We start from the raw sequence: 57,671 nt of genomic DNA on the forward strand, positions 1-57,671 counted from the left end.
CGCATATCGAGGAGTCCTGACCCACCGCTCGCCTTCTGTGGCAGACTCCGCGAAACGCTACAGAACGGGTGAGTTCGCTGGACGACGCACGGCTCCAGACGCAGAACAGGCTGCTGATCCGTCAGCGGTTGCGCCTGATGGTGAACCAGTACGAGGTGCATGCCGAGACCCCCGGCGGGGGCGAGGGCGAACTGCTCGCGTTCGCGCAGCAGAAGCGCCTCGCGTTCAAGGAGCAGGTGACCCTGTACGCGGACGACACCAAGACCCTTCCGATCCTCGGGTTCAAGGCGCGCAAGCGCATCGACCTCGCGTCCGCGTACGACGTCACCGACGGGGACGGGAAGCCCATCGGCGTCTTCCGCAAGGACTTCAAGAAGTCCCTGCTCGCCTCCACCTGGCACCTGGAGCAGCCCGGCCTGGGCGTGACGACCGGCAGCGAGCGCAACAAGTTCGTCGCGATGCTGCGCCGCGTCTGGCAGTTCATCCCGTACGTGGACTCGCTCCCCTTCGCCTGGCCGTACCACTTCGACTTCTACGCGGGCGACCAGGTCGCCTTCTCCGTCGACAAGAAGTTCGGCTTCCGCGACCGCTACGTCGTCGAGATCAACGACCCGCGCGTGGACCGGCGCCTCGTCATCGCGCAGGCCGTCGCCCTGGACGCCCTCCAGTCCCGCTGACCCGTCCCCGGCCCGTTCGCGGCCTGTTCGCGGGCCGGGGCGTTCCGCCGTGCTTGCGGCTATGGGCCTGGCCTCACGCGGGTTTACATGTTACGAAGGTATGTAAAGCCGTTGGGCGGTGCACGTCCGCGTCGCGTTCGTGCGGCGGCACGCCCGGAGGAGGGTCATCCGTGAGTTCCTTCGACCTCTACTCCACGCCTGTCCCGACGGACACGTGGAACGTCCCCATGGCGGGGGACACCCGCTTCACCTGGGAGTACGACGACGGACGCGACCGGCTGCTGAACCTGTACCAGAAGGGCAAGGACAAGCAGTGGGACGCGCAGAAGCGCATCGACTGGAGTCTCGAGGTCGACCCGGTCAACATCGCGGGCCTGCCGGAGAACTTCAACCCCCTCTTCGGCTCCGACATCTGGGAGAAGATGTCGCAGAAGGAGCGCGACGAGTTCGGACGACACCAGGGCTCGTGGCTGTTCAGCCAGTTCCTGCACGGTGAGCAGGGCGCGCTGAACGTGTCGGCGCGCATCGTCCAGACCGTCCCGGACCTCGACTCCAAGTTCTACGCCGCCACCCAGACGATGGACGAGGCGCGGCATGTCGAGCTCTACACGAAGTTCGTGCACGAGAAGATCGGCATGTACTACCCCATCAACCAGGACCTCGCGAAGCTGCTCGCCGAGTCGCTCGAGGACAGCCGCTGGGACCTGCCCTACCTCGGCATGCAGGTGCTGATCGAGGGCCTCGCCCTCGCCGCGTTCGGCCTGTACCGCGACATGTCGACGAACCCGCTGGTCAAGCAGTTGCTCGCGTATGTCATGCAGGACGAGGCGCGGCACGTCGCGTTCGGACGGCTGGCGCTCAAGGACTACTACGCCGAGCTCACCGAAAAGGAGCGCGGCGAGCGCGAGGAGTTCGTCGTCGAGGGCTGCTATCTGATGCGCGACCGTTTCAAGGGGCGCGAGGTCTTCGAACAGCTCGACCTGCCCGTCGAGAAGTGCATGGAATTCGTCGACAACTCGGAAATGTATTCGCTGTACCAGTCGCTGCTGTTCAGCCGGATCGTCCCGTGCGTCCGGGACGTGGGACTCTGGGGCGACAAGGTGCAGGCCGCGTACGCGGACATGGGCGTCCTCGGCAACGCCAAGGCCGATCTCGAAGTGCTCATGAAGCAGGACGAGGAGATCGCCGAAAAGGTCGACGAGGAGCGCTACGCGGCCGAGCTCGCCGCGCGCAAGGACGAGGTCGGCGAGGCCATCACCCTCGGGACGGGCGAATAGCCGGTCCCGACCGACCCGTCCCGCCCGACCCGTCCCGCCCGGCCCGTTCGGAGCGGTCGACGTCCGAAACCGGGGCGCCCTTCCGGGGTGCCCCGCTTCGCGTCTCGGGGTAATTGCCGCCTGTCTTGAAGTAGATCTATCCCGCGTTTGCCAATCGCTTCTTCAATCGACGGTGCGGGCCTTCGGTCTGTACTAGCGTCCCCCGTCGACGGTGCGCCGGAAATGAGAGCCGCGCAGGCGCGCACCGCACGTGCCGCACCAATCCGAACCCCGGGGGAAAAAGAATGAAGCGACCCGCCAGAAGCCTGCTCAGCGTCTCCGTCCTCGCACCCGTCCTCGCACCCGCCGTCGCGGTCGCCGCGATCGCCGCCGCCCCGGTCGCCGCCGTCGCGGAGGCCGCGCCGCCCGCGCCGGCCGGACCGTCCACCACGCTGCTCCAGGCCGCCGCGCCCGCCGCCGCGCCCGCCACCGCTCCGCTCCCCGCCCAGGTGACCGGCCCCGCCGGACGCACCGCCCAGCAGGTCACCGGCGCAGTCGACCGCGCCCTCCGCGCCGCGTCCAGGACGCCGAGCCCGGGTTCCGGGTCCGCCACGCCAGGTCGCCGGTCCGCGTCCAACGCGCCGGGCCTGCGTTCGACGTCGAGTGCGCCGGGGCTGGGCTCGGTGTCCGGTCGGCCGTGCATGCTGAGCCCGCGCAAGGTCGTCAAGAAGCGCACGGGAGCGCAGCTCCCGCGTACCTCGCTGCCGTCCGCCGCGAAGGGGTCGTTGAAGGGGGTTCCGCAGGGCCACTGCATCGCCGCGGGCCGCCGCGCGGCGACGCCCCGCAAGCCCGCCCCGGCCGACCCGGTCACCCGCGTCTCGAACGCGTTGCTCAAGGACGCGGGCAAGGTCGGCGGCAAGCTGAACGCCAGCCGCCTCGGCGGGCTCCCGGGCGTGAAGTCGCTGCCGGGCCGGCGCGGCGCCGGGACGTCCCGAAGCGAGCGCCGCGCCGGGTCGCCGCTGAGCCTGCCCGTGCCGGTGCCGAACGCCGTGTCCGCGCTCGGCGGCGTGAACCCCGGCGGGCTGCGGCTCGGCTCGGCGCTGTCCCCGTCCACGAACCGGATCGCGCGGCCGCACCCGCGGCCCCGGCCCCGCCGCAAGCCGCGGCACGGCGACGTCCTCGGCCAGGCGAACGGCGTGGTCAACGGGGTCGGCAACGCCGTCACCCAGTCCGCCGGCGGCGCCGGCGTGGGCGGGGTGCTGCGGCCGCACGGCCGCGCCGGGAAGTCGGACGGCGGCCCGCTGTCCCTGACGGACGCCGCCACCGGGATCACGGTGCGCGGCCTTCCCGGGGTCCGCTGACCGGACTCCACCCGATCACCCGAAACGGGGCGTTCCCGGCCTTCACGGTCGCCGGGAACGCCCCTTTCGCTTGCCGCAAGGTGCTTGTTATATGCCCGTGATCGCGCCTATACGGCCAGTAAAGTTGATCTACTAAAATGGTCACTGTCCGAAGTGGATCAGCTTCGCAGGGCAAAAGGTGAGGTGACAAACCCCACAAACCAGGGCCCTGCGGCTTGATTCACGCGGGACGCAACGTACGGTCATGGACTTGTGCGGCGTCGTCAGTGACCGAAGTGAAGATGCCTAACAGAAGATGCCTTCCGCCGCACCTGCCGGACGCCTGAACCGCGATGAAGCGGAGCGCCTTGATGATCGGCGCGGAGGCGGGTCGACGAACCCGCGGGCGGTGGGGGATTCGGGGACGCGAAAGGTCGCCTGAACACGCCGCGAACATGCCGGGCGTCCGGGGTCCTGTCCCCTAACAAAGGACTCCTCTGTGGGTAGCCCTGTTCGACGTCTTCTTCGCGCGCGCCTGCGCGCCGTACTGATCGTCTCGGGCGCAGCCGCCGCCGTTCTCGCGGTGGGGGCGTTCGTCCTGGTCAAGACCGACCGTCCGGCGAACTCCGCCGCCGCCGCGCAGGCGGTGCCGCCGACATCGCTGGGAGACGAGCCGCGGGCCGAGCCTTCCCGGGCGAGCCGGGGCGGGCCGCGGTCTCCGGAACCGGAACCGTCATCGTCGTCTCCGGCTCCGAAGAAGACGAAGCCAGCCAAGTCCGAGCCCGACAGCACGGCCGCCGAATTGGCCGCACCCAAGAAGAAGCAGCAATACAAGGTCGTCCGGTCCGGCACGTGCCAGGCGTCCTATTACTGGGAGGGGCAGATGACCGCCAGCGGCGAGTCATTCGACCCCAGCGAGCTGACCGCCGCGCACAAGACGCTGCCGATGGGCACCAAAGTGCGCGTGACCAACAAGAACAACGGGCGGTCGGTCATCGTCCGGATCAACGATCGCGGCCCGTACGCGGGCGGACGCTGCCTGGACCTGTCCAAGGCCGCGATGCAGAAGGTCGGCGGCACCGGATCGGGCGTGATCCCCGTCCGGTACCAGGTTCTGTCGCGCGACTGACCGAATATTGTCACCTCCCCGCCCGGCGGGTGTCCGAGCATGCCCACCGGGTGGGGAGGGGATCAGTGCGGGTGACCGGCGCCGCTGATCGCCGCCGTGGAATCCGATCCGACCGCCGGGACCTCGCCGGTCGGCGGGTCGGCCGAAGTGGCGCTTGACCAGGCGCCGTGCCCGTCCTGCGCCGGACGCGCCTCCGCGCCCGGCTCGGCGCCCGCCTCGGGCAGCGCGAGGCGGTCGCGGAACCAGTCGGTGAGGACGCCGTCCACCCGGACCGCCTCGGTGATCGGCGGGCGGGCCTCCGTGCCCGGCTCGGCCGCCAGCGCGTGCCCCATGCGGAACGTGGCGGACTCGACCGGCCCCGTCTCGTGGCGGCGCAGCACGTCGCGCAGGGACGTGATCTCCCGCGCGGGGACGACCCTGTCCTTGGCGCCGCCGATGAGGAGGGTCGCGATCTCGCGTCCGGCGAGGGCGGCGGCCGCGGCGCCGAGGTCGAGGCGGTCGGCGAGGGCGGCGGCCTGCTCCGTCCAGGACCGGTCGCGGCCGGACCGCTTCTCCACCGCCCGCGCGGCCCGCGCCGGCGCGACGACGGGCGCGACGAGCGCGAGCGAGGTCACCGGGACGGCGCCGCGGGCCGCGGCCAGCAGCGCGGCGGCGCCGCCCGCGCTGAACCCCGCCAGCGCGACGGGGCCGTCCGGGATCCCGAGCCGCTGGCGGACGTCCGCGAGAATGTCCGGAAGGCGCTCGGCGGCGCCCTCGACCGCCGCGCAGTACGCCTCGATCGTCGCCGTCTCCAGGATCGCGCCGGAGCCGAGCCCGGCGGACGGCTGCCCGGAAGCCCGTCCGGGCAGGTCGAGGTAGACGCGCCACACCGGCACGCCGGTCATCGGCATCGCCGCGGCCAGCGCGCTCGCCGTGCGGGGCGGGTCGAATCCGGGCCAGGCCACGAGCAGCCGGACCGGGCCGGACGGCGCCGCGTCGACGGCGGTCGGCGGCAGCGCGACGTAGGCGTCGCCCGCGGCGGTTCCGTGGACGGGATGGTTGTGATCGTCGCCGCTCATTCGGTACTTCAGCTCCTGCGATGCTCGACGGGCGATGCCGGTCGTGCCGGGAGAGGCGGCGCTCCCCCGCGGCCCCGCGTTGCCCCATGCTGGCAGTGGACGCCAGGCAACACGCCGTGAATCGCCGTCAGTCCCCCGGAAGAGTGATGAAGAACTCACCTCAGGTGACGCAGATCGCATGCTCGTGTGCATGCCGTTCGGGCGTGTTGGCGATCTTTCCGGTGCCGGGTCGTGCGGGTGACCTGTGACATCAACCGCATGCCGGATGCGACGGAACAAATCCGGCACTTGCCGCGTCGTAAGAAGTCGTGGGCGCCGCGGGGGCGCGCCCTCATGAACGTTCCGTTGAGGAGTGCTCGTGAACAGGAAGCGAAGCGCGGCGGCTGCCGGACAGGCCTGGCAGATCTACGCCGAGACCCTGCAACCGGACGCTCCCGGTCTCTGGGAGCGCGTGCGGGCGGTGCCCCGCATGGTGAAGTCGGTCCTACGCGGGCGGTACAAGGGCATGTCCCACGGGACGCTCGGACTGCTCGCCCTGGGCCTCGTCTACATCATCTCCCCGATCGACGCCATCCCCGACGTGATCCCCATCGCGGGCATCGCCGACGACACGGGTCTCGCGCTCTGGATGCTCGCCGTGTTGGTGAAGTCCGCCGGTGACTTCGTCACCTGGGAGCGCGGTGGACGTCCCAGGGTCGTCGTAGGCGAACCGATCGACTGACCCCATCCTCGTTGAAGCGAAGGCGAGACCAGTAGGCGTACTGGTCTCGCCTTTCGCTTTGGCCCGCGGTGTCTAGGTGGGCGGGCTCAGTTCCTTGGCGAAGCGGGCGGCGGCGTCCCGCATGATGGGCACGACGTTGGGGACGGCCTCCCGCGTCATCCGCCCGGACGGTCCCGACACGGATATCGCGGTAAGCGCCGGTGCACCGTGCAGAGGTACGGCCACGCAGCGGACACCGATTTCTTGTTCCTCGTCGTCCAGCGCGTAGCCCTGCTCCCGGATGAGTTCCAGTTCCTTGAGCAGCGCGTCCGGGTCGGTGAGGGTTTTCGGGGTGTGCGCGTCCATGCCCGTACGGTCGAGGATCTCGCGGACCTTCTGGTCTGGCAGTTGCGACAGCAGCGCCTTGCCGACACCCGTGCAGTGCGGCTGGACGCGCCGTCCCACTTCGGTGAACATCCGCATGGAGTGCTTGGACGGCGCCTGCGCCACGTACACGGCACGGTCGCCCTCCAGGACGGCCATGTTCGCCGTCTCGCCGACCTCGTCCACGAGCCGGGCCAGCACCGGACGCGCCCACGTGCCGAGCAGCCGCCCCGCGCCCTCGCCGAGCCGGACGAGCCGCGGCCCGAGCGCGTACCGCTTGGACGGCTCCTGGCGCACGTAGCCCTGGTTCACCAGCGTCCGCATCAGCCGGTAGATCGTCGGCATCGGCAGGCCGGAGACCTCCGTCAGCTCCGACAGCGCCATCTCGCCGCCCGCGTCCGCCAGATGCTCCAGCAGCTCGAACGCCCGCTCCAGCGACCGCACGGCCTCCGCCACCGGCGTCTCCTCTCCTCAAGATCCCCCCGATCCACCCGATTCTACGGAGGATCGATTTCGCTGTGCGAAAGAAATCGCCTCCACGGGGTGATGGACGTTACTCGCGGCCGTGACGGGGCTATAACTGTCGGTAGACGGCGCACTTCCGCCGCCCCCCGGCAGGAACAACGACAGAGCAGAGACGCTAGGGGGACGGGGTGCGAACGTCGCGCCGAAGAACACGCTGGTGTGCGATCGCGGCCGGTGGCGCCATCACGGTGCCGTCGCTCGCGCTCGCCGGTCCCGCCGCCGGGGCCGCGGCGAACCGTCCGCAGGACGTGCGGCTGGTCATGGACATCACGACCGCCGGTGGCAGCGGGTCCGGGGCGTCCTACCCGTTGACGTACACCGTCCGGCTGCGTGCCGACGGTGGGACGGCGCGCGGCGTGGTGCTGCAGTTGATGGCCGACCGTCCGATGGAGTGGGCCGCGTACTCGTCTGGATGCGCCCAGTACGGACAGCAAGTGCGATGCGAACTGGGGGCTCTCGGCAGGACGCAGGTCACGCGGGCGGGGACCGTCCGGGTTCCGAGCTCCGCCATCACCGGACCGTCGGCGCGGCCGCTCAACGTCTACGCGATCGGGAGCGCCGCCAACACACCGCGCCGGACGATCCGCGCGGTGGTCGGTTTCCCTGGCACGGGGTCCGGTGCGGTGAACGCCCGTCCGGGCCCGAAGAGCCCGAAGAGCACGAGCCCGAAGAGCACGAGCCCGAAGAGCACGGGCCCGATGGGCCACAAGAGCCCGAAGCGCGGGCCCTGCCGGAACAGTCCGGTCGACGACTCTCCTTGCCAGACGAGTAAGTCCGGCAGCGTCAGGCCGAGCCCGAGGAACGGCACGTCTTCGCCTGCATGCGCAAGAGACAAAGCCTGTTCAACAGCGAGTGCACCCGGTCCGAGCCCGACCGCTTCTTGTGAGAGGTCCTGCGCCACTGAAACACCGAGCGGCGGCAAGCCGAGGCCGCGCGGTTCCTTCCCGCATGCCAAGCCGTGCAAGACGCCGTGTTCGGCCGGGACGTCGAATGGCGCTACGCCAAGCCCACGCGGCTCGTTGAACACTCCAGACCAGCCCTCACTCTCGCTGAAGCCCTCGTTGGATCAGCCGTCGTCCTCCGGCAAGTCGTGCAAGAGCGGCGTGACAAAGAGACCCTGCCACGAGGGCACACCCAGTGCAGGTGTGCCGAAACCGCGCGGTCAGGCCGGTTCTGATGGGCAGCCCACCCACGACCCAGGTTGGGGCGACGAAACGCAGCCCGAGCCCCCCGTGGTCGAAGGCGCGAAGCCGTCGCCTCGGAAGACCCGCGCGCCCCACGGCGAGAAGAACTCCGGGACGCCCACGGTGAAGGTGTGCAAGAAGCACACTGGGTGCGTCGACAACCCGTGGCCCTACGGAGCGGCTGGGACGGACGGGAACGAGACCGCCCATGGGGCGCCCGCGCCGTCGATGCCGGAGGCGCCTCCCTTCCCGACCGCGCCCGCGATGCCCGCCGCGCCGTCGCTGCCGCCGCCGCCGAACGGCATCGTCCTGCCGTCGCTGGCGGGGACCGATCCGCGTCAGGCGGAGGGGGCCGGGGAGAGCCGGATGACGCTGATGTCCCCGGTGGGCGCGAACGAGGACGACGAGACCGACTGGGCCGTCGTCATCGGCATAGCGCTCGTGGCCGAGGTCGCGTTGCTCTGGGGTGCGGCCTGTGTGGCGCTCTGGCGACGCAGGATCGCGCTCGAACGCATGGGCGCTGCGCCCCGCACGGGCGGCGGGGACGGCCCGGCGGCGGGCTGACGGCCGCGCTCCGCACCTGATCGGACGACGATCGGAACGGCGGCGCGCGGGTTCGGGGCAGCCCGAAATCCGATGACGATTGTCCCCGAATCGGCCCTCCTGTCAGTAAGCTGACCCGCTGACGGTAAACGCTGCCGTGACGGACAGGGGATCCGGTATGTCAAACACGACGCTGCAGTGTCCGAAGTGCGAATCAAAGTTCGACACCCATGAACGGCACGGGGTCGTGATCGAGGAATGCCCGGGATGCAAGGGCGTCTTTCTCGACCGTGGCGAGCTGGAGCAGTTGATCGACGCGGAAAGCCGCTACCTCGCCGAGCTTCCGGTCGAGGTCAACCCGGAGACGTCGTACCAGGGGCGGCACCGCAGGGGGATCATGCAGCAGATCTTCTCCCTCTGACGACGGTTCCGGGCACGGTCGGTGACGGCCGGTGCGCCCCGGCGTTAAACCGGTGTCGAACGGCAATTCTCTTGTCACGGGGGTGACAAACCGGGCATTGCCGAATGTGACCGGCGGCCGATACCGCGTCCTGACTACCATCCGGTAGCTTGACGGGCGTCGCCGGTCGCCGGGGGCGCCGGTCCGGGGCGCCCGGCGGACGCGCCGCGCTCGCCGTCCGGCGCCCGCCCGCTCCCCGGCCGGCCCGTCCCCTCGGGAGAATGATCAATGGCACTGGGCTCGCTGCTTCCCGACCTCCTCCCCGGAGCCTCCGGCCGCACCCCGCTGATCGAACGGGTCGCGCGGTGGTCACGGGAGAGGCCTGACGACCCGGCCTACACCTTCGTCGACTATTCGGTGAACCCGTCCGGCGTCCATGTCACGTTGTCGTGGGCCGAGACGGACCGGCGTGCGCGGGCGACGGCCGTCGCCCTGCGGCAGGTCACCGGGCCGGGCGAACGGGCCGCGCTGCTCCTGCCGCAGACCCTCGAATACATGATGGCGATGCTCGGCGCCATGCACGCCCACGTCGTCGCCGTCCCGCTGTTCTCTCCCGACCTGCCCGGACATGCCGACCGGCTCATCGGCGCATACACCGACGCGGAGCCCGCCGTCATCGTCACGACACGGAACGCACTGCCCCACGTCGAGAAGTTCCTGGCCGACCACGACGTCCCGCAGCCGAAGGAAATCCTGTTCGCGGAGGAGGTCGACCTCACCCTGGCCGGACGCTGGGAGAGCGAACCCGTCGCTTTCGACGACCTGGCGTACTTGCAGTACACGTCGGGCTCTACGCGCCGTCCCGCCGGGGTGGAGATCACCCATGGGAACGTGACGGCGAACGCCATGCAGCTCTGGTCGGGGTGGGCTCCGGAGAAGCCGAACCCCGAGTTGGTGAGCTGGCTGCCCCTCTTCCATGACATGGGGCTCATTGCGACCATGGCGTTGCCGCTGGTGCACGGTGACCACGCCATCTTCACCGACCCCGTTTCGTTCATCATGAACCCGATGCGGTGGCTGGAGCTCATCGCCGGGCGTCCGGGCAAGAACGTCTACACGGCGGGGCCGAACTTCGCGTACGAGTACGTCGCGTCGCAGGCCAAGCCGGAGCGGATCGCGGAACTCGACCTGTCCGGGTTGACGACGTGCCTGAACGGTGCCGAACCGATCCGCACGTCCACGCTTTCGATGTTCGCGGACGCGTTCGCGTCGGTCGGGCTGCGTCCGGGCGCACAGGCGCCTGGGTACGGGCTGGCGGAGGCGACCGTTTTCGTCACCGCCGCTGCGGAGGACGTCCCGCCGAGGGCCATTTCGGTAGATCGGGACGCCCTCACCCAAGGCGAACTGCACTTGTGCGACGAGAACGCGGAGCGGGCCACCACGCTGGTGTCGTGCGGACGGCCGTCCGGGCAGATCGTCGCGATAGTCGATCCGGAGACCCGCACCGAGCAACCGGACGGCGGCGTAGGCGAGATCTGGGTACACGGCCCGAACACCGCGCACGGCTACTGGCGCAACTCAGAACGCAGCCAGGACACCTTCGGCGGCGAACTGTCCGAGCCTGGGGAACTGCCGTCCGGGCCTTGGATGAAAACCGGCGACTACGGGGTCGTCTTCGAGGGCGACCTGTACGTGACCGGCCGCATCAAGGACCTCATCATCGTGGACGGTCGCAACCACTATCCGCAGGACATCGAAGTCACCGTGCAGGAGGCCCACCCGGCGATCCGGTCCGATCACGTCGCCGCGTTCGCGCTCCCTGGGGCCGAGACAGAGCAACTGGTGGTCGTCGCAGAGCGGAACCGTCGCGTCCCCCTCGGACGTGTGGACGTGCACGAGGTGGAGACGTCGGTGCGGGGCGCCATCAACGTCGAGCACGAGATGAGCGTGCACGAGTTCGTGCTGATCGAACCGGGCGGCGTGTCCCGGACGTCCAGCGGAAAGATCGCACGCGCGGCCACCAGGCGGCGCTACCTTGACGGCCGCCTGGCCACGACCGAGGCTCGTCTCGCATCCCGCCGGTAACGACGCAGGACGGGCCGACACAGGAGGAACATGCTTTCGGGGCTGGGGCGTCTCATCCACCGGCGACGCTGGGCCGTCCTCGTCCTGATCCTGGTCACGACGGCGCTCGCCGGGGCGTGGGGCCTCGGCGTGTTCGCCAAGTTCAAGGAGGGCGGCTTCGAGGACCCGGACGCCTCGTCCACCCTCGTCGCCAAGCTCGGCGCCACCTACTTCGGCAGTACGAACCCCGACGTCCTGGTGCTCTACAGAAGCGACACCACGACGGTGGACGACAAGCGCTACAAGGCCAGCGTCACCAGCGCCATCGGGCGCCTGCCGAAGACCGATGTCGAGGAAGTCATCTCGTACTGGTCGTTCGACGGCAAGGAAGCACATTCGTTCGCGTCCCACGACCGGCGTTCGACGTTCGTCGCGGTGAAGCTGCGGGGCGAGGACGGCGCGACCAAGATCAAGAACTACCACGCCATCAAGGAGCGGCTGGCCGCGCCGGGGCTCCACGTCCAGTACGGCGGCAACGTCCCGCTGGGTGAGGAGTTCGGGCAGCAGGTCGTCACCGACATCGTGCGCGCCGAAGCCATCACCGCCCTGCCGCTGCTCATCCTGCTCGTCGTCCTGTTCGGTGCGCTGACCGCCTCGCTGTTGCCCATGGTGGTGGCGTTGTTCTCGATGGTCGGCGGGCTCGCGGTCCTGCACGTCGTCACCTACGCCGCGGACGTGACGTCCTTCGCCTTGGAAGTCGTCACGATGATGGGTGTCGGCCTCGCCATCGACTACTCGTTGTTCATCATCAGCCGTTTCCGTGAAGAACTGGGTCGCGGTGCCACCGCGGAGGACGCTCTCTCCGCCACCATGGCCACTGCGGGACGCACCATCCTCGTCAGTGGAATCACCGTGTCGGCCGCCCTCGGCGGGCTGCTGCTCTTCCCGCAGATGTTCCTCAGGACGATCGGCCTCGCGGGCATCGCCACCGTCATGGTCGCCGTGTTCGGAGCGACCGTTCTTCTACCCACGCTGCTGGCGCTCCTAGGCCCGCGCGTGGAATTCGGCCGCATGCCCTGGCGGCGGCCTTCGGCCAAGCGCGCGCGGCGCGACCCCGACAGCGGCTTCTGGTACCGCCTCGGGCACAGCGTGATGAAGCATCCGCTGCCCTACTTCGCTGTTGTGCTCGTCATCCTCGCCGTGATGTTCGGGCCGTTCCTCAACGTCCAGTTCGGGAGTGTGGACGCGCGCGTCCTCCCCAAGGACAGTCCGACCCGGGCCGTGGTGGAGACGGTCAAGCGTGACTTCCCCAACGGATCCGCGGAACCCATCGACGTCGTCGTGTCGGGGGACCTCATCCCGCGCAACTGGATGCCGACCGGTAAGGGCGACCCCATCCCGCCCTACCTGGAGCAGTTCAGGAAGCAGTTGGCCGCCCTGCCCGGTGTGACCGAGGCCCAGTTCACGGGCTATTCCGGTACGTACGGCGGGGTGCGCATCTCCGTCACGCACAAATACGAGCCGATGGACCAGCGCGCCCAGGACCTCGTCACCCGGATCAGAGGGATGAGCCTGTCCAAGGACGGCTACCCCATGCACGTCGACGTCGGCGGCAGTACCGCCGCGCAGATGGACCTGATGTCCAGCCTGATGCGCACCCTGCCGAAGATGGCGCTCGTCGTGGGCGTGGCCACCTTCGTCTTGCTCTTCATGTTCTTCGGGTCGCTTTTCCTACCGCTGAAGGCGATTGCCATGAACATCCTGTCGATCGGCGCCTCGTTCGGCGCGATCGTCTGGGGGTTCCAGTACGGGCACCTGGCGGGAATCCTCGACTTCACCCCCACGGGTGGGGTCGAGGCGACCAGCATGATTCTGATCCTCGCCGTGGTGTTCGGCCTGTCCATGGACTACGAGGTCTTCCTGCTAAGCCGCATCCGTGAGGAATGGGACCGCACGCATGACAACCGTGCCGCGGTCGCGTCCGGCATGCAGCACACCGGCAGCATCATCACCAGTGCCGCCCTGCTCTTCCTCGTCGTCATCGCGGCGTTCAGCATGGCGGGCATCACCGTCGTGAAGCTCATCGGCGTCGGCATGTTCGTCGCCGTCGTGGTGGACGCCGCGCTCGTCCGCTCGCTGCTCGTCCCGGCCACCATGCGGTTCATGGGCGCCGCGAACTGGTGGCTGCCGGGGTTCCTCGCCGGTCTGCACGCCCGGATGGACCTGCGCGAACGCAGCGCGCCACCCACCCCGGCCGTCCCTCCGCCGTCGCCGGACGAACCGCCCTTCTCATACGCCCTGAACTGGGAAAAAGCTCCGACCACACCTGAGCAGTCCAACGGCGGCGACGTCCCATGGACTCCTTGGGCGGACGGCCCGCCGGAGCCCCCGCCGGCACAGGACGCGGTCAGGCGGGCGATCGTCCCGAACCCGGACGGCTCGGGCTGGCGCTGGGGCGAGGAAACGGACGAACCGTAGGTCAGCGGAGGAGCGAATCGATGATCTCCAACGCCCGGCCGACGCCGTCCTCGTCCCGGATGCGGCGTCCGAGGTCGTCCGCACGCTCGGCCGTCTCCTCGTCCCGGACGGCCCGCCGGATCCCGGCCGCGAGCCGAGGCACCGTCATCGACCGGAACGGCAGCGGCGCCGGACCGACCCCAAGCGACGCGACCCGCTCGCCCCAGTACGGCTGGTCGCCGAAGAACGGGCACACCACCGTCGGTGTCCCGGCCCGCAGCCCGGCCGCCGTCGTCCCGGCGCCGCCGTGGTGCACGACGGCCGCCGTCCTCGGGAACAGCCACGAATGCGGAAGGTCGCGGACGGCCAGCACGTGCTCGTCCGACGTGGCCGGATCGCCGTGCACGATGCCGCGCACCCCGGCCAGCCGCAGCGCCGTCCGGACGACCAGCCGGGTCATCTCGGCGTCCTCGGGCACCATGCTCCCGAACCCGACGTACACCGGCGCGGGCCCGGCCTCCAGGAACTCCGTCAGCTCGACCGGGGGTTCCCACTCGGGCTCATCGAGGAACCAGTACCCGGTCAGGCTCACCTCGGGTGGCCAGTCCTTCGGCCTCGGAACCACGGACGGGCTGTAGCACGCCAGCACCGGCGCGCCGCCCGTCCGGCCGCCCCAGAGGGGCAGCCGCCGCAGCCCCAGCGACTCGTCCCGCCACGGATTGATGAACGGCCGCGACAGCTGCCACGCGATTTGATCGACCAACAGGAAACTGCCCCGATTGGCCCAAGGCCCAAACATCCGGGCCTGTGGCACGAACGGGTGCGGAAACGCCGCCGTGGGCCGACTCGGCTGAAAGTGAATCAGCGCCCATGGAATCCCGAGATGTTCCCCGATATGCCGAGGAAGGAAACCGAGCGTGGGCCCGAGAATCAGATCCGCGCCCTTACAGGCGTCCGAACACTCGGCCAGCAGTCGTTCGGCCATAGGCCCTAGAATCCGCCGGAATCCCCCCAGGAACTTCACCGGGTTGCGGCCGCCCGCGAGCAACTCCTGACCGGCGTCCGATTCGAGGATCTCCATCGGATCGGCAGTCAAGGCGGCCAATTCCAATCCCGCCGCGAGCACCATGGGCGCGTACCGCGCGCTCGCCACGAGCCGCACCTCGTCCCCGCGCCGCCGCAGGGCGCGGCCGAGCGCGACGCAGGGCTGGAGGTCCCCCCGCGACCCCGCCGCGAAGATCACGACTCTGCTCACACGACCTCCTACCAGGCATCACTACGCGGCTCGACCCGCGGCACGTCCACCGGCACATCGTCCGGGACATACGGCTCGTACCACCCCTCCGGCGGCGCCGGACGCCCGTGCCGCGCCGGGCGCCCGTGCCGTGCCGGACGCTCGGCGGCGATCGGGGCGTTCCTGCCGTGCCTGGGTCCGGCCCAGCCGCGGCGGCTCGGCAGGGTCAGGCCGCTGACCAGCCCGCCGATCAGGACCAGCGCGGCGCCGAGGACGAGCCCGGCCGCCGTCCCGTCCCGGAACGTCTCCAGTTCGGCGGGCGACGCGCCCCGCTCGGGGACGTGGTGGATGAGCAGCCCGACGATCGCGATGCCGAACGCGCCCGACGCCTCGCGGACCACGTTGATGATGCCGCTCGCCACCCCGGCCTGGTGCTCCGGGACGGCCTTGAGCACGTACATCACGAGTGGCATGCCCATCGCCGCGCCCACCCCGACGATCATGACGCCGGGCATGAGGTCGGCGTACCCGTCGCCGCGCTGGATCGTGGAGAACAGGAACATGCCGAACGCCATCAGCGCGAGGCCGCCGCCGATGGCCGGACGCGGCCCGAGCTTCGCCGCCAGCCAGAACGCGACGGGCGTCATCACCATGATCGCGATGGACGGCGGCAGCATGACCAGCCCCGCCCTGGGCGGCGAGAAACCGAGGAAACGCTGCAGGAACGTCGCCGAATAGAAGATCATCCCGTTGAAGCCGATGCCGTACAGCATCTGCGAGACCAGCCCGCCGGTGAACACCCGGTTCCGGAAGAACCGCAGGTCGATCATCGGATCGACCGCCCAGCCCTCCACCAAGGCGAAGCACGCCAGCGCGATGCCGGCGAGGGCGAACACGCTCAGCACGGACGGGTCGCCCCAGCCGTACCGGTTCGCCGACTCCAGCCCGTAGGTGAACGCGAACAGCATCGTCGCGGAGATCAGCACGCCGGGCAGGTCGACGCGGGCGTCCCGGTTCTCGCCCTTCCCGGTGAGGACGGCGAGGCCGAGCAGCACGACCAGCGCGCCCGGCACGATGTTGATCAGGAAGATCCAGCCCCAGCTCCACTGCTGGACGATGAGCCCGCCGATCGCGGGGCCGAGCGCGATGGCGCTGGACGCCGCGCCGACCCAGACGATCGTGCCGAGCGAGCGCTGCCCGTCGGTGCGTCCGACGGTGACCATGACCTGCGTGGCGGGCAGGGCGAGCGCCGCGCCCGCGCCCTGGACGACCCGCGCGAGGATCAGCGTCGTGGCGTCGGGGGCCAGGCCGCAGACGGCGGACGCGGCCGTGAAGACGACCATTCCGGAGACGAAGGCGGCGCGGCAGCCGTACACGTCGGTGAGCCGTCCGCCCGCGATCATCAGGCAGGAGAAGGTGAGGATGTAGCCGGTGGCGACCCAGTCCTTGGCGGAGTTGGACATGTCCAGGTCGCTCATGATCGTGGGCATGGCGTTCGCGACCACCGTGTTGTCCATGGTGATCATGAATGCGCTGACGGCCACCACCGTCAGCGCCCATCGGTATCGGCCCCGGGTCACCTCTGCGTGCGGCGTGCGTCCCGCCGGCGCCGGGAAATCCGCCGCTTCTCCCTATACCCTGTCGTCGCTATTGTTACTATTGGTTGGTATCTCGTTACTCGGCCCTGACTCCCGGGCCGCAGCGGCTCAACTGTCCCATCAGGCCACAATGGACACGCCGGAGTCTTGTCATCACCGTGACAAGGAACCGGGGAGAAAAGTGGGCTGGATGCGCATCGTGGGCGCGGCGCCGTAGGACAAAGTGGTCCCTCCGCTTCGCTGAACGATCCCGGTTCATTTGGGGGAGCCCACCGCATGCAGAGCAATGATCGTTCCGGAGCGGCGCGGGAGAACGTCCGCGACGACCCCCGGATCGGTGCGGAAGCGGTTCGGCGGCACCTGATCGAGCAGATCGCGCGCCGCTCCGGGACGCCCGCCGCCGAGGTCGACGCCGACCGTCCGCTGGAGGAGTTCGGGCTGGCCTCCCGGGACGCGGTCGCGATCGCGGGCGAGTTGGAGCAGTTGCTCGGCCGTGCCCTCCCGGCCACCCTCGTCTGGGAGCACCCCACGATCAACAAGCTGTCGGCGGCGCTGGCCGGCGGCCCCGCCGCGGCCCCTGAGCCGCGCCGGGAGACGGCGGGCGACGAGCCGATCGCCGTCGTCGGGGTCGGGCTCCGTTTCCCCGGCGGCGACCGCGACCTGACCGGCCCCGGCGAGTTCTGGCGCTTCCTCACCGGTCGCGGCGACGCGGTCCGCGAGGTGCCGGACGGCCGCTGGGACCCGTTCGACGACGGCTCGCCCGAGGTCGGCGACCTGCTCGCGGACACGACGCGGCTCGGCGGGTTCCTCGACGACGTCGCCGGGTTCGACGCCCGGTTCTTCGGCGTCACGCCGCGCGAGGCGGCGGTCATGGACCCGCAGCAGCGGCTCGTCCTGGAGGTCGCGTGGGAGGCGTTCGAGCACGCCGGGATCGCGCCCGCGTCGCTGCGCGGCACCCGCACCGGCGTGTTCGTCGGCGTGTCCGCGCCGGAGTACGCCGCGCTCACCGCGTCCGACCTCGCGTCCCTCGAACCGTTCACGGCGACCGGCGCGGCGCTTGGCATCGTCGCGAACCGGCTGTCGTACCTGCTCGACCTGCGCGGCCCCAGCATGATCGTCGACACGGCGTGCTCGTCGTCGCTGGTCTCCACGCACCTCGCCGTCCAGGCGCTGCGCGGCGGCGAGGCCGACGTGGCGCTCGCGGGCGGCGTGAACGTCCTGCTCTCGCCGACCGTCACGATGACGTTCGACCTCGCGGGCGGGACGGCGTCCGACGGCCGCTGCAAGGCGTTCGACGCGGCCGCCGACGGGATGGTCCGCGCGGAGGGCTGCGGCGCGGTCGTGTTGAAGCGGCTGCCGGACGCGCTGCGCGACGGCGACCGCGTCCTCGCCGTCATCCGCGGTTCCGGCGTCAACTCCGACGGGCGCTCCAACGGGCTCGTCGCGCCGAACTCCGACGCGCAGCGCGCTCTGCTCCGGGACGTGTACGCGGGCGCGGGCGTCGACCCGCGCGAGGTCGACTACGTCGAGGCGCACGGGACGGGCACGCTGCTCGGCGACCCGATCGAGGCGAAGGCGGTCGGCGACGTCCTCGGCATGGGACGCGATCCCGGCGAGCCGCTGCTGCTCGGCTCCGTCAAGTCGAACCTGGGGCACCTGGAGTCGGCGGCGGGGATGGCGGGGCTCATCAAGACCGTCCTCGCGCTGCACCACGGGGTGATCCCGCCTAGCGCGCATTACAAGGAGCCCAACCCGCACATTCCGTTCGAGGAACTTGGGCTCGCGGTCGTCGCGGACGAGACGCCGTGGCCTGAGCGGGGTCGTCCCGCGCGCGCTGGGGTGTCCGGGTTCGGGTTCGGCGGGACGAACGCGCACGTCCTTCTGGAGAAGGCGCCCGCGCTGGATCGGGCCGTTCAACCTGCGGTCGTGCGGACGTTCCCTCTGGCCGATGCGAGCGACGACCGTGTTCGCGACCACGCGGCCCTGCTCGCCGGCTGGCTACCGGGTAAAGAAGTCGAGCTTGCTGACCTCGCCCTCACCCTGCACCGGCGCGGTGGCCGTGGACGGGCCCGCGCCGCCATCGCGGCCAGGGACGAGGCAGGGCTTATCGACGGACTGACCGCATTGGCGGAGGGGCGACCCCATCCCGGTGTGGTGAGCGGTACGGCGCTGGGTGCTCCGGGTCGTCCGGTGTGGGTGTTCTCCGGGTACGGGGCGCAGCGCGCGGGCATGGCGCGGCGGCTGCTGGAGGAGGAGCCCGCGTTCGCCGAGGCCATCGACGACCTGGACCCGCTGTTCGCCGCGGAGGGCGGCCCCGACCTGTGGGCGCTGATCGAAGAGGGCCGCAAGCCGGACGGACCGGCCGGCACGATGCCGGTGCTGTTCGCGATCCAGATCGGCCTCGCCCGCATGTGGACGTCCTACGGCGTGACGCCGGGCGCGGTCATCGGGCATTCGATGGGCGAGGTCGCGGCGGCCGTCGTGGCGGGAGCGATCACCCTGGAGGACGGCGTCCGCGTCATCTGCCGGCGGTCGGAGCTGCTGACGCGGCTGGTCGGCGGCGGCGCGATGGCCGTCCTCGGCGGGTCGGCGGACGAGGTCGCGCGCCTCGCGGCCGGGCTGCCCGAGGTGCATGCGGCCGTCCACTCGTCACCGAGGCAGACCGTCGTCACCGGGGATGCGGGCCAGATCGCGGAGATCGTGGAACGCGCCGAAAGCGAGGGGCGGCTCGCCCGCCTGGTCCAGGCCGAGGGTGCCGGGCATTCGCCCCAGGTCGACCCGCTCCTCCCTGAGCTGCGCGACCTTCTCTCCGGTGTCGGCGTTGAGCCTGGCGACCCGCTCGCCGACGACATCACGTTGTACACGACCGCGCTGGACGATCCCCGCGCCTCTTCCGGGAGGCTGGACGCCGAGTACTGGGTGGCGAACCTGCGGAATCCCGTCCGGTTGGCGGACGCGGTGGCGGCTGCCGCTGACGACGGGTTCCGGACGTTCATCGAGGTCAACGCGCATCCCATCCTGGCCCCCGCGATCGCGGAGACCCTGGAGGGGACGGGGGCGCTCGTCACCTACACGCTCAAACGCGCCCCCAAGGGCCAGGAGACCGACGACACGCTGGCCTTCCACGCGCAGCTCGCCACCCTGGCCGCGCACGGCCACGCGGTCGCCGGGCCTTTCGACGGACGGATCGTCGACGTCCCGCCGTCGCCGTGGCGGCACGAGCGGCACTGGGTCGACCTGCCCGCGCGCGGGGGCCGTGCCAAGGACGAGCATCCGCTGCTCGGCGCGCACGTCGAACTCCCCGGCGAGGACCGGCACGCCTGGCGCGCGGACGCCGGGCTCGCCGTCCAGCCGTGGCTGAACGACGTGACCGTCCACGGGTTGCATGTGTTGCCCGTCGCCGCGTTCGCGGAGCTGGCGCTCACCGCCGCAGCCGTCGCGCTCGGCACCGAGGACGTCCGCGTCAACGGCCTGTGGATGGAGCGTCCGCTCGCGCTCGCCGAACACACCACCGTGACGACGACGTTCGCCGAAGCGGAGCAGCGGCTGGAGGTCCACGCGCTGACCCCGGCGGGTAGTTGGACGCGCCTCGCGAGCGCCGACGTCGGCGAAGACCACCGCGACGCTTCGTCCCTTTCTGGGAGCGGCGCGGCCACCGAGGTCGCGGGTGCCGGCCGGGGGAGCCGCCATTACCGGCTGCATCCCGAGGTGTTCGACCGGTGCCTGTCCGTCCTGGCGGACGAGGCGGCGGCCGTCGCGGGTGGGGTGTGGCTGGCCGAGAGCATCGGCACTCTGCGCGTCTACGGGCCGACGCATCGCGGCGGGCACGTCCACGCGACCGTGGTCGAGGGCGATGACGGGATGACGGGCTCGGTGCTGCTGGTGGCGGCGGACGGCCAGGCCCTCGCCGAAGCGTCCGGGATCGTGTTGCGTCGTGTTGAGCGCCACGACATCCCCGTGCCGTTCGCCGACAAACTGGTCGAACTCGTCTGGGACGAAACCCCTCTCCCGCCGGATGGCGCGGTCGATGAGGGCGGGCTCTGGCTGGTGCTGTCCGACGACGATGACGCGCTGGCCGCTGCGGTCGCGGCCGGGCTGGAGGGGCGCGGGAAGAGCGTCGTCCGGCACCGGCTCACCCCTGACGCGCACCCGAGCGTGGACGGCGAACACCCGGTCGAGGGTGTGCTCGTCGTTCCGGCGGCTGATCTGGTCGATGAGGACCTGGTGCTGACCGTCGCGGAGGTGAGCCGTTCACTCCCGGACGGTCCGCGCCTCTACGTCGCGACCCGCGCCGCCGTCGCCGTGCGCGACGGCGAGCCGGGGGAGCCGGGCCAGGGCTTCATCAGCGCGCTGACCCGCGTGCTCGCGTTTGAACGGAGCGTCCAGCGGGCGACCCATGTGGACGTCGACCGCCCCGGCGATCTGGTGGCCGAACTCGTCCGGGACGACGCCGCCCGCGAGGTCGCCTGGCGCGGCGGCACCCGCCACGTGGCCCGTCTCGCACGAAGCGTCCCAGCCGAACAGCCCGCGAAGCGCGGGAAGAGGCGGATCGTCCGGCGGGGCGGCGCGTATGTGATCACCGGCGGGTACGGCGGGATCGGGCTGGTCACGGCGCGGCTGCTCGCGGAGCGCGGCGCGGGGCGCATCGTCCTGTCCGGGCGGAGCGGGCCCGGCGCCGACGCCGAGAAGGTGATCGCCGGGCTGCGCGGCGACGGCGTGGACGTCGCCGTCGTCCTCGGGGACATCGCGCGTCCCGGCACGGCGGAGCGGCTGGTCGAGGCCGCGCGGGAGGGCGGCGCGCGGCTGTGCGGGGTCCTGCACGGCGCCGGAGCGATCGACGACCGGTTGATCGCCGACCTCGGCCGCGACGATCTCCACAGGGTGTGGACGGCGAAGGTCGAGGGCGCGCGGCGGCTCAGCGAGGCCGTCTGGGACGCCGATCTCGACTGGTTCGTCACGCATTCGTCCGCCGCGGCGCTGCTCGGCTCGCCCGGCCAGGCCGCCTACGCGGCCGCGAACGCCGCGCTCGACGCGCTGACGGCGTTCCGCCGCGCCTCGGGACGTCCCGGGACCACGATCAACTGGGGGACCTGGTCGCGGGTCGGCGGGGCGGCGGAGACGCCGGTCGCGGTCATCGACCCGATCAGCCCGGACGAGGGCGCCGAGGCGCTGGAGGCGCTGCTCGCGCACGGCGGGCCCGCGACCGGCGTGCTGCGCTTCGACCCGCGGACGGCGGTCGAACTGTTCCCCGAGATCCGCGCCATGCCGTACTTCGCCGCACTGACCGAGGCGGCCGACGGGCTCGCCGCCGACGACTGGCCCGGCGTCGACGCGCTCGGGGACGCCGACCCCGCCACCGCCCGCGCGATGATCGCCGCGCAGGTCAGGCGGCGGATCGCGGCCGTCCTCGGGTTCGATCCGGAGCGGCTCGACCCCGCCGTCCCGCTCACCGACCTCGGGCTCGACTCGCTGGTCGCCGTCCGGATCAAGAGCGGCGTCGAGCACGACCTCGGGCTGACGGTTCCCGCGTCCGTGCTGCTCCAGGGCGCGAGCGTCAACGCCTTCGAGGAATGGGCGGCCGGTGAACTGGGCCTCGCCGAAGCGTCCACGCCGGTGGCCGCGGCGAACGCCGAGAGCGGATACGTCATGCCGCGCGACGCGGCCGAACGGCTCGCGGTCCGCGTGTTCGAGGACGTGCTCGGGCTCGACCGCGTCAGCGTCACCGCCGACTTCTTCGCCGATCTCGGCGGCGGCGACCACCAGGCCGACCGGGTCGTCGCGCTGGTCACGGCCGAGATCGGCGGCGAGGTCACCCGGGGCGAGCTGTTCGGGGCGCCGACCGCGGAGAACGTCGCCGAATACATCAGGGCCGCGGACGAGGAGGCGGCGCGGCAGACGGTCCGTCCGCTGAGACCGTCCGGGACGCGCCGTCCGATCTTCGTCGCGCACCCGGCGGGCGGCACCACGGCCTGCTACCGGCAGCTCGTCGACCTGCTCGGCGCCGACCAGCCCGTCTACGGCCTGGAACGGTTCGAGGACGCGCCGCCCGTCGAGGAGCGCGCCGCCCGGTACGTCCGGCATCTCCTGGAAGCGCAGCCGGCGGGCGCGTTCCGGCTCGGCGGCTGGTCGTTCGGCGGCGTCCTCGCCTACGAGGCGGCCCGGCAGCTGCGGGCGCGGGGGCGCGAGGTCGAGTTCGTCGCGCTGTTCGACGCGGGCCTGCCGCTGCCGGTCGCGGACGAGTCCGACACCCTCGCCCGCCGGTTCGCCGCGTTCGCCGACTACGTCAACGAGACGTACGGCCTCGCCGTCTCGCTGACGTACGAGGAGCTGTCCGGGCTGTCGGAGGAGGCGCAGTTCGCGCTGGTCATGGAGCGCGCCGCCCCCCTGGTCGACCACATCCCGCCGGCCGCCCTCACCCACCAGCTCACGTCCCACCAGGACACCCGATCGCTGGAGGCATACCGGCCCGGCCCGTACGACGGCCGCGTCATCCTCTACCACGCGCCCGAGGAGACCCCCTGGGCCGTCCGTGACGCCCGCTATGTACTCGACGGGACCAACGGTTTCGGCGAGTTCTGCGCGGACCTGGAGATCGTCCCGATCCCCGGCGCGCACCACCTCAACCTGCTCGACCCGCCGGGCGTCGGCGCGCTCGCCGCGCACCTGGAGGCCCGGCTCGCCGGACGGCGGGAGAGCGCCGCCGTCCGCACCCCGGCCCGCTGAGGGCCCGTCCCACGAACCCCGCGATCCACGGAGGACACGCCATGGCCCAGAACGGCTCGGACCGATGCGAGGCCGCGGAGCCCCGAACCTCCCGCAACACCTCGGATCGACACGGGGCGACGACCCCCCGCGGCGCCTCGGGGCTTGGTAGCGGGACTCCCCGGGGCACCTGCTCGGACGCGCTGCTCGACGCCGTCCGGAACGGCGCGACCGGCCCCGAGCTGCGGGACATCGAGCTGCCGACCCGGTTCCGCGCCGCGTTCACCCGCAAGGACGAGGTCGGGATCTTCGAGGGCCACGACGACAAGGACGTCCGCCGCTCGCTGCACGTCGGCGACGTCGAGATGCCGGAGCTCGCGCCGGACGAGTGCGTCGTCGCGGTCATGTCCGCCGCGATCAACTTCAACACGGTCTGGTCGGCGATCTTCGAGCCGGTCCCCACGTTCGCGTTCCTGGAGAAGTTCGGACGGCAGGGCTGGTACGGCGCGCGGCACGACCTGCCCTTCCACGTCCTCGGGTCGGACGGCGCGGGCGTCGTCGTCCGTACCGGCGGCGGCGTGAAGAGCTGGAAGCCCGGCGACAGGGTCGTGCTGTCCCCGTCCTACGTCGACGAGGAGGACCACGGCTCCTACGACGACGGCATGATGAGCGAGACGCAGCTCGCCTGGGGCTTCGAGACGAACTTCGGCTCGCTCGGCGAGTACTGCATCGTCAAGGCGAACCAGCTCATCCGCAAGCCCGCGCACCTGACCTGGGAGGAGGCGGGCTCGAACACGCTGTGCGCCGGCACCGCCTACCGGATGCTGGTCGGTACGCACGGCGCCCGCATGAAGCAGGGCGACGTCGTGCTGATCTGGGGCGCGACCGGCGGGCTCGGCTCGTTCGCGACGCAGCTCGTGAAGAACGGCGGCGGCATCCCGGTCGGCGTCGTGTCGTCGGACGAGAAGGCGGAGATCGTCCGGTCGCAGGGCTGCGAGCACGTCATCAACCGCAACGACCTGGACCTCGGCGACCAGGGCCTGCGCCACCCGAAGGCCGGGCGGAGGCTCGGCGAGGAGATCCGACGCCTCGTCGGCGAGGACCCGGGCATCGTCTTCGAGTACCTCGGACGCGAGACGTTCGGCGCGTCGGTGTACGTCGCCAAGCGCGGCGGCAAGGTCGTGACCTGCGGATCGTCCACCGGGTACCGGCACGAGTACGACAACCGGTTCCTGTGGATGCGGCTGAAGAGCATCATCGGCTCGCACGGCTTCAACTACCACGAGGCCGTCGAGGTCAACCGGCTGATCGGCCTCGGCATGGTCCACCCGACGCTCTCGAAGGTCTTCCCGCTGGACGAGGCGGGCGACGCGACCCGGGCCGTCCAGACGAACCAGCACGTCGGGAAGGTCGCCGTCCTGTGCGGGGCGACGGCGGAGGGGCAGGGCGTGGACGACCCCGCCCTCCGGGAGCGCATCGGCGAGGGGAAACTCAACCTCTACCGCCGCTGAAAGACCGGCTCGTTTCGGCGGACGCGCCCGCCGCCGTTCGGGGTGGCGTGTTCGCGTGGTCGCATTCGGCGTACCCGCCCGGCCTCGACCAGCATGTTCGCGGTGTTTCGCCTGGTGGCCTCCGCGCGCCCGGCCTTAGCTGATGTGTTCGCATGGTTTCAGTCGGTGCGTTCGAGTTGATTCAGCTTGGGACCCCGGCTCGTTCGATGCGGTTCGGGTCGCCGGGGATTCCCCTGCCCAGGCCATATGGTTCCTTTCGATGTGCATAGAAGGTGGATTGAAAAACGACTGATTGACTGTAGGACGAACAAATCGCGATTCTTGGGGCGGCATGAGGGGTCCCCGTCCCGGGCTTTGGCCAGTGCGCATGCCGACAGCTCCCGTCCATGCCGCAAGGAGTCGCGTAATGAAGCGCCGAACCCTGCTCGCCTGCGCCATTATCGGCGCGGGCATCCTCGCCCCCGCCGCCGGAGCGTCCGCCTCGCCCGTGTCCCCCGCCGCGCCCGTGCCGTCGTCCGCCGCACCGAACCCGAACGCACCGAACCCGAACGCACCGAGCCCGAACGCCCCGAAGCGGGGCACCGTCGCCGGCGCCCACGCCTTCACGCCGAACACGAAGAACGCCCCGGCCGTTCAGCGTTTCCGCGAACTGCATCGTTCCCGCGTGCAGGGGGACCACCAGCGCCGCGAGCAACTCCACCATTTCTGGGGCGTCGAACCAGCCGCCGGAAGCCACGACGGAATGCAGGCCACGCAGAGCGTCGACACCAGTTACAAGGTGTCCTTCAACGGGGACTTCACCTATACGCCGACCATCAAGGCGGCCGGTTCCTGCATGGAGATCACGACCGTCTACTCCGTGACCGTCGGAAACGAGATATGGGCCTGGGACTGGTGCGGCGGCAACGGTCCCAAGAAGGAAGTGAAAATGGACGCTTCCTTCATGTCGACCTATACCACCAACGTGAACGGACATCCCGCTTACAGCATTCAGCTCGTCAAGACGGGCGGCAGCAACGCCTGGTCGGCCTACCTCTACAACCAGACCACCAAGGCGTGGGAGCTCTTCTACAGCAAGTCGGGCACCGACACGAGCGAGCTCAAGTACGGCTGGGACATCTTCGAGTTCTACGCGACCCGCGACACCAGCACCGGCAACGCCTACTACTGCAAGGACGCGAAGAACGTCGTGTTCGAGAGCAGTTCCATCCAGCTCAGGCAGAACAACGCCTGGCGGCCGGCGAGCCCGTCCGACTCGCCGTGGCAGCCCACCGCCAGCCCGAACCCGAGCGACTACCTCTGCCCGTCGCTGAAATTCGAGCGGACCGGCGCGAACGACCATTGGATCGTTCGCCAATGACGCCGGTGCCGCTTAAGAGATCGTCCCGCTGAATCTGGACGCCGCTGAACGCGGGACGCCGCGCCACGGCGGACGATCGCGCACCCCGCCGCGCGATCGGGCCGCCGTGGCACCGGCTTGCCCGCCCGGGCTCGTGTTATAGATCGAGGTAGCACGCCTGGCGGCGGCCATCGGAGCGGGGGAGCAGACATGACGTACGTGCCGCAGCACGGCCCGGCCATCACCTTCCTCGGGGTGCCGCACTGCACCTGGTCCGACCCGTCCACCTACGCGGACGCCGACGTGGTCATCCTGGGCGCCCCGTTCGACGGCGGCACGTCCCACCGGCCGGGGACCCGGTTCGGCCCGCAGTACATCCGGCAGAGCTGCTACCTGCCGCACGACGGCTCGCGCCCGTCCCTCGCCCTCCGCGTGGACGGCCTGCAAGCCGACCTCATGGTCTACGACGCCGGGGACGTGATGATGTACTCCGGCGACGCGGAACGCTCCGTCCGCGATCTCCAGGCGGCGGTGTACGCGGTCGCCCGAACCGGCACGATCCCGCTCATCCTGGGCGGCGACCACACCATCGCCTGGCCGGACGCCGCCGGGGTGGCGCAGCACATCGGCCAGGGCCGCGTCTCGATGGTCCACTTCGACGCCCACGCCGACACCGGAGACACCGCCTTCGGATCCCTGGTCGGACACGGACAGCCCATGCGCCGCCTGATCGAATCCGGTGCGCTACGCGGCGACCGTTTCCTCCAGATCGGCCTGCGCGGCTACTGGCCGGGCCCGGAAACACTGTCCTGGATGGCCGAGCAGGGCATGCGCTCATACGAGATGACCGAGATCGTCGCTCGCGGCCTGGACGAATGCCTGACCGAGGCATTCGAGATCGCCGTAGACGACTGCGACGGCGTGTTCCTCTCGGTAGACATCGACGTGTGCGACCCGGGCCACGCCCCCGGCACCGGCACCCCCGAGCCCGGCGGCCTGACCGCACGCCAGCTCCTGGACGCAGTCCGCCGCGTAACCTACGAACTCCCAGTAGTAGGCGTAGACGTGGTCGAAGTCTCCCCGCCCTACGACCACGCGGACATCACATCCCTGCTGGCGAACCGGGTAGTCCTGGAGGCCCTGTCCGGCATAGCCCGCCGCCGCCGAGACACCCGCGACGGCACCACCTGGGACCCGACCCTCCCCCTCCTAGAGGACCGCTGACACGCGGATTGGATGAGGGCCCTCGCAGGTCGCCTGGAACGGGGTCGTCCAGATGGGAGACCGTCAGCGTGCCGGGCGGGAGCTGCGCCTGTGCCCCATCCGGATGCCGCTCAGGACCAGGTTGATCAGGAACACGATGATCCCGATGATGAGCAGGTAGAACATCCCCTTCACCACGACGCCGACGATTCCGAGGGCGACCGCCACCAACAGGATGAACAGGAACAAGGCCACGTGGGATCCCTCCTCGTAGTCGCGCCTTCCGAGCGCCGCGCGTCACCCGTCGCCGCCTAGAGAGCGCTGGCGCCGCGACGTCCGGTGGCCGGTGGCCGCCTCAGCGGCGGGCGAGGCGACGTTCGTCCGGGGCGGCCTGGTAGGGCAGCTTGTAGTGGTCGAAGACCGCCTGCTCGTCACCGGCGAGGAGTTCTCCGTCAGTGCCGATCGACGGCGAACTCTTGATCTGTTTCTTGCCGTACGCCACCCGGACGTGCTCCGGCCCCACCCTCGCCCCGCCCAGCGGCACGAACACAAGCCGCTGCCGGGTCAGCAGGCCCATCCGAACGGTCACGAACGACGGCCGATCCGTCCCGGTGTCGACGTAGACGGCCTCCAACTGACCGATCTTGCTTCCGGACTCGTCGACCACGTCACGCCCACGCCACTGCCGGATGTCCTCGATCTCGCACATGTCATGTCCAGCCCTCGGGTACCAACCCCCTGCTACAAGACATCTACCCAGCTCACGCTATATATGCCCGCCCACCCCACCCCGACCGAACAAACCCCCGACACCCCAAAATCCTGCTCAACAGACAGACATCCCCGAGCCAAGTCCAGCCCTCACACCGGCGAGCCCTGTGGTGCCGGACCCTCGCATCCGTCGGAAGCGGGGCGTCGCAAGGGGAGTCGTCCGGCCGGAGTCGGTCGCGGGGCGACCTAAACTTTGCGCCTGGGCACGTCACGGGTCATGATTTGCCCCACACAGACCACATAAGTAAGCATTTACCCCCTGTGAGTGGCGCGCGACGCAGCGGGACCGAGAGCTGGGAGGTTCTGTGGCGGACGCGAGTTCGACCACCGACGGGCGCCCCTGGGCGGATCTGCCGAGAGACCTGGCGGACCACATGCGGCCGCACCTCGACGAGGTGGCCGACGACATGATCCAGGAGATCCAGACGCGCGTCAGCGAGTACGACCGTCCGGGCGACGGCTCCTACTCCGGGACGCTCCGGCTCGCGGTCGAGCGCGTGCTCCACTTCTTCGTCGACCGGGTGGCCGACCCCGGCCACGACTCGGCCCCGGTGGCCGACTTCTTCCGCGCCATCGGCCGCGGCGAGGCCGGTGAGGGGCGCAGCCTCGACGCCATGCAGACCGCGATGCGGGTCGGCGGCATGGTCGCGTGGCGGCGGCTCACCGAGGGCGCGGACGTGCTGCACGTGTCCCCGCGGACGCTCGGCGCCGTCGGCGAGGTGCTGATGGAGTTCCAGGACGAGCTGGCCCACGCAGCCGCCGAGGGATACTCGCAGGCCAGGGCCGCCGTCGCGGGCGAGATGCAGCGCCGCCGCAAGCGCCTGCTCGACCTGCTGTTCGCCGACCCGCCCGCCGCGCGGGAGGCGATCGCCGACCTCGCCGCCGCCGCGCACTGGCCCGTCCCGCGGACGGTCGCCGCGGTCGCGCTCGGCCGGCCCCGGGACGCCCGCCGGCCCGCGTTCCCGCCGGACGTCCTCGCCGACCTGACCCGCCGCACCCCCAGCCTGATCGTCCCCGATCCGGACGGGCCCGGCCGGGCGAAGCTCATCGACCGCGCCCTGGCCGGGACGCTCGCCGTCATCGGCCCGACCGTCCCGCTGATGGAGGCGGCGCGGTCCATCCAGTGGGCCCGCAAGACGCTGGGCCTCGTCCAGCGCGGCGTCATCGAGGCGGACGGCGACCCGAGCGGCCCGACCGGCCAGAGCGGCGTGATCCGCTGCGTCGAGCACATGTCGACGCTGATCCTCTTCCAGGACGAGGGGCTCATCACCTCGCTCGCCGACCTGCGCCTCGCCCCGCTGTCGCACCTGCGCCCGAGCCAGCAGGACCGCCTGGCCGAGACCCTGCTCGCCTGGCTCCAGTCGGGACGCAACGCCAACGAGGTCGCGATGCGGTTGCACGTCCACCCGCAGACCGTCCGGTACCGCCTGCGTCAGCTGGAGGAGCTGTTCGGCGACCAGCTCCTCGACCCCGACCTGCGCTTCGACCTGGAGATCGTGCTGCGCGCCCGCGCGCTGCTCGCGGAGAACGCGGGGGAGCGCATCGTCCCGTCACCGCACGCCGCGGTCGGCGACTCAGGCGAGGTCGTCACCTTCCACCGCACCTGACCCCGGCCAACCCACCAGCCCGACCCCGTCCGACCTGGACCCGGCACGAATTCGGCCCGGTTCCATCGTCAAACTCGGCCCCGATCTCGTCGTCATGTTGTGGCGTGGGGGAGGAACGGCTGGCGGGGACGGAGGCGTTCGGCGGTGGCGACGCGTTCGGCGAGGCGCGTCTGGGCGTCGCAGAGGAGCCAAAGTTCGCCCTCGTCAAGCGCGACTATCTGCTGGAGGCAGCCGTTCGACCGCTGGTAATCCGACAAAGGAGTGATCCGGGTGGCCCGCAGGCCGTCGTCCGAGCGCTCGTTGTGCCAGCCGGGCATGCACATGATCACCGACATCGCGCGGGCTCCCTTGGTGGGTCTATGGTGGGACTACCATAAGCCGACCAAGCATCGCCCACAATGCCCTCACGAGATACCCAAGAGGGCTTCAGGAATGGTGGGATCTGTACGGTGTGAGGTCAACGGACTATCCGGAGCAGGTTCCGAAATGCCGCGACCCCCCACGAAGGCACAGGCGATCACGAACGCGTTGGCGGCACGCATCGTCGAGGGCGATCTCGACCCCGGAGCGTGGCTGCCGTCCGAGCGGGAGCTGGCCCGCGAGTACGGGGCCGACCGGTCGACCGTCCGGCGGGCGCTGCGGATGCTGGCCGAGCAGGGACTCGTCCAGCTGCGGCACGGCGCGGGCGCCCAGGTGCGGACGGCGCGGCGGGTGCGGCGCGCGGCGGCCGACATAACCCGCCAGGTCGGCGGCTGGCGCGGGTTCCACGTGTCGGCCCGGCGGGACGGCCGCGTCCCGTTCACCCGTACGACCGTCACCGAGATAGAGGCGGACGAGCGGCTCGCCCAGCGACTGGACGTCCCCCCGCGCACGCGCGTACTGGAAAGGGCGCGCGTGCAGGGCGTGGAGGGCGATCCGCCCATTCAGCTGGCGACAACCTGGGTGATCCTGGACGTGGTGGAGCAGATCCCCGTCCTGCGCCAGGTGGACACGGGCCCGGGTGGGATCTACTCCCGCCTTGAGGAGGCAGGGCGCCGGATCACGTTCGAGGAGTCGGTGACGTGCCGACTCCCGCGCACGGACGAGCAGAGCACGCTGGACATCGGCCCCGACCGGCCCGTCCTGACGCTGTGGCGCCGCGCGTGCGACCAGGACGGCCGCGTCGTCGAGGTCACCCACCGGGTGGTGGTCGGCGACCGGCACGAACTCGTCTACCGCTACGGGTCGGGAGTCTGAGAAATGAACGAACCCCTAAGCACGGACGACGGAAAACCCGCCGTCCGCCAGGTCGATACCAGGGTCGTCTACGAGAACCCGTGGATGGTCGTCCGAGAGGACGAGGTCGAGCGCCTGGACGGTTCACGCGGCATCTATGGGGTCGTCGACAAGCCCGACTTCGTTCTCGTCATTCCCGTCGAGAACGACGGGTTCCACCTAGTGGAGGAATACCGCTACCCCATTGGGAAACGCACATGGAGTTTCCCGCAGGGGTCGCTGCCAGGCCGGCGTGACGCCGACCCAGAGGAACTCGCCCATCTGGAACTGGCACAGGAGACCGGTCTCCGCGCGGGCGACCTGACCCACCTCGGCTATCTGAACTGCTCACACGGGACGAGCGGCCAAGGCTTCAACGTCTTCGTAGCGTCCGACCTGAGGGCGGGCGAGACCGACCGTGAGCACGAGGAACAGGACATGCGCCAGAGGTGGATGTCCAGGGACGAGTTCACGACCCTCGTACGGGACGGCCGCATCACCGACGACTCGACCCTGGCCGCTTACGCGCTTCTCCTCATGCACGAGGCGAAATAGCCAGCTTCACACGGGTTCGCCAAGCCCCGCTGGGATGACGACGCGAATTCGGCATCCGCTCGGTGTGTCCATGACGGTGATGTCGCCGCCGTGCAGCTCCGTCGCCCAGCTCGCGATGGCGAGGCCGAGGCCCGTGCCACCGCCCGGCGTCCCGGCCCGCGGACCGGACGCCGACCCCCGCGAGAACCGCTCGAACACGCGCGTCCTCTCCTCGGGCGGAATTCCGGGGCCTTCGTCGGCGACGTCGATGACGAGGCCGCCCGTCCCGGCGAGCGGCCGCGCGGTGACGGTGACGGGACGTCCCGCCGGGCCGTGCCGCGCCGCGTTGTCCAGCAGGTTCGCGACGACCTGGTGCAGCCGGTCGCGGTCGGCGCGGGCGCTCAGCCCGGCCGGGACGTCGGACGCGAACAGGGCGTCCGGGTGCCCGGCGGCGGCCTCGGCGGTGACGTCCGCGACGAACGCGGCGACGTCGACGTCGGTCACGTCCAGGACCGCCGCGCCCGCCTCGACCCGCGACAGGTCGAGGAGCTGCGTGACGAGCCGTCCGAGCCGCTCGGTCTGCTCCAGCGCGGAGGCGAGGACGTCCGGCGTCGCGGGCGTGACGCCGTCCGCGACGTTCTCCAGCACGGCCCGCAGCGCGCTGATCGGAGTGCGCAGCTCGTGCGACACGTTCGCGACGAACTCGCGGCGCTGCCGGTCGACCTCGGCGAGGTCGGCGGCCATCCGGTTGAACGCCTGCGCCAGTTCCCCGACCTCGTCCCGGGACGTGGCGCGCACCCGGCGGCTGTAGTCGCCGCGCGCCATCGTCCGCGCCGCCGCCGTCATCTCCCGCAGCGGCGCCGTCATCCCGTGCGCGAGGAGCTGCGTCACGACCAGCGAGATGAGCACGCCGACGGGCATCGTCTGCCGCGCCCGGAACCCCAGTGGATATCCCCAGAGCACGATCAGCACCGCGACGCACGCCGTCACCATGACCACGACGCCGAACTTCACCTTGATGGACCGCAACGGATCCAACGGCCGAGGCAACCGCGCCCAAGCCCGATACACAACAGCCGTCACGACGCCCACCTTTCTGGGGGACGACCCCCAGGCCCCCGCTGGTCGCGTCGTGATCCTCGCTCCGCTGCGGTCACGACGCGACCTCCAAGCTGTATCCGACCCCGTGCACCGTGCGGATCAGTTGCTGGCCGAGTTTGCGGCGCAGGGCCTTCACGTGGCTGTCGACGACGCGGGTTCCGGAGGCGTCCGCCCAGTCCCAGACCTGTTCGAGCAGGACGGCCCGCGTCAGCACCGCGCCCCGGTTGCGCAGCAGGCAGGCGAGCAGGTCGAACTCCGTGGGCGTGAGGTGCACCTCGCGGCCGTCCATGACCACGCGCCGGGCGCGCCGGTCGACCTCCAGCGCGCCCATCCGCACCAGCGCGCCGTCGGTCTCCGGCGCGGGGCGCTCGACCCGCCGCAGCACGGCCCGCACCCGCGCCACGAGCTCGCGCATGCTGAACGGCTTGGTCACGTAGTCGTCGGCGCCGACGCCGAGGCCGACCAGGACGTCGGTCTCGTCGTCCCGCGCGGTCAGCATCAGCACCGGCACCGGACGTTCCGCCTGCACGCGGCGGCAGACCTCCAGGCCGTCGAAGCCGGGCAGCATCACGTCCAGCACGATGAGATGGGGCGCGAACTCGCGGGCGCGCCGGACGGCCGCGGGGCCGTCCCCGGCCACCTCGACGGCGAAACCCTCCGCCGCCAGCCGGTCGGCGACGGCCCGCGCGATCGTCGGCTCGTCCTCGACGACGAGAATGCGCGTTTCGTTCCCGGTCACGTCCAAATGCTAGAAGCAGGTCATGGACGTGTAGAGCCTGACTTGTGCGTGACTCGTGAAGATCTCCCTAGGCGGCTAGAAGCTCCAGGTATGGACGGGGGCGTTGTCCCGCATCTGGTCCGCGTAGGCGCGGGTCATCGTGCGGAGGGCGTCGTGGCGTGGGAGGCCGTGGGACTTCTCGATGTTCTCGACGGCGCGGATCTGCCAGGCGGCGCCGGTCTGGCCGGTGACGCAGCGGCGTTCGACGATGCCGAGCAGCCGGTCGCGGCGGGCCGGGTCGACGCCCCACAGCTCCAGGCCCTCGTGGGCCAGGGGGAGCAGCTTGCGGAGGATCAGTTCGGCGGCCGGGACCTCGCCCACGCCGGGCCAGTACAGGGTGGCGTCGAGCCCGTCGCGGGCGGCGCGGTGCAGGTTCTCCTCGGCGGTGGCGAAGGACATGCGCGACCAGACGGGACGGTCGTCCTCGGCCAGCATGCGGACGACGCCGTAGTAGAAGGCGCCGTTGGCGACGACGTCCGCGACGGTGGGTCCCGCAGGCAGGACGCGGTTCTCGACGCGAAGATGGGGACGACCCTTGACGACGGCGTAGATAGGACGGTTCCAGCGGTAGATGGTGCCGTTGTGCAGGGTCAGTTCGCCCAGTTCGGGGATGCCGCCCTCGTCCAGGACGGCCCGCGGGTCCTCTTCGTCGCACAGAGGCAGGAGCGCGGGGAAGTAGCGCGTGTTCTCCTCGAACAAGTCGAAGACCGACGTGATCCAGCGTTCACCGAACCACACTCGCGGCCGGACGCCCTGGGCCTTCAACTCCTCCGGACGGGTGTCGGTGGCCTGTTCGAACAACGTGATGCGCGTTTCCTGCCAGAGCTGGTGCCCGAACAGGAACGGGGAATTCGCGCCCATCGCGACCTGCGCGCCGGCGATGGCCTGGGCCGCGTTCCAGTAGGCGCCGAACTGCTCAGGGCTCACCTGTAGGTGGAACTGGACGCTCGTACAGGCGGCCTCGGGAATGATGGTGTCCGTGTGCAGTTGCAACGGCTCTGGGCCGTCGATCGCGATGTGCATCTCCTCGCCGCGTGCCGCGAAGATCTGGTCGTTGAGCATCTTGTAGCGCGCGTTGGCGGAGAGCGCCTCCTCTCCGATGTCGGCGCGGCGCAGCGTCGGCAGGACGCCGATCATGGCGAGCCTGCCGCCCACCTCCCGCGCGCGGTCGTCGGCGTGTTCGAGGTGGTCGCGGACCTCCGCCTCCAACTCGCCCGTGCCCTCCCCGCCCAGCTCGCGCGGGGGGATGTTGATCTCCAGGTTGAACTGGCCGAGCTCCGTTGCCCAGGCCGGGTCGGCGATCGCCTTGAGCACGTCGGCGTTCCGCATCAGCGGGTCGCCGAGCTCGTCGATCAGGTTGAGTTCGATCTCAAGGCCGATATGGGGGCGCTCAAAGTCGAACTGGGATTCGCCCAGCATGCGGGCCAGCACGTCGAGGCACCTGCGCACCTTGTCGCGGTACCGCCGCCGGTCCTCGCCGCTGATGGTGACCGAAGCCACGTCCCTGCCCATGTGTCCGTCCCTGTGCTTCGGAGGAACCGTCACAAACGGGATGTCCCAGCGGGGGGAGGCGAAAACCAGGCGCTTGATTTTCGGCTCCCCGATTTGTGACCGGCCGGTAGCGTGTGTGCTCCGTCCGGGAAGCGGCAACTCCAGCGGGGAGGGGCCAAATGCGCATGCGCCCCCGGTCCATCAGGGCCAGGGACACGCTCGTCGCCGCGGTGATCGCGGCGCTCGTGCTCGGCGTCACCGCGGCCGGGGCGGACATCGCCGTGCGCGGCGCCGTCAAGGCGGATCTCCTGCGCGGCACGCAGGTCGAGGGACGGCGGGCCAGCGGCGGCGTCCGCGACGGGTCGCTGGACGGCCAGATCCCGGACGACACGCGCGGCCGCGTCCTGGTGCAGGTCGTGGAACGCGGCGGACGTGTGGCGAACGCGACACCCGCCGCAACGGACAGACCCCCGGTGAGCAGACTCTGGCCGTCGAGCAACCTGCGGATCCGGGACTACACCGAATGCAGCGGAACGTGGCCGGGCCGTGACTGCTTTGTCACCGAGGCGATCAGGGTCTCCACCGCGCCCGACTCCGTCGTCGTGTACGCGTCCGAGCGGATGCCGTCCTACCTGGTGAACGGGCTGTTGGAGGGCGTGCTCGGGGCGGCCGTGCTGCTGCTCGCCGGGCTCGCCGCGTGGATCACCTGGCGGATCGTCGGCCGCACCCTCGGCCCGGTCGAGGCGATCCGCGCGCAGCTCGCCGAGATCAGCGCGACCGACCTCAGCCGGCGCGTCCCCGAGCCGCCCGGCCAGGACGAGATCGCCGAGCTGGCCCGCACCGCCAACGCGACGCTGGACCGGCTGGAACGGGCCGTCGGACGGCAGCGGCAGTTCGCCTCGGACGCCTCCCACGAGCTGCGCACCCCGATCGCGGGGCTGCGCGCGAACCTCGAAGACGCCTCCATGCACCCGGACGACAACGACCTGCGCGCCGTCGTCGAGTCGGCCCTGCGCGACACCGACCGGCTGGAGTCGATCGTCACGGACCTGCTGCTGCTCGCCCGCATCGGCACCGGCGGGACGAGCGTGCAGGAGCCGATCGACCTGTCCGCGCTGGCCGACGCGGAGATCCGCCGCCGCGCCTTCGGCTTGAAGATCGTCACGGACCTGACGCGGGACGTGCGGGTGCGCGGCGTCCGCATGCAGTTCGCCCGGCTGCTCGGCAACCTGCTCGACAACGCCGAGCGCTACGCCGACTCGCGCATCACCATCCGGCTGACCAGGCAGGACGGCCGGGCGCTGCTGACCGTCACCGACGACGGCGCGGGCATCGCGCCCGCCGACCGGGAGCGCGTGTTCGAGCGCTTCACCCGCCTCGACGCCGCGCGCAGCCGGGGCGCCGGCGGGGCCGGGCTCGGCCTCGCCATCGCCCGCGAGATCGCCCAGGCGCACGGCGGGACGCTCCGGATCGAGGACGCCCCCTGCGGCGGCGCCCGCCTGGCCCTGCGCCTGCCGCTTGCCGCGGAGCCCCTCGAACGCCGCCCCTGCCGCGGCTGACGACGGCACGCGAAAGGGCCGTCCACAGGGTGTGGACGGCCCTTTTCGAAGCGCGCTCGGCGCGGGACTCAGGCGCGGACGGCCTGGACCTCAAGGTTCAGCTCGACCTTGTCGCCCAGCAGGGCCTTGTCGCCCTTGAGCGGGACGTTGAACTCGACGCCCCAGTCCTTGCGGTTGATGGTCGTGGTCGCGGAGAACCCGGCGCGCGTGCCGCCCCACGGGTCCTCGGCGACGCCGTTGTACTCGACCGCGAGGGAGACCGGACGGGTGACGCCCTTGATCGTCAGCTCGCCGTCGAGGTAGTACTCGCCGTCCTCGGCGCGGACGCCCGTGGCGGCGAAGGTCATGTTCGGGTGGTTCTCGACGTCCAGCACGTCGGCGGTGCGGATGTGCGCGTCGCGGTCGGAGTTGCGGGTGTCGATCGAGGCGACCTTGATCTCCGCCGTGGCGGTGGAGGCGGCCAGCTCGTCGGCGATCTGGACCGTCCCGCTGAACTCGGTGAACGTGCCCCGGACCTTGGTCATCAGGTGCCGGATGACGAAGGTGACCTCGGAGTGCGCGGGGTCGATGTTCCAGGTGCCGGTGGTCAGTTCGGGCGCGACAGCGGCGATGCTCATGTGAACTCCTCTGGGTGGTCGACGGCACTGACCGGACGACGAGTGTGTGAACCAGTGCTTGAATCTTCAACGACTCGTCGAAGGTTAGTTGAGGGTTCAAACACAAGTCAAACCCGTGATTGTTCCCGGGGCGTGCAACCCGATTCGCGGCTCGTGCGTAGACAGCGGGCACAGAGGCGCACGGACGGGCGGGCGTGGACGGCGAGGAGGCCGTCCGTCCGGCGTCCACGACCATCGGGAGTCTTCGTGAGCGACGAAACCACGGCGCGCGGCGTGCCCGGACCACCGGTCGCGGTACCGGTCGTGCTGGCGGTCGCGGCCGTGCTCGTGTCCGGATGTGGCGGCGGGGGCGGGACCGCGGGCAACGGCAGTGTGTCCCCGGCGGCGGGCGGGGCGCTGCCCCAGGCCACCACCTACACGACCCTCAAGGACCTGCCCGCCGACCCTTCGCCGTCCGCCGCGCTGGACGGCACGGTCGTCCACCCCGCCGAGACGGCCCCGGTGTCCGCGCAGCCCGGCGCGCCCGCCGTCGCCGAACTGCCCGCCGCCCAGCTCAAGGGCGACACGTGGGTGCCCGTCGTGGAGAGCCGTCCGGGCTGGAAGCGGGTGCTGCTGCCGAGCCGTCCGAACGGCGTCACCGGCTGGATCCCCGACTCCGGCCTGAAGACCGCGCGCAGCGGCCAGGCGATCAAGGTCGACGTCGGCGACCGGAAGCTCACCCTGCTGAACGCGGGCCGCCCCGCCGGGACCTGGCCCGTCGCCGTCGGCGCGCCCAAGACGCCCACCCCCGTCGGACGGACGTTCCTGCTCGCGTCGCTGGCCCCGGCCAAGCCGACGTTCAGCCCGCTGATCCTGCCGGTCGGCGCGCACTCCGCGACCCTCGACACCTTCGGCGGCGGCCCCGGGACGGTCGCGTTCCACGGTTGGCCCAGCACGTCCGTCTTCGGAAAGGCCGTCACGCACGGCTGCGTGCGCGTCCCCGCCGACGCCCTGAAACGCCTCGCCAAGGTGCCGCTAGGCACACCCGTCGTCATCACGGCCTGAGGTCCCTGAAACCCCTATTTCCACCCCGACACAGAGGAGAAATCACCGTGCGTTTGCAGGCACTCACGAAGTGCGCGGCCGTCGCCGGCGCGCTCGCGCTGCCCTTCGCCGCCGTCGTCCCCGGCGCGGCCGCGACCACCGGCGGCGCCGGGTCGGCCGTCGCGATCTCGGCGGGCGGGCCCGTCGCCGTCCCGCCGACCCCGGCCGTGACGTCGGACGCCCAGCGGCCCGTCCGCAAGAGCGTCGTCGAGCTGCCGCCGAACCCGATCGTCGAGGCGCGGCTGCTGAACGCCGCCGCCTGGTCGGGCCACGCCCGCGCCTCCGTCGCCGACCTTCGCCTGTTGAAGCTGGGCCTGCGCGCGAGCCTGGTCACCGCCAAGTGCGAGAACGGGAACGGCGTCTCGCACTTGGTCAAGGCGACCTTGAACGGCCGCACCCTGAAGGCGGACGCTGCGCCCAACACGGCCGTCACCGTGAACCTGACCGGCGTCGGCGCGGCGACGGTCACGCTGAACCGGCACGTCCGCGACAAGGACGGGAACCTGACCGTCACCGCCATCGAGGTCAGCGCGACCGTCGCGGGCCAGACCCAGACGATCAGCATCGCCTCCGCGACCTGCGGCAAGGGAGCCCAGCCAGGTGAGCCGGGCCAGCCGCCGTCCGGCCCGTCGGACCCGTCCGACCCGGGCGCCCCGTCCACGCCGACCACCCCGCCCAGCGCGGCCCCGATCCCGACCCCCATCACCGGCGACCTCCCGGTCACCGGCTGACCCGCTCGCCAAGAGGGCCCGCGCGTCCGGACGCGCGGGCCCTCTGCGTGGTCACAACAGAAACGCGGCCACGGCCACCAAGGCGAACCCAATGCCCATCCCAACAAGCGCGCCGTGCACGATCCCCAGGGCGTAGCGGTCGGACGCGCCCCGGTGCCGCGCGTGCGCCCGCTGCGGGTAGCCGTTCATGCCAGCCTCACCCTGAACCAGACCTTGATCTCGTCCTCGGGCAGCACCGTGATGCCCCACTGGTCGCTGAACGCCTCGACCAGGTCCAGCCCGCGCCCGCTCTCGGCGCTGGGCGGGGCGGGCTTCCGCCTCCGCGGCTGGACCTCACCGGGCCGGACGCGGTTGTGAACGGCGACCTCCGCCCACTCGCCGACCAGCGTGTACGCCACCCGGACCTGCGGGCCCGTCCCGTGGAGGACGGCGTTCGTGAGGATCTCCGACAGAGCCTGGAGAGCGTCGTCGATGACCGGATGCCCGGCACCGCACTCCCGTCCGAGGACGTCCCGCAGCCATTGACGCCCGACCGGCACGCTGCCCACCTCGGTCGGCAGCCGCAGAGACCCCTTGGCCAGCCCCAACCGCGAAACCGAACCCCCGTGATCGACGGGGAGATCGAACGTACGCCTGGCCTGGTGCATCCGGCGCGGCCGCACAGACGACCGGTCCCGGACCACGAGACGCCAGCCCACCCGTCCAACGATTCCCATCAGGCGTCCCCTCGTCCAAGGCAGACGTATTCAGCCGAATACACAGAAGATCCGAACACGCCGCGTCATGAGTCGCTACGCTCCGAGTCTGCGTGACCGTCTGTGGGCTGGCAAGCACTTTGTGTGACCTAGTTCAAAAAATCTGCGGTCACTCGACGGTCGAACTTCTCGGGAGGCAACGATGGCGACAAGACGGACGAGCCCCACGGTCCGCCGTCGACGCTTGGCCGCGATCATGCGTCAGCTCCGCAAGCAGTCGAAGAAGACCCGTGAGGAGGCGGCGACGTTCGCTGGCATCAGCCCAGTGACGATCAGCCGCATCGAGGCAGCGACGCACAACCCGAAGCCCGCCGACATCGCCATGCTGTGCAGGTTCTACGCCCTGGACGAGAACCAAACTGATGAGCTCGTGACGCTGGCTCGCCAATGCCGGATCAAGGGCTGGTGGCAGAAGTACGAGCCGCCGGAGGTCGTCAGTGTCTACACCGGCTTGGAGGAAGAGGCCAACGCCCTCCAGCAGTACAGCTTGGACGTGATTCCCGGCCTCCTTCAGACGGACGCCTATGTTCGGGCTCTACTCGCGGCGGAGTTGCGGGCCTACTCTGAAGAGGAGATCGATCGAATGGTCGCCGTTCGCATGAAGCGACAGGAGCGCCTCGCTGGAGAGGACCCGTTGAAGAGCTGGTTCGTCCTCAACGAGGACGCGCTCAAGCGAAGTGTCGGAGGTCCTGCTGTGATGCGCGAACAGCTTCAGCACCTACTGACCATCTCTCGGCGCGACAGCGTGGATCTTCAGGTTCTTCCCTTCGCGGCGGGCGCCCACCCGGCCATCGCTACCGGTGGTTTCAACATCTTCGGCTTCCCGGAGCCGATCGACCCGGACGTTGTCTACCTTGAACTGCGGCCGAACGGGCTGTACCTGGAACAGCCAGACGAGATTGCTGCGTACGCCATGTTGTTCGATCAGCTACGTGCGCGGGCCCTGGGTCCGGAGGAATCACGTTCGCTGATCAAGGACGCAGCCAAGGACCCATTCTGACGAGGTGCCAAGCATGGAATTGAGCAGCGACGTCCACTGTGTACAGGTGAGCTCGTGGCGGAAGAGTGCTCACAGTATGAACAACGGAGGATGTGTCGAGGTCGGAACGTGCGATTGCTGTGGGACGGCCGTTCGGGACAGTAAGGATCCGGGAGGTCCGAGGTTGGCGTTCAGCGTCGCGTCCTGGCGCACCTTCCACGCCGAGATCTTGGCCGGACGCTACGACCTGCCGTAACCGCCGCTTCGCGACCCTTGGAGGCTGTCCGACCTGGGGGCAGCCTCCAGCCGCACCACCGGCCAGTGTCGCGGCCCGGCCGTACACTCGGGGTGGAGGTGCAGCTCATGCGGATTGACCAGGGATACCAGCCGATGACCTTGGTCGACCTGGCTCTTCATCTGGCGGGTAGTCGAGATGACGAGACGCGGTGGCGGCTGATCGCCGAGTTCCTCGAAGAGTTCAAGCATGAGCCGCCGATCGAGCGTCTGAGGCTTCTCGCGGAAGAGCCCGCGACGACCGGCGATCAACACTGGGACGTGTTTCTGGCGGCACTGGCCGAACATCTGGCGTCCCGGGACGGGCGGGGTGCCGCCTCCTGGGCCGAGTCCCGCCATCTGTACCGGTTCTGGTTCCCCTTCAACACCCGTGCCGCCAGGGTTGACGCCATCGTGCACGCTCCGGCCGCGTTCCGTCGGCGGGGTGTGTTCATCGCACCGCAGGAACTGGAGGTCGCGTGAGCGACTCCGAACCGCTCCTCGACCGCGCCGCCATTGAGAACGTCCTCCGTTCGCTCGGCGATCGCCTGGCGCGTCGAGGCGTGGTCGCCGACATCTACGTCGTCGGCGGCGCGGCGATGGCGCTGGCCTACGACGCTCGCCGCTCCACCCGTGACATCGATGCGGTCTTCGAGCCGCACGGCATCGTGCCGGACGAAGTCCGCGCGCTCGCCCGAGAACTCGACTTGCCGCAGTGGTGGCTGAACGAACAGGCAAGCGTCTACGTTGCTCCAGGTGGGGATCCCGCTGCCACGCGCGTCTTCAACCACCCGGGGCTGCGAGTCTCAGCCGCGTCGCCCGAACACCTTCTCGCGATGAAGGTGCTCGCGGCCGGCCGCCGCGACGCAGAAGACATCCGTCTCCTGGTCCGTCACCTTCACCTCGGTTCCGCGAAGGACGTCCTGTCCTTGTGCGCCGACGTCTTCCCAGAAGAGCCGGTACCTGACCGAGCACGGCTGATCTTGGAAGACCTGTTCGAGGCTGGCTGATGTGATCGCCCGCGCTGGCGGTGGGTCAGTGGTCGGTGCAGGCGGGGACTTCGGTGGGGCGGCGGTGTTCGAGGGCGTCGCGTAGGTGGGCTCGGCCTCGGTGGATGCGGGAGCGGACGGTGCCGAGCTTGACGTTCAGGGTGGCGGCGATCTCCTCGTAGGAGAGGCCCTCGATGTCGCAGAGGACGACGGCCGCGCGGTATTCGGGGGCGAGGTCGTCCAGGGCGCGCTGGATGTCGGCGTCGAGGTGCCGGTCGTCGTACGCCTGGGCCGGGGTCGGCTCACGACCTTGGAGGCGCTCGGCGGCGTCGTCGCCCAGGGCGTCGAAGCGGATCCGCTGCTTGCGCCGGGCCCGGTCCAGGAACAGGTTGGTGGTGATGCGGTGGAGCCAGCCTTCGAACGTGCCGGGACTGTAGGACGACAGAGAACGGAAGACCCGGATGAAGACGTCCTGGGTCAGGTCCTCGGCGTCGTGCCGGTTGCCGGTCAGCCGGTACGCCAGCCGGAACACCCTGGTCGAGTGTTGGCTGACGATCTCCTCCCACGTCGGCGGGGTCCACGCCATAGCGCCTGCGCTCACCACTACCCCCGTCTGATACTGAATCGTTACGGCCAAGCATGCCGGTACCCGGATAAGAGCCGTGTAAGAACCGGGCGCGTGGCCGGATGAGGCGCATCTCGATTCGGTACCGGTGTGACCCATCTCATTGGACGGAATGCCAACAAGGATTGAGTCGCCGTCCGTCCGGGGCGAGGATCGGGGCAGTCCCACCCCCGAGACGCGAGGACGTGGCATGGCTCGTAGCTACAACCCGGCCGACCTGCTGGAGCTCCTGGCCGCTGCGGGGCCGGACCGTTCCGCGCTCGTCGCGGGGGACGTCCGCCGGACGTATCGGCAGCTCAACGAGCGTGCGAGCCGGGTCGGGCACCATCTCGCGGCGGCCGGGGTGCGGCCCGGAGAGCACGTCGCGATCCTCGCTCACAACCGGGCCGAGTGGATCGAGTCGATGCTCGGCGCGTTCAAGATCCGGGCCGTGCCGATTCCGGTGAACTACCGGTATGTGGCGGCGGAGCTGCGGCACGTGCTGGCCGACTCCGACTCCGTCGCGCTGATCGGGGAGCGTTCGCTCTTGGCGAAGACGCAGGAGATTCGGGGTGGTCTGGCGAAGCTGCGGCATGTGGTCGTCCTGGAGGACGGGTCCGATGGCGAGATTCCGGACGCGGTCGAGTACGAGAAGGCGCTCGCGGACGCCGACCCCGGCGACGACTTCCCGGAACGCTCCAACGACGACCGCTACATCATGTACACGGGCGGGACGACGGGATATCCCAAGGGCGTCGAATGGCGCGTCGAGGACATCTTCTTCGGCGCGCTCGGCGGCGGGAACGTCCTCGGCGACCCGATCGGCAGCCCGGAGGAGATCGCCGCCAACGCCGAGCAGCCCGCGACGGCCGTGCTCGACTGCGCGCCCGTCATGCACGGCGCCGGTCAGTGGGTCGCGTTCATGGGGCTGTTCGGCGGGTCGAAGGTCGTCCTCTACACCGACCACGCCTTCGACGCGGGGGAGGCGCTCCGGCTCGTCGCCGAGGAGAAGGCGAACGTGCTGATGCTGGTCGGGGACGCGATGGCGTGGCCCGTCGCGCGGGCGCTGGCCGAGGGCGAGTACGACACGTCGTCGCTCATGGGGATCGCGTCCGGTGGAGCGCCGCTGACGGACGGTGCGAAGCGGGCGCTTAGCGAGCGGCTCCCGAATGTGGTGTTCCTCGACAACTACGGTGCCTCGGAGACGGGCGCGTGCGGGCCTTCCGTGGGCGGCAAGGAAGGGACGGCCCGGTTCGACATGAACCCGGACGTCGCCGTCTTGGACGACGACCTCAACCCCGTCGCGCCCGGCCAGATCGGTCGGCTCGCGCGCAAGGGACACATCCCGATCGGCTACTACAACGACCCAGAGAAAACCGTGTCGACCTTCTTCACCGCAAGCGATGGCACCCGCTGGTCGGTTCCCGGCGACTTCGCCAGCCTGGAGGAGGACGGGACGATCGTCCTCCTGGGCCGAGGCTCCCTCGTCATCAACACGGGCGGGGAGAAGGTGTACCCGGAGGAGGTCGAGGTCGCGTTGAAGGACCATCCCGACGTGTACGACGCGGTAGTCGTAGGTGTCCAGGACGAGCGGTTCGGGCAGCGCGTCGCCGCCGTCGTCGCACCGCGTCCCGGCACGACGGTCACCCTGGACGCGCTGACCGAGTTCTGCCGCGATCGCCTCGCCGGATACAAGCTGCCGCGCCAGATCACGGTGGTGGACGAGGTCCGCCGCACCGCCGTCGGGAAGTCCGACTACAAGTGGGCCCGAAGCGTCCTGTAAAACGGGCGCATCTCCCCCAGACGCGGCTTATACCACGTCCCGCCACTTTTTCCCCGGCCGCACCGGTCAAGAAATGATGGATGCGGACGGGGCGTGCGCTGACCGCGTCCGGGCGATTGACTCCGCATGGACGGGGATCGGCCGGTACCGCTCGCGCGCCGCTATCGCCTTCTCACCGTCGTCGGCCGGGGCGGCATGGGGACCGTCTGGCGCGCCTACGACGAGACGCTCGACCGGGACGTCGCCGTCAAGGAGGTCCACCTCCCGAAGCGCATCACCGAGGCCGAGCGCAAGGCGATGTGCAGGCGGCTGCTGTCCGAGGCGCGGGCGACCGCAGCGCTGAAGCATCCGGGCGTGGTCGCCGTCCACGACCTCCTCATCGAGGGCGGACGCCCGTGGATCGTCATGGAGTTCCTCAAGTCCTGCTCCCTGAACAGGCTCGTCACCGAGGACGGTCCGCTCGGCCCGCGCCGGACGGCCGAGATCGGCGCGGCCGTGCTGTCGGTGCTGCGCGCGTCGCACGCCGCCGGGATCGTGCACCGGGACGTCAAGCCCAGCAACGTCCTCGTCTGCGACGACGGCCGGGTCCTGCTCACCGACTTCGGGCTCGCCGTCTACGCATCTGGCGGACGAGAGACGGTCGACACCATGCCGGCGGGCATCGAAGGCTCACCCGCCTATCTCTCGCCAGAGCGCGTGAACGGAATGCCAGGGCTGGAGGCGTCCGACCTATGGTCACTGGGCGCGACCCTCTACACGGCGGTCGAAGGGTTCTCGCCGTTCCTGCGTTGCCACGCCCTCGCGTCGATGGTGGCGGTGCTGCTGGGCGACTACGCGCGTCCCGTCCGGGCAGGGCCGCTGACGCCCGTCATAGAGGGACTGCTGCGGCAGCGGCCGGAGGACCGGCTGACCGCCGAGGCCACCGCCGACCTCCTGCGTGAAATCGTCGGCGAACTCCCGCAGCCGGGCATCACGCTCGCCGTCCCGCCCGCCCGCCGCCGCCCGCTGCTGCGAAGGGTGCCGTGGGCGCGGCACGGCTCGTGGGTGTCGCGGGACGCGGCGCGCTCCCGCGTCGTCCGGGGCCCGCGCGTGCCGTGGACGCTGCGCGGCGGACGTCCGTCCGGGACCCGGCCCGCGCCGTGCGGATCGCGGCGGGCCCGCACCCGGTGGCGTCCGCGGAGCCTGCGGCCCGGAGCGGTGGCGGGCGTCGCCGTCCTCGCCGCGTTCGCGGCGGGCGCCGGGACGTGGGCCGCGCGCTGGACGTCCATCGGCAAGAGCGACGCGGTCGCGCTGCGCCCGGCGGCGGGCGACACGGCCAAGACCGCCCGGTACCGGGAGGCGGGCGCGTACACGGTGCGCGTCCCGGCGGGGTGGCGGGCGGAACGGTACGGATCGGACGTCCTGTGGAAGGACGCGGGGACGGGACGCGCGCTGCGCATCTCGCCCGCCCCGGGCGACCCGTTGACCGGCCTGCGCGCGCAGGAGCGGAAGGCGGCGGCGGAGCACCGCTTCCCCGGGTACCGCAGGCTGCGGCTCGAAGCCGTCCCGGGCGTCGTCGCGGGCGGCGCGGAATGGGAGTTCACCTGGCGCGGCGGCGGGGCTCGCCGCCACGGGGACGACACGCGGCACGTGCTGTGCGGCCGGGCGGCGGGGTACGAGTTCTGTTTCTCCGCGCCCGATCGGCGCTGGACGCCCGGCCAGCGTCTCTACGACGAAATCCTCAAGTCCTTCGACCCTGACAGGCCGTGACCCCGTAAGGCGGGACGGGTCAGGTCGACTGCTGGAGGCGGAGGAGGAACTCCGCGTTCGACGAGGTGCCCTTCATCTTCTCCAGGAGCTGCTCGACGGCCTGCTGCTTCTCCAGTCCCTGGAGAGCGCGGCGGAGGCGCCAGGAGAGGGCGAGCTCCTCGGGCGACATGAGCAGCTCGTCGCGGCGGGTGCCGGACGCCTCGATGTCGACGGCGGGGAAGACGCGGCGGTCGGCGAGGCCGCGGTCGAGCTTCAGCTCCATGTTGCCGGTGCCCTTGTACTCCTCGAAGAAGACGTCGTCCATGCGGGACCCGGTCTCCACGAGGGCGGTGGCGAGGATGGTCAGCGAGCCGCCGTCCTCGATGTTGCGGGCGGCGCCGAAGAACTTCTTCGGCGGGTAGATCGCGGTCGTCGCGACGCCGCCCGCGAGGATGCGGCTGCTGGACGGCGCGGCGAGGTTGTAGGCGCGGCCGAGCCGGGTGATCGAGTCGAGCAGCATGACCACGTCGTGGCCCTGCTCGACGAGCCGCTTGGCCCGCTCCACGGCGAGCTCGGCGAGGGCCGTGTGGTCCTGCGCGGGACGGTCGAACGTCGAGTGGATCACTTCGCCGCGCACCGAACGCTGGAGGTCGGTGACCTCCTCGGGGCGCTCGTCGACGAGGACGACCATGAGGTGCACCTCGGGGTTGTTCTCCGCGATCGCGTTCGCGAGGGCCTGCAGCACCATCGTCTTGCCGACCTTCGGCGGCGACACGATGAGCCCGCGCTGGCCCTTGCCGACCGGCGCGACGAGGTCGATGACGCGGGTCGCGAGCGGGCCGGTGTCGAGGCGCAGCCGCTCGTTCGGGAAGAGCGGCGTCAGCTTCGCGAACTCGGGGCGGCCGCCCGCCTCCTCCAGCGGGAGGCCGTTCACGGTCTCGACGCGGGCGAGCGAGCCGAACTTCTCCCGCGCGGACCGCGGCGGCCGCGCGAACCCCGCGACGGCGTCGCCGGGACGCAGGCCGTCGGCCTTCACCTGGGCGAGGGCGACGTGCACGTCGTCCGGCCCCGGGTGGTAGCCGGACGTGCGGATGAAGGCGTGCTTCTCCTGGACGTCGAGGATGCCGTGGAAGGGGACGACCGGGGCCTCGGCGGCCGGACGGCGGTCGTTGTTGTTCTTGCGGGCGCTCTGCGCGGTGCTCTTTCCGGCGTTCTGCGCGGCGTTCTGCGCGTTCTGCGCGGCCACGCCGTGCGGCGCCTGGGTCTTACGGTTCGTGGTGGAACGGCCCGAGGGCGGGCGTTCGGTGGTGATTGTGGAAGTGGACATGCGGGTCCCTTCTCAGGCCGCGAAACGCTCCGCGCGGCCAGGGGTCGAGTCCTGCGTACGGCGGCTGCTCCCGCGGCGCGTACGCGAGGGGGATGAGAGGTATGCAGCTCGGTTCACCGGGCTGACGTCTGCTCCCTTTGGACGGCGGCCCGAAACGCCGTGCGCGTCTCGAACCGGAGAAGTCACCGGGCGCTCAGATGGCCCGGGGCGGGGAAGAAACGCCTTCGCCGCGAATCGCGGAAGTCCGAAGACGTTGCCTCGACAGTACAGCACTCCAGGGCGGTTTCGCATTCCCGGAGGTCGATGACTGTTTTCATGTAGCTGGTCCCCCTGTGGCCGGTGTCGGCGGACGCCGTGCCCCCCGGCTCGCGTCCGCCCGTGCCACTGATCGTTTCCGTGCCTCGACTCCTTAAGACTGCCAGGAGGCCCCCGAGGTTCCTAGAGGGAGGAGGGCTCCGTACGATCGGCCGCGTGGACATCCGCGTGGACGCCGCCGACGGCGTCGGCACGATCACGATCGACCGGCCCGCGAAGCGCAACGCGATGTCGGCGGCGATGTGGCGGGCGCTGCCGCCCCTCCTGGACGATCTCGCCGCCGATCCCGGCGTACGGGCGGTGGTGCTGACCGGCGCGGGCGGCGACTTCTGCGCCGGGGCCGACATCTCCGAGCTGGCCGACATCCACCGCGACGACGAGTCCCATCTAGCGACGGTCGCGGAGCGGGCGCTCGCGGCGTTCCCGAAGCCGACGCTCGCGGCGATCGAGGGCTACTGCGTCGGCGGCGGCTGCCAGCTCGCCGCGGCCTGCGACCTGCGGTTCGCGGCGGACGGCGCCCGGTTCGGCGTCACCCCGGCGCGGCTCGGCATCGTGTACCCGGCGGCGGCGACGGAGCGGCTCGTCCGGCTGCTCGGGCCGTCCGCGGCGAAGTACCTGCTGTACTCGGCGGACCTGATCGACGCCGCGCACGCGCTGCGCATCGGCCTGCTGGACGAGGTCGTCCCCGCCGAGGGGCTGCGCGCGAGGGTCGCCGAGTTCACCGCGACGCTCGCGTCCCGCTCGCTGCTCACGCAGCGCGCGACGAAGGAGATCGTGGACGCGGCCGCCGCCGGCGCCCCGGTCGGGGACGCGGCGAAGCGCTGGCTGGCGGAGATGGCCGCGAGCGGCGAGGCCGAGGAGGGCGCCGCCGCGTTCCTCGAACGCCGCGCGCCCGCCTTCAGATGGACGTCCCCCACCCGTTGAGCTAGCCGTTGAGCGCGGACCGGGCGGGCACGTCGTAGAAGCGGCGCTCGTCGAGGCGCCGCAGCCGCCGCGCGGCGGCGGGCGGGTCGTCGAGCAGCCGGGCGCCCTCGGGCCGCAGCAGTTCGGCGAGCGGCAGCACCCCGCAGACCAGCGACTCCGGCGTCCGGACGACGAGCAGCGGCCCGAGCGCGGCGCCGCCGTGGTCGGCGTCCCGCAGGCCGTCGAGCAGCGTGCGGGCCTCGGACGTGTCCTCCGCGAACTCGCCGCGCAGCGCCCGCACCAGCTCGATGAAGTCGCGTTCCAGGGCGCGCGGGCTGCGTCCCGACAGGTAGAGGCGGTCCCCGTCGGCCAGTTCGACGCGCAGCCCGTGGTGCGTCGCGAACCGCTCGTAGGGGCCGGTCAGCGCGTCCCGGGCGGACTCGGGCCGGACGGTCAGCGTCCCGCCGACGAGGTCGGCGGGCTCGGCGCCGAGGGACGCGGCGACCGCGTCGTCCAGCCGCCGGGCGAGGTGCGCGCGCAGCCCGGCGACCTCGGCGGACAGCGCCTCCACCGTCTCGCGCTGCCGGGTCAGGCGGGCGTTGACGTCCGGGACCATCCGGTCGTTGATCTGCGCGATCAGGGACCGGATCCGGGCGTCGGCGGCGCCGAGCGTCTCGCGGTCGCGGTCCTGCTCGCGGGACAGCCGGTCGAGGCCCTCGAGCTGCGCGGCGCGGACGCCGTCCAGCTCCTCGCGCGTGCTCTTCAGCGCGCGGAGCTGGGTGCGGATGTCGGCGATCTCCGGCGCGCCCGGCGACCGCCGGCGCTCGAACGCCAGATACAGCTCCCGGCCCGCGATGGCCAGGCAGAGCAGGACCAGGACCACTTCCATCGAGCCCCGCCTTTCTGAGGGAAGCCCCCGGACGCCGGGTCGGGAGGGCCGTCTCGCCCGAGCAACCTAGTTCACCCGGCGCGCCCCGGCCAGATCCGGGCGAGCGGCGGGTCAGCGGTTCAGGTAGGCCAGGACCGCGAGGACGCGGCGGTTGTCGTCGCCCGTGACCGGCAGGTCGAGCTTGGCGAAGATGTTCGCGGTGTGCTTGGTCACGGCGCGCTCGGTGATGACGAGCTTCTCCGCGATCGCGGCGTTCGAGCGGCCCTGCGCCATCAGCTCCAGCACCTCCGACTCGCGCGGGGTGAGCCGGGCGAGCGGCGTGTCGCGGGTGCTGCTCGCGACGAGCCGGGAGATGACCTCCGGGTCCATCGCGGTGCCGCCCGCGGCGACCCGGCGGACCGCGTCCACGAACTGGGCGGCGTCGAACACCCGGTCCTTCAGCAGGTAGCCGATGCCGCCGCTGCCGTCCGCGAGCAGCTCCCGCGCGTAGAGCTGCTCGACGTACTGCGACAGCACCAGCACGGGCAGGCCGGGGACGCGGCGGCGCGCCTCCAGCGCGGCCTGGAGCCCCTCGTCGGTGAAGGACGGCGGCAGGCGCACGTCGACCACCGCCACGTCCGGACGGTGGTCGACCAGCGCCTTGAGCAGCGAGGGGCCGTTGTCGACGGCGGCCGCGATCTCGAAGTCGTGCGACTCCAGGAGGCTGACCAGGCCCTCCCTCAGGAGGGCGAGGTCTTCGGCGAGGACAACGCGCACGGCAGCTCCAGCGTCACGATCGTCGGGCCGCCCACCGGCGAGCTGAGGGCGAGGACGCCGTCGAATGTACCGATCCGCCGTTCGATTCCGCGCAGGCCGGTGCCGTCCTCCATCCGCGCGCCGCCGCGCCCGTCGTCGGTGACGGTGATCCGCAGCATGCCGCGCTCGTACCGCACGTCGATCCAGACGCGGGACGCGCCGGAGTGCTTGGCCGCGTTCGTGAGGATCTCCGACACCGCGAAGTAGGCGGCCGACTCGACCGGCGGCTCGGGCCGGCCGGGCAGCTCGACGTTCACCTCGGGACGCAGCGGGTGGTCCAGCGCGAGCGCCTTGACCGCGTCGCCGACGCCGCGGTCGGCGAGCACCGGCGGGTGGATGCCGCGGACGAGGTCGCGCAGCTCGCTCAGCGCCTTCGCCGACGACGCCCGCGTCTCGGCGAGCAGGATCCGCGCCTTCTCCGGGTCCCGGTCGAGCAGGTGCTCGATCGCGCCGAGGCTCATGCCCATCGCGACGAGCCGGGCCTGCGCGCCGTCGTGCAGGTCGCGCTCGATGCGGCGCAGCTCGGCGGCGGAGGCGTCCACGGCCTCCGAGCGGGACTCCTGGAGGTGCCGGACGCGCAGCGCCAGCTCCGACTTCCGCGTCGGGCCGAGGAGGAGGCGTCCCCAGTGGCCGTACACCGTCAGCATCTTCGGGCCGATGAGGTAGCCGACGACGATGCAGACGGTCGCGACGACAACCGTGGACACGATGCGCTCGGCGCTCCGGTCGTAGCCGGAGTCGACGTGGATCCACGTGTACCAGTCGCTGCCGCCGTAGTGGCCGATCAGCCCGCCCGCGAACGTGGCGAGCGCGTACCCCCACACCCCGTACAGGATGAGCATCCCCGGCAGCGCCGCCGTGAACAGCGCCACGATCGGGTCCGCGACCACCCACAGGTAGTCGCGCCAGGTCGCCGGGTCGGACGCCAGCCCGACGAACCGCTTGATCATCCCCAGCACGCCGGGCTCGGTCTCCTGCTCCGGCAGGTAGGGGCGCTGGACGCGGACGCCCGTCCACTTGTTGATCCGGGAGCGGTAGGCGTCGAGCTGGGTGCGCAGCAGCATCGCCGCCGACGGGAACAGCAGCACCCCGACGAAACTCGTGATCATCGAGACGACCGTGATGAACCACAGGCCCACGAGCGTCGCGGGCACGCTCAGCAGGTACAGCGCGAGGCCGCGCCAGGGCGCCCTGGCGTGCCGCTGCAGCCTGGTCTCTCTCACCGTTACGCCGTTCACCGGGTTCCTCCGCAGGTCGGGTGCCGTCCTGAAGACGAGTCTTCCGGCCGGCGGCCACGGGCACAGTGTGCCCGCAACCCGGACATGGGGTGTACTCAGCTACACCCCGGCGGCCCGTAAAGAGGGGGAACCGCGCCCGCGGACGCGGAGAACTATTGCGGGGTTTACCCGATCCGCGCCCTTTTCCCGGCATCGCGCGACGCAAGGGAAATCCATGCCGAGTTGTTGTTGATCATTGACGGAAAGTCCGCCGGGGCGCGAGACTTCTTCCTGAGAGATTCCCGAGAATAGTGCCCGGCGGACGTGGCGTCACCTCCCGTTACGGGCTCCCCCGGCAAGGGATTCGATCATGACCAATTCGGCCTCGAAGGCTGGCCTGCCCGGCAAATCCGGCACATATTCCATGGTGTCGCGGGATATAGCTTAGTTCTATGACCTAATGACATTGCCAAGATCCGCCGCGCCGATCAATGATGGTTGCTGCATTCGAGGCGCGGCTCCGCTGTGCCTCGTCCGCGTATTGCCCGCCGGCGATGCAGTACGTGATCCACCACGCTCCCAAGGAAGTGCGATCATGAGGATTCGCAAGCACACCCTCGCCCTGGTCGGCGTCAGCGCCGCCGCGCTCGCCCTGTACGGCGGCGCCGGCTCCGCCTTCGCCGGCACCAACGGCGACGAGAAGCCGAAGCCCCCCGTCACCTGCAGTCTCAAGGCCGACGCCGGCCCGTTCGTGGCGGCGTCCTGCATGGGCGAGGGCGCGGTGCAGCTCACCGTCGTCTGCCCGGCCGAGAAGACCATGGACGGCACCATCAACATGTTCATGGGCCGCTCGACCGTGCTCGACAACCGTTGCGCCAAGGGCCCGACGCTCGCCTCGCTCACGATGTTCGACATGAGCACGCACAAGCCGGGCGAGACCCTCGTCCCGCTGCAGGAGATCGCCTGACGCATTTCGTTCCCCGCCCCGCCGGGGGATGAAAGGCAACCGCTCTGAACCGGTTCGCATGACGGGTGCCGTCCGGCCGAACGCCTCGATCGTCCGGCCGGGCGGCACTCCCGTCCGTAAAGGCGATTCACCGGCATCCTTCTGGCGGACAAGTATCAACATCGAAAAGCCGAGGCGCGCTGAAAACGTCGCGCCGGGCGGCCGCTGCCTTATTTTTGGAGTGGTCCGCACGCCCGGAAATGCGACCGCGCCGGTCATCGGCGGCCCGGACCGGGCGGACCCACGGGAGCGTCCCCGCCGACCGCTCCCGGATTCGTTCGGTCGCGGGCTCCGACCCGCGACCGAGCGTGGTCTCTGGACGGCGTCCAGGCTCGGTGTGCCCGTGTCCCGGAGTGGGGGTGTACTCAGGTACACCGCCGGACGCCGTCTAGAGCCATGTCGTGGCGGTCCCCGCGTTTCTAGCGTCCATTGGTGTCACCTCGCACCGATGACTCCAGGGGACCCCCATGAAACGCAATCTCGCCGCCGCGCTCGGAGGATGGAGCGCGCGGCACCGGAAGACGGCAGTGCTCGGCTGGCTGCTGCTCGTCGTCCTCGCCTCCCTGATCGGCGGGATGTCCGGCCAGGTCACGATGGCGGACCACGAGCAGGGCAGCGGGCAGTCGGCGCAGGCCGTGCGGATCCTCGACGAGGCCGGCGTCGACGACCCCGACCAGGAGACCGTGCTGATCTCCGGGTCCACGGCGGGCGCGCCCGAGCTGGCCCGCGCGGCGGCGGACGTCCGGGCGAACGTCAAGGCCACCGGCAAGGTCACCGACCTGCGGCCGGACGTCGTGTCGAAGGACCGGCGGCACGTGATCGTCCAGTTCACGGTCAAGGAGGTCGCGGACGACGCGCCCGACCCGCTGCCCGCCATCCAGGACGCCGTGAAGCAGACGCAGCGCGGTAATCCGTCCGTCAAGATCGGGGAGTTCGGCGGCGCGACCGCGGACGCCTGGTTCGAGAACGCCCTCGGCGACGACTTCAAGCGGGCCGAGATGACGGCCGTGCCGCTCGCCATCGGCATCCTGCTCGTCGCGTTCGGCGCGCTGCTCGCCGCCGTCCTGCCGGTCGTGCTGGCGTTCACCGCGTTCCTCGCGGCGGGCGGGCTGCTCGCGGTCGCGAGCCACGCGCTGCACGTCGACCAGACGACCAACTCGGTGATGCTGCTGATGGGCCTCGCGGTCGGCGTCGACTACTGCCTCTTCTACCTGCAGCGCGAGCGCGAGGAGCGGCGGCGCGGGCGGGACCGGGAGACGGCCCTCGCGATCGCCGCCGCCACGTCCGGACGGTCCGTGCTCGTCTCCGGCCTCACCGTGCTGGTCGCGATGTCCGGGATGTTCCTGTCCGGGCTGCTGCTGTTCAAGGGCTTCGCGCTCGCGACGATCCTCGTCGTGCTGATCGCGATGCTCGGGTCGGTGACCGTGCTGCCCGCGCTGCTGTCCATGCTCGGCGACAAGGTCGACTTCGGCCGCGTCCGCCTGCCCCGCCGGCGCCGCGAGGGGCGCGCCGGAGTGGTGGGGACGCTGCTCAGGCCGGTCCTCGCGCGGCCGGGGATCGCGGCGGTGCTCGCGGCGGGGCTGCTGCTCGCGCTGGCCGCGCCCGCGCTCGGCATGAAGACCGAGAAGCTCCGCCTCGACCAGCAGGTCCCGCCCGGCGAGGAGATCGCGCAGACCTACACGCGGCTGAACGCCGCGTTCCCCGGCAACCCGGAGCCCGCGCAGGTCGTGGTGAAGGCGCCCGACATCGGCGCGCCCGCGGTCACGGCCGCGATCGCCGAGCTCAAGCGGCGGGCCGTCGCGTCGGGGGAAATGAACGAGCCGATCGACGTGACCGTCCACCGGAAGGCGAACGTCGCGGAGATCGAGGTGCCGCTCGCCGGGACGGGCTCCGACGCCGTCTCGAAGCACGCGCTGGAGACGCTGCGGGAGCGGATCGTCCCACAGACGGTCGGGAAGGTCGCGGACGCGCCCGTCACCGGGCAGCTCGCCTGGTCGACCGACTACAACGCGCAGTTGAAGAGCAGCATCGTGCCGGTGTTCCTGTTCGTCATGGGGATCACCTTCCTGCTGATGCTGGTCTTCTTCCGGTCGCCGCTCATCGCGTTGAGCGCGATCGTGCTGAACCTGCTGTCGGTCGGCGCGGCCTACGGCGTGATGGTCGCGGTGTTCCAGCACGGCTGGGGCGACTTCCTGGTCGGGACGACCGCCGCCGGGGCGCTGGAGTCGTGGATCCCGCTGTTCGTGTTCGTCGTCCTGTTCGGGCTGTCGATGGACTACCACGTGTTCGTCGTCTCGCGGATCCGCGAGGCCCACGACCGCGGGCTCGACACGGCGGCCGCCGTCCGGGAGGGCGTCGGCGCGACGGCCGGGGTCGTGACCAGCGCCGCCGTCATCATGATCGCCACGTTCGGGATCTTCGGGACGCTGTCCATGCAGGACTTCAAGCAGCTGGGCGTCGGCCTGGCGGTGGCGGTGCTCATCGACGCGACGATCGTCCGCGTGGTGCTGCTCCCGGCCGTGATGTCCCTGTTCGGACGCGCGAACTGGTACCTGCCACGCTGGCTGGCCTGGCTGCCCCGCATCTCCCACGGCGAGCCCCCGGAGCCAGCGCGCCCGCTGGTCCCGCAGACCTACCCCGCGCGACCAGCGGCACCGGGGCCACGGGTCGGGCGGCCGTAGGCCGCCAAGGCCGGAGGTCGCCCGACCCGCCGAGCGAGGGGCCGTTTCCCGAGAGCGACCGCGATTCGGGAAACGGCCCGTCGCGAGCAACGGGGGTTCCAGGGGGTCGCCCCCCTGGGAAAACACAGCCCCCCTGGGGGATTACAGCGCTACGAAGGTCAGGCCGCGCTTCTTGAGCTTCGGGATGACGGCCTTCAGCGCCCGGTGGGTCTGCGACCGGTCGCCGCCGCCGTCGTGGCAGAGCAGGATGTCGCCGTCCTTGCCCTTCAGCAGTTCGCGGCGGATGTGGGCGACGCCGGGCCGGGCCCAGTCGCGCGGGTCGACGGCCCAGTCGATCGGGATCATGCCGTGTTCGGCGGTCAGTTCGAGGACGGTCTTCGACCACGCCCCGCCGGGCGACCGGAAGAACTGCGGGACGACGCCGGTCACGTCCGAGATCCGGCTCTGCGCGTCGAGGATCTCCTTGCGGACGCGCTTGCGCGGCAGCCCCGCGATGGTGATCGGATGGGTCTCGGTGTGGTTGCAGATCTGGTGGCCCGCGTCGGTGATGCGGCGGGTGAGCTTCGGGTACTCCTCCACCTGTTCGCCGATGACGAAGAACGTGGCGTGCACGCCGTGTTCGGCGAGGAGGTCGAGGATGCGCGGCGTCCACGTCGGGTTCGGGCCGTCGTCGATGGTCAGCGCGATCGACTTCGGCGGTGGCGGGGGCGACAGTTCGGTCAGCTCGCGCACCGGCGCCTCGGACGCGGTGAGCTTGACCGGCGTCCAGGTGGCGGGCCGCGCGGTCGGCGTCGGAGTGGGTGTCGGAGTGGGAGACGGATGGATCACCGGACGGGCTCGTGGCGTCGCCGCGGTGGGCGGCGCGTGCCGGGGGCCGTGCGGATGGACGCTGTCCGAACCGAGCGCGGTGAGGCCCGTGGCTCCCATCAGCCAGAGCGCCCTGCGGCGGGTCAGATGAGTCGCCAAGGCGGCCGGGTCAACCTCCACAAGTCCCACGGTATCGAGGTTTTCCGGGGTAGGAGCACGCAATGGGATCTTCGGCGCGATTGGGCGGACAGGTGCGCAGGTGAGCGCGGGTCCGGCGGTCGGACCGGCGCTCGCGATCGTGCTCGTGGCGCTCGCTTCGGCCGCCGCGCTGCTCGTCCGGGTCGGCGCGCTCGGCCTCGGCCGGGACATGCTGGTCGTGGCGCTGCGGGCGGCCGTGCAGCTCACCGCGGTCTCGCTGCTCATCGCCGCGGTGCTGCGCAGCGCGGGCCTGACGGCCGCGTTCATCGCGGGCATGGTCGTGATCGCGGCGGCCACGTCCGGGCGCCGCGTCACCGGCTCGTTCCGCGGGCGGGCGTGGTGGACGGCGCTGCCGATCGTCGCGGGCGTCGGACCCGTCCTCGGCCTGCTGCTGGCGACGACGCTGGTGCCGCACCGGACGGTGTCCGTGCTGCCGATCGCGGGCATCTTCATCGGCGGCGCGATGTCCGCGACCGGGCTCACCGGGCGCCGCGCGCTCGACGAGCTGGAACTGCGGCGCGGCGAGTACGAGGGCGGGCTCGCGCTCGGCCTCCAACCCCGGGACGCGGCCCTCGAACTGTGCCGTCCGGCGGCGGCGCTGGCGCTGTTCCCCGTCCTCGACCAGACCCGGACGGTCGGGCTCGTCACGCTGCCGGGCGCGTTCGTCGGCGTCCTGCTCGGCGGCGCGGACCCGGTGGAGGCGGGCGCGATCCAGCTCCTCGTGTTGGTCGGGCTGCTCGCCGTCGAGTCGGTCGCGGTGCTCATCACGCTGGAGCTGGTCGCGACCGAACGGCTTGTCCGTAAGCCGCCGCGGTCGCGCTAACCCTCCGCGTGGCCGCAGTCGGCGGAGACGGCGCGGACGGTCTCCAGCAGGCGGGGGAGGAGGGCGAGCACGCCGTCCCGGTCGAGCACGACGGCGGGCACGGAGATGGAGACGGCGGCGACGACCCGTCCGGTCGCGTCGCGGACGGGCGCGGCGACGCAGCGGATGAACGTCTCGTGCTCGGCGTCGTCGAGCGCGTAGCCCTGGGCGGCGACGCGGGACAGCTCGTCCAGCAGCTCGGCCGGGCCGGCGACGGTGTGCTCGGTGAACGCGGTGTACTCGATCCCGTCGGCGACGCGGCGGCGGCGCGGCTCGGGAAGGTCGGCGAGCAGGACCTTGGCGATCGCGGTGGCGTGCAGCGGCATGCTCAGCCCGACCCGCGAGTACATGCGGATCGCGTGCCGCGAGTCGTACTTGTCGAGGTAGACGACGTTGCCGCCCTCGTACACGCCGAGGTGGACGGTCTCGCCCGTGTCGTCGTTCAGCCGCGCGAGGTGCGGGGCGGCGATGTCGCGGACGCCGCGCTGCTCCAGCGCCGCCCCGGCGAGGGCGAACAGCCGGGACCCGAGGTGGTAGCGGTGGTTCGCGTCGCCGTGCACGAAACCCTCGTCCTGCATGGTGCGCAGCAGCCGCAGCACCGTCGTCTTGTGGACGCCGATCTTCGCGGCCAGCTCGTCGAGTCGGCGCGGCCCCTCGCCCAGTTCACCGAGGATGGCGAGGGCGCGGCCGAGGCTCTGGCTCACCGTTCCCCAACTCCTTTTCGGAGGGG

Annotated in this window: 51 protein-coding genes and 2 pseudogenes (1 of these 53 only partly in view); 31 read left to right on the forward strand and 22 right to left on the reverse strand. The window is 71.0% G+C overall.

Annotated features, from left to right (window positions below):
* The 5 genes from FXF65_RS14175 to FXF65_RS14195 all read left to right on the forward strand — a co-directional run.
* Positions 1-20, forward strand: partial view of a TetR/AcrR family transcriptional regulator gene (locus FXF65_RS14175; protein WP_148350371.1) — the 3' portion only. It extends 604 nt beyond the left edge of the window; 20 of the gene's 624 nt are visible here — the last part of the coding sequence; the start codon falls outside the window, past its left edge; its stop codon occupies positions 18-20.
* Between the two features lie 48 nt (positions 21-68).
* The gene (locus tag FXF65_RS14180) at positions 69-677 is read left to right on the forward strand and encodes an LURP-one-related family protein (protein WP_246198616.1); all 609 of its coding nucleotides are present in this window, start codon (positions 69-71) and stop codon (positions 675-677) included.
* Between the two features lie 170 nt (positions 678-847).
* Positions 848-1,954, forward strand: coding sequence for a ferritin-like domain-containing protein (locus FXF65_RS14185; RefSeq protein WP_148350372.1), 1,107 nt, complete (start codon positions 848-850; stop codon positions 1,952-1,954).
* Positions 1,955-2,238: 284 nt separating this feature from the next.
* The gene (locus FXF65_RS14190) at positions 2,239-3,294 is read left to right on the forward strand and encodes a hypothetical protein (RefSeq protein ID WP_148350373.1); all 1,056 of its coding nucleotides are present in this window, start codon (positions 2,239-2,241) and stop codon (positions 3,292-3,294) included.
* Positions 3,295-3,772: 478 nt separating this feature from the next.
* A complete protein-coding gene (locus FXF65_RS14195) occupies positions 3,773-4,402 on the forward strand; it encodes a septal ring lytic transglycosylase RlpA family protein (RefSeq protein ID WP_148350374.1) in 630 nt (209 codons plus the stop codon).
* A 62-nt stretch (positions 4,403-4,464) separates the two neighbouring features.
* On the opposite strand, the gene FXF65_RS14200 is transcribed toward FXF65_RS14195, so the two are convergent.
* A complete protein-coding gene (locus FXF65_RS14200) occupies positions 4,465-5,460 on the reverse strand; it encodes a hypothetical protein (protein ID WP_187412282.1) in 996 nt (331 codons plus the stop codon).
* A 358-nt stretch (positions 5,461-5,818) separates the two neighbouring features.
* Here FXF65_RS14200 and FXF65_RS14205 point away from each other — a divergent pair, with 358 nt between their 5' ends.
* On the forward strand, positions 5,819-6,181 hold the full coding sequence (locus FXF65_RS14205; protein ID WP_148350375.1) for a YkvA family protein: 363 nt from the start codon (positions 5,819-5,821) through the stop codon (positions 6,179-6,181).
* A 72-nt stretch (positions 6,182-6,253) separates the two neighbouring features.
* Here FXF65_RS14205 and FXF65_RS14210 read toward each other — a convergent pair whose 3' ends face one another.
* The gene (locus FXF65_RS14210; protein ID WP_281288908.1) at positions 6,254-7,000 is read right to left on the reverse strand and encodes an IclR family transcriptional regulator; all 747 of its coding nucleotides are present in this window, start codon (positions 6,998-7,000) and stop codon (positions 6,254-6,256) included.
* Between the two features lie 610 nt (positions 7,001-7,610).
* A complete protein-coding gene (locus FXF65_RS14215) occupies positions 7,611-8,096 on the reverse strand; it encodes a hypothetical protein (protein WP_148350376.1) in 486 nt (161 codons plus the stop codon).
* 205 nt (positions 8,097-8,301) lie between these two features.
* On the opposite strand from FXF65_RS14215, the gene FXF65_RS14220 reads away from it, so the two are divergent.
* The 4 genes from FXF65_RS14220 to FXF65_RS14235 all read left to right on the forward strand — a co-directional run bounded on the left by FXF65_RS14220 (position 8,302) and on the right by FXF65_RS14235 (position 13,738).
* Entirely contained in the window at positions 8,302-8,817 is a 516-nt protein-coding gene (locus FXF65_RS14220) for a hypothetical protein (RefSeq protein WP_148350377.1), read from the forward strand.
* Between the two features lie 157 nt (positions 8,818-8,974).
* Positions 8,975-9,217 carry a TFIIB-type zinc ribbon-containing protein gene (locus FXF65_RS14225; protein WP_148350378.1) on the forward strand — a complete coding sequence of 81 codons (243 nt, stop codon included), beginning with the start codon at positions 8,975-8,977 and terminating at the stop codon, positions 9,215-9,217.
* A gap of 267 nt (positions 9,218-9,484) precedes the next feature.
* Positions 9,485-11,281 carry a fatty acyl-AMP ligase gene (locus tag FXF65_RS14230; protein WP_148350379.1) on the forward strand — a complete coding sequence of 599 codons (1,797 nt, stop codon included), beginning with the start codon at positions 9,485-9,487 and terminating at the stop codon, positions 11,279-11,281.
* A 30-nt stretch (positions 11,282-11,311) separates the two neighbouring features.
* Positions 11,312-13,738, forward strand: a complete 2,427-nt coding sequence (locus tag FXF65_RS14235; RefSeq protein WP_148350380.1) for an MMPL family transporter — start codon at positions 11,312-11,314, stop codon at positions 13,736-13,738.
* 1 nt (position 13,739) lies between these two features.
* Here FXF65_RS14235 and FXF65_RS45855 read toward each other — a convergent pair whose 3' ends face one another.
* The 3 genes and pseudogenes from FXF65_RS45855 to FXF65_RS14245 form a co-directional block, all read right to left on the reverse strand.
* Entirely contained in the window at positions 13,740-14,480 is a 741-nt protein-coding gene (locus FXF65_RS45855) for a glycosyltransferase (protein WP_281288910.1), read from the reverse strand.
* Between the two features lie 75 nt (positions 14,481-14,555).
* Positions 14,556-14,972 (reverse strand): annotated as a pseudogene (locus tag FXF65_RS45860) (glycosyltransferase); the annotation flags it as partial.
* An 8-nt stretch (positions 14,973-14,980) separates the two neighbouring features.
* Positions 14,981-16,531, reverse strand: a complete 1,551-nt coding sequence (locus FXF65_RS14245) for an MFS transporter (RefSeq protein WP_148350381.1) — start codon at positions 16,529-16,531, stop codon at positions 14,981-14,983.
* On the opposite strand from FXF65_RS14245, the gene FXF65_RS43725 reads away from it, so the two are divergent.
* From FXF65_RS43725 to speB, 5 genes are all read left to right on the forward strand, one after another.
* Positions 16,440-16,766 (forward strand): hypothetical protein, encoded by a 327-nt coding sequence (locus FXF65_RS43725; RefSeq protein ID WP_187412312.1) that lies wholly within the window; start codon positions 16,440-16,442, stop codon positions 16,764-16,766. The two genes, FXF65_RS14245 and FXF65_RS43725, sit on opposite strands and share 92 nt — an antisense overlap.
* 59 nt (positions 16,767-16,825) lie before the next feature.
* On the forward strand, positions 16,826-23,272 hold the full coding sequence (locus FXF65_RS14250) for a type I polyketide synthase (RefSeq protein WP_148350382.1): 6,447 nt from the start codon (positions 16,826-16,828) through the stop codon (positions 23,270-23,272).
* 41 nt (positions 23,273-23,313) lie between these two features.
* On the forward strand, positions 23,314-24,762 hold the full coding sequence (gene ccrA / locus FXF65_RS14255; RefSeq protein WP_148350383.1) for a crotonyl-CoA carboxylase/reductase: 1,449 nt from the start codon (positions 23,314-23,316) through the stop codon (positions 24,760-24,762).
* 406 nt (positions 24,763-25,168) lie between these two features.
* Complete coding sequence (locus tag FXF65_RS14260; protein ID WP_148350384.1) at positions 25,169-26,122, forward strand: carbohydrate-binding protein; 954 nt, start codon at positions 25,169-25,171, stop codon at positions 26,120-26,122.
* Between the two features lie 189 nt (positions 26,123-26,311).
* Entirely contained in the window at positions 26,312-27,325 is a 1,014-nt protein-coding gene (gene speB / locus FXF65_RS14265; protein WP_148350385.1) for an agmatinase, read from the forward strand.
* A gap of 63 nt (positions 27,326-27,388) precedes the next feature.
* On the opposite strand, the gene FXF65_RS43730 is transcribed toward speB, so the two are convergent.
* The gene (locus FXF65_RS43730) at positions 27,389-27,559 is read right to left on the reverse strand and encodes a hypothetical protein (RefSeq protein ID WP_187412284.1); all 171 of its coding nucleotides are present in this window, start codon (positions 27,557-27,559) and stop codon (positions 27,389-27,391) included.
* Positions 27,560-27,659: 100 nt separating this feature from the next.
* Positions 27,660-28,013, reverse strand: coding sequence for a PRC-barrel domain-containing protein (locus FXF65_RS14270; RefSeq protein ID WP_148350386.1), 354 nt, complete (start codon positions 28,011-28,013; stop codon positions 27,660-27,662).
* A 367-nt stretch (positions 28,014-28,380) separates the two neighbouring features.
* Here FXF65_RS14270 and FXF65_RS14275 point away from each other — a divergent pair, with 367 nt between their 5' ends.
* Positions 28,381-29,682 carry a PucR-like N-terminal domain-containing protein gene (locus FXF65_RS14275; RefSeq protein WP_246198620.1) on the forward strand — a complete coding sequence of 434 codons (1,302 nt, stop codon included), beginning with the start codon at positions 28,381-28,383 and terminating at the stop codon, positions 29,680-29,682.
* Positions 29,683-29,774: 92 nt separating this feature from the next.
* Here the strand turns inward: FXF65_RS14275 and FXF65_RS14280 are convergent, their stop codons facing one another.
* Positions 29,775-30,017: a hypothetical protein gene (locus FXF65_RS14280; RefSeq protein ID WP_148350387.1), complete on the reverse strand. Its 243-nt coding sequence runs from the start codon at positions 30,015-30,017 to the stop codon at positions 29,775-29,777.
* 151 nt (positions 30,018-30,168) lie between these two features.
* Between FXF65_RS14280 and FXF65_RS14285 the strand changes: the two genes are divergently transcribed.
* Together FXF65_RS14285 and FXF65_RS14290 are read left to right on the forward strand one after the other, a co-directional pair.
* Positions 30,169-30,918, forward strand: a complete 750-nt coding sequence (locus tag FXF65_RS14285) for a GntR family transcriptional regulator (RefSeq protein ID WP_187412285.1) — start codon at positions 30,169-30,171, stop codon at positions 30,916-30,918.
* A 3-nt stretch (positions 30,919-30,921) separates the two neighbouring features.
* The gene (locus FXF65_RS14290) at positions 30,922-31,491 is read left to right on the forward strand and encodes an NUDIX domain-containing protein (RefSeq protein WP_148350389.1); all 570 of its coding nucleotides are present in this window, start codon (positions 30,922-30,924) and stop codon (positions 31,489-31,491) included.
* 6 nt (positions 31,492-31,497) lie between these two features.
* Here the strand turns inward: FXF65_RS14290 and FXF65_RS14295 are convergent, their stop codons facing one another.
* From FXF65_RS14295 to FXF65_RS14305, 3 genes are all read right to left on the reverse strand, one after another.
* Positions 31,498-32,508 carry a sensor histidine kinase gene (locus FXF65_RS14295; RefSeq protein WP_246198627.1) on the reverse strand — a complete coding sequence of 337 codons (1,011 nt, stop codon included), beginning with the start codon at positions 32,506-32,508 and terminating at the stop codon, positions 31,498-31,500.
* A 115-nt stretch (positions 32,509-32,623) separates the two neighbouring features.
* Complete coding sequence (locus FXF65_RS14300) at positions 32,624-33,310, reverse strand: response regulator transcription factor (protein ID WP_246198634.1); 687 nt, start codon at positions 33,308-33,310, stop codon at positions 32,624-32,626.
* Between the two features lie 75 nt (positions 33,311-33,385).
* Entirely contained in the window at positions 33,386-34,861 is a 1,476-nt protein-coding gene (locus FXF65_RS14305) for a glutamate-cysteine ligase family protein (protein ID WP_148350391.1), read from the reverse strand.
* Positions 34,862-35,019: 158 nt separating this feature from the next.
* Here FXF65_RS14305 and FXF65_RS14310 point away from each other — a divergent pair, with 158 nt between their 5' ends.
* On the forward strand, positions 35,020-36,399 hold the full coding sequence (locus tag FXF65_RS14310; RefSeq protein WP_148350392.1) for a sensor histidine kinase: 1,380 nt from the start codon (positions 35,020-35,022) through the stop codon (positions 36,397-36,399).
* 68 nt (positions 36,400-36,467) lie between these two features.
* On the opposite strand, the gene FXF65_RS14315 is transcribed toward FXF65_RS14310, so the two are convergent.
* Positions 36,468-37,016, reverse strand: a complete 549-nt coding sequence (locus FXF65_RS14315) for a YceI family protein (protein WP_148350393.1) — start codon at positions 37,014-37,016, stop codon at positions 36,468-36,470.
* A gap of 246 nt (positions 37,017-37,262) precedes the next feature.
* Here FXF65_RS14315 and FXF65_RS14320 point away from each other — a divergent pair, with 246 nt between their 5' ends.
* Both FXF65_RS14320 and FXF65_RS14325 read left to right on the forward strand, forming a co-directional pair.
* Entirely contained in the window at positions 37,263-38,060 is a 798-nt protein-coding gene (locus FXF65_RS14320) for a L,D-transpeptidase (protein ID WP_246198635.1), read from the forward strand.
* 47 nt (positions 38,061-38,107) lie between these two features.
* On the forward strand, positions 38,108-38,830 hold the full coding sequence (locus FXF65_RS14325; RefSeq protein ID WP_148350394.1) for a choice-of-anchor P family protein: 723 nt from the start codon (positions 38,108-38,110) through the stop codon (positions 38,828-38,830).
* A gap of 51 nt (positions 38,831-38,881) precedes the next feature.
* Here the strand turns inward: FXF65_RS14325 and FXF65_RS43735 are convergent, their stop codons facing one another.
* Positions 38,882-39,019, reverse strand: a complete 138-nt coding sequence (locus FXF65_RS43735) for a hypothetical protein (protein ID WP_187412286.1) — start codon at positions 39,017-39,019, stop codon at positions 38,882-38,884.
* Positions 39,016-39,546, reverse strand: a complete 531-nt coding sequence (locus FXF65_RS14330) for an ATP-binding protein (RefSeq protein WP_148350395.1) — start codon at positions 39,544-39,546, stop codon at positions 39,016-39,018. The genes FXF65_RS43735 and FXF65_RS14330 overlap by 4 nt, the downstream gene beginning before the upstream one ends.
* 223 nt (positions 39,547-39,769) lie before the next feature.
* Here FXF65_RS14330 and FXF65_RS14335 point away from each other — a divergent pair, with 223 nt between their 5' ends.
* The 4 genes from FXF65_RS14335 to FXF65_RS14350 all read left to right on the forward strand — a co-directional run bounded on the left by FXF65_RS14335 (position 39,770) and on the right by FXF65_RS14350 (position 41,847).
* The gene (locus tag FXF65_RS14335) at positions 39,770-40,585 is read left to right on the forward strand and encodes a helix-turn-helix domain-containing protein (protein ID WP_246198636.1); all 816 of its coding nucleotides are present in this window, start codon (positions 39,770-39,772) and stop codon (positions 40,583-40,585) included.
* Positions 40,586-40,598: 13 nt separating this feature from the next.
* Entirely contained in the window at positions 40,599-40,820 is a 222-nt protein-coding gene (locus tag FXF65_RS14340; protein ID WP_148350397.1) for a DUF397 domain-containing protein, read from the forward strand.
* Positions 40,821-40,912: 92 nt separating this feature from the next.
* Complete coding sequence (locus FXF65_RS14345; protein WP_148350398.1) at positions 40,913-41,320, forward strand: hypothetical protein; 408 nt, start codon at positions 40,913-40,915, stop codon at positions 41,318-41,320.
* A complete protein-coding gene (locus FXF65_RS14350) occupies positions 41,317-41,847 on the forward strand; it encodes a DUF6036 family nucleotidyltransferase (protein WP_148350399.1) in 531 nt (176 codons plus the stop codon). The genes FXF65_RS14345 and FXF65_RS14350 overlap by 4 nt, the downstream gene beginning before the upstream one ends.
* Before the next feature lie 25 nt (positions 41,848-41,872).
* On the opposite strand, the gene sigE is transcribed toward FXF65_RS14350, so the two are convergent.
* Complete coding sequence (gene sigE, locus FXF65_RS14355; protein ID WP_246198661.1) at positions 41,873-42,412, reverse strand: RNA polymerase sigma factor SigE; 540 nt, start codon at positions 42,410-42,412, stop codon at positions 41,873-41,875.
* A 229-nt stretch (positions 42,413-42,641) separates the two neighbouring features.
* On the opposite strand from sigE, the gene FXF65_RS14360 reads away from it, so the two are divergent.
* Together FXF65_RS14360 and FXF65_RS14365 are read left to right on the forward strand one after the other, a co-directional pair.
* Positions 42,642-44,213 (forward strand): acyl-CoA synthetase, encoded by a 1,572-nt coding sequence (locus FXF65_RS14360; RefSeq protein WP_148350401.1) that lies wholly within the window; start codon positions 42,642-42,644, stop codon positions 44,211-44,213.
* 126 nt (positions 44,214-44,339) lie between these two features.
* Positions 44,340-45,962 carry a serine/threonine-protein kinase gene (locus FXF65_RS14365; protein WP_148350402.1) on the forward strand — a complete coding sequence of 541 codons (1,623 nt, stop codon included), beginning with the start codon at positions 44,340-44,342 and terminating at the stop codon, positions 45,960-45,962.
* A 19-nt stretch (positions 45,963-45,981) separates the two neighbouring features.
* Here FXF65_RS14365 and rho read toward each other — a convergent pair.
* Positions 45,982-47,076: pseudogene (gene rho, locus FXF65_RS14370) on the reverse strand (transcription termination factor Rho); the annotation flags it as partial.
* 663 nt (positions 47,077-47,739) lie between these two features.
* On the opposite strand from rho, the gene FXF65_RS14375 reads away from it, so the two are divergent.
* Positions 47,740-48,507, forward strand: a complete 768-nt coding sequence (locus FXF65_RS14375) for an enoyl-CoA hydratase/isomerase family protein (protein WP_187412288.1) — start codon at positions 47,740-47,742, stop codon at positions 48,505-48,507.
* A 1-nt stretch (position 48,508) separates the two neighbouring features.
* Here FXF65_RS14375 and FXF65_RS14380 read toward each other — a convergent pair whose 3' ends face one another.
* The 3 genes from FXF65_RS14380 to FXF65_RS14390 form a co-directional block, all read right to left on the reverse strand.
* Entirely contained in the window at positions 48,509-49,375 is an 867-nt protein-coding gene (locus FXF65_RS14380; protein ID WP_148350404.1) for a hypothetical protein, read from the reverse strand.
* 111 nt (positions 49,376-49,486) lie between these two features.
* A complete protein-coding gene (locus tag FXF65_RS14385; protein ID WP_148350405.1) occupies positions 49,487-50,131 on the reverse strand; it encodes a LuxR C-terminal-related transcriptional regulator in 645 nt (214 codons plus the stop codon).
* Positions 50,095-51,393: a sensor histidine kinase gene (locus tag FXF65_RS14390; RefSeq protein ID WP_148350406.1), complete on the reverse strand. Its 1,299-nt coding sequence runs from the start codon at positions 51,391-51,393 to the stop codon at positions 50,095-50,097. The genes FXF65_RS14385 and FXF65_RS14390 overlap by 37 nt, the downstream gene beginning before the upstream one ends.
* Positions 51,394-51,982: 589 nt before the next feature.
* On the opposite strand from FXF65_RS14390, the gene FXF65_RS14395 reads away from it, so the two are divergent.
* Positions 51,983-52,354: a hypothetical protein gene (locus FXF65_RS14395; RefSeq protein WP_148350407.1), complete on the forward strand. Its 372-nt coding sequence runs from the start codon at positions 51,983-51,985 to the stop codon at positions 52,352-52,354.
* 506 nt (positions 52,355-52,860) lie between these two features.
* Positions 52,861-55,074: an MMPL family transporter gene (locus FXF65_RS14400; protein ID WP_148350408.1), complete on the forward strand. Its 2,214-nt coding sequence runs from the start codon at positions 52,861-52,863 to the stop codon at positions 55,072-55,074.
* A 141-nt stretch (positions 55,075-55,215) separates the two neighbouring features.
* Here FXF65_RS14400 and FXF65_RS14405 read toward each other — a convergent pair whose 3' ends face one another.
* Positions 55,216-56,061 carry a polysaccharide deacetylase family protein gene (locus tag FXF65_RS14405; RefSeq protein WP_246198638.1) on the reverse strand — a complete coding sequence of 282 codons (846 nt, stop codon included), beginning with the start codon at positions 56,059-56,061 and terminating at the stop codon, positions 55,216-55,218.
* Between the two features lie 79 nt (positions 56,062-56,140).
* On the opposite strand from FXF65_RS14405, the gene FXF65_RS14410 reads away from it, so the two are divergent.
* Complete coding sequence (locus tag FXF65_RS14410; protein WP_148350409.1) at positions 56,141-56,902, forward strand: ABC transporter permease; 762 nt, start codon at positions 56,141-56,143, stop codon at positions 56,900-56,902.
* On the opposite strand, the gene FXF65_RS14415 is transcribed toward FXF65_RS14410, so the two are convergent.
* Entirely contained in the window at positions 56,899-57,645 is a 747-nt protein-coding gene (locus FXF65_RS14415) for an IclR family transcriptional regulator (protein WP_148350410.1), read from the reverse strand. The two genes, FXF65_RS14410 and FXF65_RS14415, sit on opposite strands and share 4 nt — an antisense overlap.
* Positions 57,646-57,671 lie beyond the last annotated feature (26 nt).

The sequence above is a fragment of the Actinomadura syzygii genome, assembly GCF_008085905.1.
Lineage (GTDB): Bacteria > Actinomycetota > Actinomycetes > Streptosporangiales > Streptosporangiaceae > Spirillospora > Spirillospora syzygii.

Excerpts from the sequence above, each read along its gene's own strand:
- FXF65_RS14290 (WP_148350389.1), top strand. The coding sequence starts at position 30,922 with ATGAACGAACCCCTAAGCACGGACGACGGAAAACCCGCCGTCCGCCAG.
- FXF65_RS14365 (WP_148350402.1), top strand. The coding sequence starts at position 44,340 with ATGGACGGGGATCGGCCGGTACCGCTCGCGCGCCGCTATCGCCTTCTC.
- FXF65_RS43725 (WP_187412312.1), top strand. The coding sequence starts at position 16,440 with ATGGCGTTCGCGACCACCGTGTTGTCCATGGTGATCATGAATGCGCTG.
- FXF65_RS14395 (WP_148350407.1), top strand. The coding sequence starts at position 51,983 with ATGAGGATTCGCAAGCACACCCTCGCCCTGGTCGGCGTCAGCGCCGCC.
- FXF65_RS14280 (WP_148350387.1), bottom strand. The coding sequence starts at position 30,017 with ATGTCGGTGATCATGTGCATGCCCGGCTGGCACAACGAGCGCTCGGAC.
- FXF65_RS14260 (WP_148350384.1), top strand. The coding sequence starts at position 25,169 with ATGAAGCGCCGAACCCTGCTCGCCTGCGCCATTATCGGCGCGGGCATC.
- FXF65_RS14340 (WP_148350397.1), top strand. The coding sequence starts at position 40,599 with ATGGAATTGAGCAGCGACGTCCACTGTGTACAGGTGAGCTCGTGGCGG.
- FXF65_RS14380 (WP_148350404.1), bottom strand. The coding sequence starts at position 49,375 with ATGGAAGTGGTCCTGGTCCTGCTCTGCCTGGCCATCGCGGGCCGGGAG.
- FXF65_RS14400 (WP_148350408.1), top strand. The coding sequence starts at position 52,861 with ATGAAACGCAATCTCGCCGCCGCGCTCGGAGGATGGAGCGCGCGGCAC.
- FXF65_RS14235 (WP_148350380.1), top strand. The coding sequence starts at position 11,312 with ATGCTTTCGGGGCTGGGGCGTCTCATCCACCGGCGACGCTGGGCCGTC.
- FXF65_RS14230 (WP_148350379.1), top strand. The coding sequence starts at position 9,485 with ATGGCACTGGGCTCGCTGCTTCCCGACCTCCTCCCCGGAGCCTCCGGC.
- FXF65_RS14315 (WP_148350393.1), bottom strand. The coding sequence starts at position 37,016 with ATGAGCATCGCCGCTGTCGCGCCCGAACTGACCACCGGCACCTGGAAC.
- FXF65_RS14330 (WP_148350395.1), bottom strand. The coding sequence starts at position 39,546 with ATGGGAATCGTTGGACGGGTGGGCTGGCGTCTCGTGGTCCGGGACCGG.
- sigE (WP_246198661.1), bottom strand. The coding sequence starts at position 42,412 with ATGGCGTGGACCCCGCCGACGTGGGAGGAGATCGTCAGCCAACACTCG.
- FXF65_RS14310 (WP_148350392.1), top strand. The coding sequence starts at position 35,020 with ATGCGCATGCGCCCCCGGTCCATCAGGGCCAGGGACACGCTCGTCGCC.
- FXF65_RS43735 (WP_187412286.1), bottom strand. The coding sequence starts at position 39,019 with ATGAACGGCTACCCGCAGCGGGCGCACGCGCGGCACCGGGGCGCGTCC.
- FXF65_RS14250 (WP_148350382.1), top strand. The coding sequence starts at position 16,826 with ATGCAGAGCAATGATCGTTCCGGAGCGGCGCGGGAGAACGTCCGCGAC.
- FXF65_RS14270 (WP_148350386.1), bottom strand. The coding sequence starts at position 28,013 with ATGTGCGAGATCGAGGACATCCGGCAGTGGCGTGGGCGTGACGTGGTC.
- FXF65_RS14225 (WP_148350378.1), top strand. The coding sequence starts at position 8,975 with ATGTCAAACACGACGCTGCAGTGTCCGAAGTGCGAATCAAAGTTCGAC.
- FXF65_RS14190 (WP_148350373.1), top strand. The coding sequence starts at position 2,239 with ATGAAGCGACCCGCCAGAAGCCTGCTCAGCGTCTCCGTCCTCGCACCC.
- FXF65_RS14285 (WP_187412285.1), top strand. The coding sequence starts at position 30,169 with ATGCCGCGACCCCCCACGAAGGCACAGGCGATCACGAACGCGTTGGCG.
- FXF65_RS14360 (WP_148350401.1), top strand. The coding sequence starts at position 42,642 with ATGGCTCGTAGCTACAACCCGGCCGACCTGCTGGAGCTCCTGGCCGCT.
- FXF65_RS14200 (WP_187412282.1), bottom strand. The coding sequence starts at position 5,460 with ATGAGCGGCGACGATCACAACCATCCCGTCCACGGAACCGCCGCGGGC.
- FXF65_RS14305 (WP_148350391.1), bottom strand. The coding sequence starts at position 34,861 with ATGGGCAGGGACGTGGCTTCGGTCACCATCAGCGGCGAGGACCGGCGG.
- ccrA (WP_148350383.1), top strand. The coding sequence starts at position 23,314 with ATGGCCCAGAACGGCTCGGACCGATGCGAGGCCGCGGAGCCCCGAACC.
- speB (WP_148350385.1), top strand. The coding sequence starts at position 26,312 with ATGACGTACGTGCCGCAGCACGGCCCGGCCATCACCTTCCTCGGGGTG.